A 57,671-nucleotide genomic window follows, 5' to 3' on the forward strand; every position below is an offset into this window, starting at 1 on the left:
GTCGGCATACTGACCCTTGACCTCGATGTTGAAGGTGTCGCCGCTGTCGTGGGTCACGCTCATCACGCCGCGCACATCGCCCCTGGTCATCATGTGGCCGCTGAAGCTCCACTGCCCCGGCAGTGCATCGGCGCCCGGCTTGCTCTTCTGCCAGTCGCTCCAGGCCTGACTCTCAAGCGGGTAGTCCTTGGCCAGCTGGGGCGCCACTTCGTTGCGCGCCAGCCCCAGCCAGTCGCGGTCGCGGGACATCATCTGGTATTCCAGCGACGGCCAGCGCCCCAGGTGGAACTCCACCAGGCGTTCCCACTCCTGCAGCGGCCGACGCTGCAGCGCCACCCGCGCGCCGGAGTGACAGCGGGCACACATCTGGTTGAGGGGTTCGTCGAACTTCTCCACGGTGTTCAGGCGCCGCTCCATCGCGTAGCGCATGCCATCGGTCTCGCTGGGTGCCAGCCCCTGCCTGTCGGCCAGGTACTTGACCACCGAGCGACGGTCTTCATCGCTGATCTTCACGCCGTACATCAACTGCATGCGCGCAATGCTCATCAGCCAGCCTTCGGGGGTCTTGCGCTGGTGGCTGATGCGGCTCAGGGCGTCGTTGCCCTCGGGGGTATGGCAGGCCATGCACTTGGCATTGAGAATCGCCTTGCCATCTTCGGCCACGGCGGGGGGCAGAACAGCACAGGCCAGCATGGCCAGGGTGCCGGCACTCAGGTAATGCCAGAGTCGTGTTGTCTTCAAGGTCAGGCCTCCACGGTATTGTTTTTATAAATCGTCCGCGCCCGGCGAGGGGCTGTACTGCACATCTGACTCACACCAAGCAGAGTGCATGCCAACAAAATCAATTCCTTGTTTAACAAATAGTTAGTGGATACTCCTGATAAACAACATTGATTCAAGCGCTGCCCGGGCGTGCAATTTCGCGATGACTGTCTAACTCTGAGACAGCTGAGACCACTGCCTGGCCGGGTGAGCCTGGCCCGGCAGCACCAGCATACCCAGCACCATCGCCAGCAACCCCAGCCACACCAGCGACACGAACGGATAGCGCCGTACCACGATCACCCCCTGGATCGCGTCGCCACCGTCCAGCGTGCCGGCGGCCGTCATCAGGCGTGGCGAGGCCGGTACCCATACCTGCAGGTCCTGGGCCCAGCCGCGCACGATGAAGGGGTGCAGCACATAGCCCGGGTCGCCCACATGGCGTGCATAACGGTAGTCGAGGATTTCGCACAGCTGTCGCACCGGGCCCTGATAGGCCGGCGGCAATGCGCGCCGGTCCTGGAACAGCGCGTGCCCGGCGATGACCTGGTCGTCGCTGCGCAACTGCACCTGCGCCACCGCCTGGTAGCCCGAGAAGTTCTGCTGGCTGCTTACCGGCAGCACGCGCACCTGCAACTGATCGGCCACCCGGTGCCAAGCCTGCGGTGATGAAGCCGGGGCAATATTGATGGGCATGTAGGTATTGAGTGCCGTGGCCAGCAGGCCACCGGCCAGCGCCACCATCGCCCCACCGTGAATCAGCGCCAACGGCGCCGTATGACGCAGGGTGCCGAGCCGGCGGCTGCGCCACAGTACCCGCATGCCCCAGGCCAGGCACGCCAGCAGCAGGAACATTCCGGCCAGCAGGGCCGCATCCAGCCACGGCAGCACCTGCACGATGCGCTGGGACAGCACCCCTTCGCCGGTGTAGCGCGAGGTCAGCCAGGCACCGCGCCAGGCCGTCAGCGCCACCCACAGCGCCATGCCCAGGGTAATCAGGCCGGCATAGCGCGCCGGCAGGCTGCGCCGCAGGAACACCCACCCGCCGAGCAGCCCGAGCAAGCCGATGACGGGCATCAGCCACTTGCCCAGGGCATGGCCGTCCACGTCCCAGTGATCGAAGGCCCGGCGCAGACCGGCCAGCTCCTCGGCACTGGCCCACACGGCCAGGGTCTCGAAGAACGGCTTGAGCTCCGAGGCCTTCTCCAGCGCCAGCCACTGACCGACATGAGCGCCGAGCAGTTGGCCCACCGCCAGCAATGCGGCCACGGCGAACAGCCACATCGACAGGTCCAGCCCCCAGTCCGAAGCCGACCGGCGCACTGGGCGGGCCTGCGCCGCCGGCCGCCTGAACGCTCGCCAGGCAAACCACAGCATCAGGCCGAGGATGCCCCCCGCCAGCGCCAGGTGCCCCAGCCATGAAGTGGTACCGATATAGCGGTGTGAACTGGCCAGCACCTCGCTGCGCGTCACCGACATGGCGATGCAGGCCAGCGCGGCAGTCAGCAGGCTGAACAGCGGCAGCGCGCGCCAGTGGCGGCCCTGCGGCCGCCAGCGCCGTGCCCCGTGCAGTACCGCGCCGAGCATCGCCCACACCGCGAAGGCGGCTGTCTGCACCGGGTCCCAGTGCCATAGCTGGCCGAAGGTGAAGTCTTCGAGCGCCCACACCATGCCCATGCCGATGCCGGCGGTCAGTACCAGCCAGGCGCGCCTGCCGTAGGTACATGCCAGCGCACCGTAGGCGTCGCCGGTACGTGCCAGTGCATCCAGCGCAGCACCGGCCGGGGCGATGGCCCAGGCATAGGCGGCGATAATCAGCGGCGCGTGAAACGCCATCCAGATCGTCTGCAGGTGTGCGTTCATGCCCTGGCTCGCCTGGGCCGCCAGCCAGTCGGCCGGCGTTGCCGTGAACGGCCCCAACCCGGCGGCAGTGAGGGTGTACCAGGCCGCCACCAGCGCATTGGCGCGCCCGGCCCAGCCCGGCAGCGCGGCATTGCGCACGCCGATGCCCATGCACAGGGTTGCCAGCAGCAGCACGGTGCCTTCATCGCCGCCCCACAGGTTGGCGACCTTGAGGTAGGCCGGCAGCGTGGCGCTGCTGTACAGCCAGATGTAGCGCAGCTGGAAATGGTCGGCCAGCAGGTGCATCACCAGGCTCAGGCACGCCGCACACAGCCCCACCAGCGCCAGGCGCCAGAGTATCTGGCGCAGCCGGGCGCGCACGGCGCCCAGTACCACCAGCCCGGCAATCAGCACCAGCAGCAGGTTGCCCACCTGGGGCAGCCACCACAGCAGCGCGCAGCACAGCAGCAGCCCCAGGGCCGGTGGCCAGCACGTATCCCATCGCAGATCGCTCACGACGCCCACTCCTTCTTGTTGTTGTGCAAGCGGCCATACAAGTACTGCGCCAGGCCAGGTTTCACCTGCCAGAACAGCAGCTTGGCCGGTTTCAAGGCATCCTGGGAGTGCGTGCGTGTGTGCCGTTCTGAGACAGTCGATGGGCGGCTGAGACAGTACGGCCCGCCTCGATCTCGCCGGGCTGGGAGACAAATCGCCGACATTTCATCGGGTTGCACGCGTCGTGCAGGCATGGCGCAGTAGTTGCTTGGGCCGGTGCAGCTCGCTGCACACCTTCGATAACAACAAGAAAGGAGCACACCGATGATTCGAGCCGCCCGCACGCCCTTGGCGCTGACGCTTGCCCTCATGGCCTGCAGCGCCCAGGCCCACGAGCTGTACAACAACGAGGGCCGCGTGCTGAACGCCGACCTCGAGGCCCTGTTCGGCGTATTTCACAGTGACGAAAGCTACGCGGTGGGCGGCAACCGTCAGCCCGGCAGCAGTGCCTGGCGCGAGGGCTACATCAAGTATGGGCTGAGTGCGAGCCAGGCACTGGGCGCTGCGGGCACGGCCTACGGCGCGTTCAACCTGGTCAGCTCCGGTACCTGGGGCGACGGCGACGCCGCCGGCCTGACCCTGGGCAGCGAACGGCGCACCGGCGTCGAGGATGCCTACCTGGGCTGGCGCTCCGGCGACCTGTTCCCGGCGCTGGGCAAGGACGGCGTGGACGTTTCCGCCGGCCGCCAGACGCTGACCCTGGGCGACGGCTTTCTGATCCAGGGTGATCCGGTCAACCTTGGCAAGGTCGACCTGGGCGCGAACTTCAACCGCGGCGGCGCCTATTACCTGGCCGCGCGCAAGGCCTTCGACCGCACGGCCGTACTGCGCCTGGGCGGCAGCGAGGGCCTGCGCGGCGACCTGATGTGGCTGAAGTCGGACAACCATTACCAGGCCGATACCGAGCTTGCCATCGCCAACCTCGAACAGGTGGGCGAAGCCGGCACCCTGGGCATTTCATGGATTCGCGGCCTGGATGTCGACCGGCGCTATGCGTCGATCCTGGGCCTGCAGGAGCGCGATGGCATGGATACTGTCAGCCTGCGCGGGCGCGGCAGCCTGGGGGTCAAGGACCTGGAGGTGGCCGCCGAATACGTGACCCAGGACAAACGCAGCGGGCGCGAGAACGCCTGGTACCTGGAAGGCGCCTGGACCTTCTCCGAGGTGCCCTGGAGCCCGACCGCCACCTACCGCTACAGCCGCTTCTCGAATGCCTTCGACCCGCTGTTCTACGGGGCCAGCCGCGGCTACGGCACCTGGTTCCAGGGCGAGGTCGCGGCCAACTATGCCGGCCCGTTCAACAGCAACAGCCAGGTGCATCACGTGGGCCTCAAGGCCACGCCACGGGAGAACCTGACCCTTGGCGCGCTGTACTTCGACTTCGATACCCTGGACAAGGCGCGTGGCAACCTGGGTGGCCGCGAGCTGGACCTGTACGTGGAGTGGATGGTCAACGAGCACCTGCTGATCAGCCCGCTGCTGGGTTTCTACAAGCCTGATCGCAGTGCCGACAACGGCGGCCTGCAGCTGGGCAGCAGCGACACCAGCACCTACCTGCAACTGCTGGTGGGCACCTTTTTCTGAGGTGTCACACCGGGTACCCCTGCGCGGCCAGCCAGCCGCGCAGCCTGGCCTGTTCCGGCGCCGGCCTGCCGTGCAGCAGCCACTGCAATGGCTGACCGGCCTGAACCCCACGTACCAACGGGGCCAGCGGCACGCCGTCGAGGTGCCAGATACCCAGCGGCTGGTCGGGCCCCACCACCACCTCGGCCTGTTCGATGAAGCCGTGGCTCACCACCGGGCGCTGCTGCACCTGCCATTGGCGGAAGTCCCCGGCCAGGTGCAGTGGTTGCGCATCCGGCCACACCTGGCGCGGGCCCCAGAACGCTTGCCCGGCCTTGTCTGCCTCCTGGGCATAGAAATCCCGGCCGATGCGGGCGAAGCGCAGGAACAGCTGCTCGATACGTTCCTGATGAAAGCGCAGGGCCAGCGCCTGCTGCCCGGGGCGGCGCAGCAGGGTGTTGATCACTGCGGGCGCCTGCAGGGCCGAGGAAAGCGACTGGAAGATGCCGTTGCCCGACAGCGGGTCCACCGCCATGGCGGCGTCGCCGATGCGCAGCCAGTTGTGCCCCGCGCATGCGCCTGCCAGGATCGCCGTGCTGCTGCGCGCATGCACCGGCACCGCCTGCCCGGCCGCCGCGCCGAATACCTCGGCCACCAGTGCCGATTCGCCCCGACGCCGGACACAGTACTCAGGCAGGTGCGCCTTGCCCGGCAGACCGCCGGCGCTGCTGTCCAGGCTGATCTGCCAATAGCAGCGGCCATCGGCCAGGCGCGCCATCCAGGCCCAGCCGTCGGCCAGGCTCTGCACCGCCGACACCGGCTCGGCCGGCGCGCCCTGCCACACACTGAGCAGGCTGACGCTTTCGGGGCCGCGCAGGCGGCTCGCCGTCAACGGGGCCTGGCGCCCGCGTGCCTCCACCAGAAAATCGGCATGCAGCACCCGGCCATCGTTAAGCTGCACCTGGTGCGCGTGCGCCGTGCTGTGCAGTTTGCTCACCCGTGCTTCGATCAAGCCCACGCCGGCCCGGCGCAGGTCATCGCGCAGGGCGGCATCGAAGCGGCGGCGGTCCAGCAGGCATTCCTGGTTCAGCCATTGCTGCTGGCCGTTCCAGTGCACCTGGCGGCGCGCGGGCATGGCTGCCTGTTCCAGTGCGCTGCCAAGGCCGGCATGGCGCAGGCCGTCGAGCACCCGTTGGGACACGCCCTCCACCGCCTCGAACCGGCGCCAGTCACACACCAGCTCGACCGTGTAGCCCAGGCGCTGCAACCCCATGGCGCACGCCGCGCCTGCGGGCCCGGCGCCCAGTATCAGGATGCGCGGCTCAGCCATGCACGCCCCCACGGCGTTCTGCACCAATGAAGGCGGCCTGTTGGCGCAGATGCTCCAGTACCTGTTCGCGACCCGCGTTCGGCTGCGCCGTCAACAGTGCGCGCACCTGGCCGCACAGCGCCGCACTGGCCAGGCTCGCCCCCGCCACGCCGCTGGCCGGATCGACCGCAGCGCCGAAATCGGCCTGGGGCGTGTCGAGCCACGACCATTGGCCCAGCGCGCAGCGGGCATCGCCGGTTACCCGAATCACCCCCGGATAACGCGCCGGGTACACCGGCGCACCGCGCGCCGGGCTCGATGCGCACAGCAGCACCCCGGCCTCGACGGCCACGGCGCAGGCCGCACGCAGTACATTGCGGTCCTGCTGCAGGCCCAGGCTCAGGTTGACCAGCATCGCGCCCTGCTCCACCAGCCACAGCAGCGCCGCCGCCACCTGCAATGCCGAGGTCTGCCAGTGGCGGTCGAACACCTGCGCCACCAGCACCTCGCCGGCACCGCCCTGGGCCAGCAGGCAGTCGAGTACCCGGCTGCCATGCCCCAGGACATCGGCCTGCACCTGCCCCTCGCGCAACTCGCCGTGCTCCAGCCAGAAACGCCGGCCACCGGCGATAGGCCCGGCCTGATGCGCCGAGCACCCGCTGTCGATCACCCCGACACGCAGGCTAGTGCCCATGCCGCACGGGCTGCGGCTGTACACAGCGCAATTGCCCGTCCTCGAGGTGCAGGTGAAGGTCCGCGCCGTCCAGGGTGGACGGCCGATGGCTGATCAGGATGCGCGTGCGCCCGGCGAACAGCTGGTCGATGGCCGCGATCACCTCGCGCTCGGTGGCCTCGTCGACCGCCGAGGTGGCTTCGTCGAGCACCAGGATCGATGGCTGCTGCAACAGGGCGCGGGCAATCGCGATGCGTTGTTTCTGCCCACCGGACAACTGCTGCCCACGTTCACCCAGCGGCCCGTCCAGGCCCAGGGGCAGGCTGTGCACCAGGCTGTCCAGGCGCGCCAGGCCCACCACCTGTTCCAGTTCTGCACGGCTCGCGTCGGGCCGGCAGTAGGCCAGGTTCTGCGCCAGGGTGCCGCGAAACAGCACGATGTCCTGGCTGACCACCGCAATGCGCCGGCGCAGTGCCAGCAGATCGAGGTCGCGCAGGTCCTGGCCGTCGAGCAGGATGCGCCCCTGGTCCGGGTCGTAGAAGCGTTGCAGCAGGTCGATCAGGGTCGACTTGCCAACCCCCGAAGCGCCGCTGATGGCAACCTTGAGCCCGGCGCCGATGCACACCCGGGCATCCTGCAGCACCGCGCCACGACGCTGCTCATGGGCAAAGCACACTCCTTCAAGGCGCAGCTCGCCGCCGCCGTCACGCATCGGCTGCGGCGCGGCCGGCTGGGTCACGCTGACCGGCTCCTGCTGCAACACCATCACCCGGCCCAGGCTCACGGCCATGCGCTGGACCGCCACGTACAGGCCCAACAGGCTCTGCACCGGCCCCACCGCCATGCCCAGATAAGTGGAAAAGGCAATCAGCGCGCCCAGTTGCCAGGTGCCCTGGATCACCCAGTAGCCGCCCACCAGAAACGCCGCGGCGCGGCACAGCGAGGTCAGGGTGCCCGGCACCGCCTGGGTCAGGAACTCGGTCACCTGCACCTTGAGCAGTTGCCCCATGTAGCCCTGGCCCAGTCGCCCCAGGCGCCCGGCTTCGCGCTGCTGCTGGCCCGCAGCCTGGATGAACTTCATCGCCGGCAGGGTCTCGACCAGAAACGACGAGACATCGGCCGAGCGTTCGCGCAGCTGGCGCACCTCGCGCTCGACCTTGCGCCGCATCCAGCGCAGCCACAGCACCTCGATGGGAATCAGCACCGCCAGCAGCAGGGTCAGCTGCCACGACAGCATCAGCATCAGGCTCACCGCGCCCACCAGGCCGATCAGGCTGGAAACCGCCGAAAACAGCGAATCCACCGCAAAACGCTGGATTTCCGCGACGTCGCCATCGAGCCGCGAAAGGATGTCGCCCAGCCGCTTGCGCCCGTAGAAGCTGGGCGACAGCTGCTGCAGGTGGCCATACAGGTCGTCGCGCAGGGCGAACAGGATGCGCCCCGACAGGCGCGTGTGCAGGTAGCGGTTGACCCCCGACAGCACGGTGCTCGCCAGCCCCACGCCAACCATGATCGCCGCCATGTGCCACAGCACCTCGAAGTCCTTGGCCAGCAGGCCCTCGTCGATCAGGGTCTTGACCAGCCAGGGCTGGGCCAGCACCAGCAGCGAGGCGCCCAGCGACAACCCCAGCAGCACGCCGATCGCCCGCCCGTGGGGCCGCACGAAGCCGTACAGCCAGGCCAGCGCCCGGCGCATCAGCTGCGGGTCGTCGGTATTGACCAGGCGCAGCAGCACTCGGCCCAGGCGGTTCAACTGCGCAGCTGCTTGATCTTGCGGTACAGCGTGGCGCGGCTGATGCCCAGGGCATCGGCTGCCGCGGTGATGTTGCCGTGATGACGCGCCAGGGCGCCACGGATCAGCTCCTCCTCGTTTTCGCGGATGCTGCCCGGCTGCTGGGTGCTGCCCCTGAGGTCTTCAAGCAGGCAGTCGGTCAGGTGTTCCAGGCCCAGCAGTGGCTCGCCCGGCTCGCGCATGGCCACCGCCGAGCGCAGCACCATCTCCAGCTGGCGGATGTTACCGGGCCAGTCGTAGTTGTTCAGCAACGCGGCCAGCTCCTTGCTCAGGCGCACGCCGTGGGCGCCGAACTTGTGCAGCAGGCTGTCGATCAGGGCGCCCCGGTCGTCGCGCTCGCGCAGTGCCGGCAGGCGCAGGCTCACGCCGTTGATGCGGTAGTAGAGGTCTTCGCGAAACTGCTGCTCGAGCACGTGGCGCTTGAGGTCGCGGTGGGTGGCGCAGATCACCGCCACGTCGATGTCCTGCTCTTCGCCGGCGCCCAGCGGCGCCACCCGGCGCTCCTGCAGTACCCGCAGCAGGCGTGCCTGCAGGGCCAGCGGCATGTCACCCACCTCGTCGAGAAACAGGGTGCCACCGTGGGCCTGCATCAGGCGCCCGACCATGCCGCCACGGCGCGAGCCGGTGAAGGCCCCTTCGCGGTAGCCGAACAGTTCGGACTCGATCAGCCCCTCGGGTATGGCCGCACAGTTGACCGCCACGAACGGCTTGCCGGCACGCGGGCTGGCCTGGTGCAGGGCGCGCGCTACCACTTCCTTGCCGGTGCCGGTTTCGCCCAGCAGCAGCACCGGCAGTTCGTTCTTCAGGCCCTGCAGGGCCATGCGCAAGGTGCGCGCAAGGCTGCTGTCGCGCCCGGCCAGGGCCTCGAGGTCGACGCTCTTCTGCGCGGCCACCGGGGCAGCGGGTGCAGGTGTCGCGGCAATCACGGGCTGGCGCGGCAGGTGCTGGGAGCGGAAGTAGAACTCGCCCTTGGCGGTCTGCACGCTGCTGATGCCGCCCTGCCATACCCGGCTGATGAAGGCGCTGGAGCGTTCGCCGATCAGGTCGCTGCAGCTGCGCCCCACCAGGGCGGCGCGCGATACCTGCAGCAAGGCGCAGGCCTGGTCGTTGGCCGCGAGCACCTCGCCGTCCAGGCTCAGGGCAAGCAGGCCGTGCCAGGCGCTGCCCAGGTACTGGGGGCGGTTGTGGAAGGCCACCACCAGTTGCTCGGGGTAGCACAGGCCGAACATGCGGCTTTCGATGTTGCCGGCCGCCAGCAGCAGCGTCGAGAGGTTGTCCTGGGGCTGGGCCATGACGCCTTCGCGGGTCAGGTCGAGCACCCCGATGATCTCGCCGCGCGGGTCGCGCAGCGGTACCGAGGTGCAGGAGAACGGGCTCAGGCGGTCCAGGTAGTGTTCGCCGCAGTTGATCAGCGTGGGGCGCCCTTCCACCACGGCGGTGCCGATGGCATTGGTGCCGCGCACCGACTCGCTCCAGCAACTGCCCGGGTGCAGGTCGCGCAACCCGGTCTGGCGCAGTGGCTCGGTGTTGCCCTCGATGGCCAGCACGTTGGCCTGGGCGTCGCCGAGGATGATGATGCCGCCCTTGCCCTGGCGCGACACCAGGTACTCCAGCTCCGGCGTGGCGGCGTCGATCAGCAGCCGGTTGCTTTCCAGCAGGCGCTTGAGTTCACCGCGCTGCGGGGCGGCCAGCTCGTGCCGCTCGCCTTCGAGGCAACTCAGGCCATGGCCGAGGCTGCGCCGCCACGAGGCATCGATCTCGTCGCGCAACATGCCCAGCGGCAACTCCCCGTCATGGACCAGTTTCATGCGTGCCTGGCGTGACTCCTGCAAAGGGTCAGCGGCGTTTTTTATTAGAATGGTGCGTGCCATCGCTTACTCCAGCGCCCGTCGAACGTTGTGCACTTAAGGCAATGTAACTCAAGGGAGTGTGCTTGAGATTTGCAGGGCCGTCACCCGCAGGCGCCGACAACCTGATCGGCAGAGTGGCACAAGGTTACGTTTACGTAAAGGTGATGAATCGCGACGTGTCGTCCTCCTTTCAGGCGCGCCGATTGCGCGCCAGCAGCCACAGCAGGTACACCCCGCCCAGCAGGCCGGTGGTCAGGCCGATGGGCAGGTTGAGGTTGGCCACAAAACGCTGGCTGAGCAGGTCGGCGGCCAACAGCAGTACCGCCCCCATCAGCGCTGCGCTCACCAGCGGCACCTGCGCCGAGGTGGTCAGGCGCCGTGCCAGCTGCGGCGCGGCCAGGGCGATGAAACTGATCGGGCCGGCCGCCGCGGTGGCGATCGCGGTCAGGCCCACCGCCGCCATCACCATCAGCAAGCGGGTACGCTCCACCGCCACACCCAACTGGGCGGCGCTGTCGTCACCCAGTTCGAGGATGTTCAGGCGCCGTGCGTGGTACACCGCCACCGGCACCACCAGCAGCAGGCCCAGCGCCGCCGGCAGCACATGCGACCAGGTGCGGGTGTTGAGCGAGCCGGCCAGCCAGATCTGCGCCGACATGGCCTGGTCGAGGTTGCCCATCACCAGCAGCACGGTGTTGAGCCCCGAGAGCATCGCGCCCACGCCGATGCCCACCAGCACCAGGCGGTAGCCGCCGGTGGTGCGGCCCTTCATCGACAGCACGAACACCAGCGCAGCGGTGCCCACGCCGGCGATCACCGCCGCCAGCGACGCCCCCAGCGGGCCGGCATCGAACAGGATGATCTGCACGATCGCCCCGCTCGCCGCCCCGGTTGTGAAACCGATGATGTCGGGCGAGCCAAGCGCGTTGCGCGAGATGGACTGGAAGATCGAGCCGGCCATGCCCAATGCAGCGCCCACGCACAGCGCGGTGAGCACCCGGGGCAGGCGCACGCGCAGCACGATGCGCTCGGTGGTCGGGCTCGGCCCTGCCCCCAGCAGGCTGGCCAGCACCTGGCCCGGCGTCAACGGCAAGGTGCCGATGCCCAGCAGCAGCACCCCCAGCCCCAGGGCCAGCAGCACCAGCACGGCACACACCAGCACCCCCCGGGGCTGCCAGCGAAACGACAGGGCGGCCAGGCGGACGACCCGTGTAGCGGTAGTGTTCATAGCTTGCTCAACCGGAATGTGCGCACCAGCGCGATAAAGAACGGCCCGCCGATCAGCAGCGCGACGATACCCGCCGCCACTTCCGCCGGCGCCGCCACGACCCGGCCCAGCACATCGGCCCCCAGCAGCAGCACGCCGGCAAACAGTGCCGAGTACGGCAGGATCCAGCGGTAGTCCGGGCCCACCAGCAGGCGCGCCAGGTGCGGCGCCACCAGCCCCACAAAGCCGATCGGCCCGGCAGCGGCGGTGGCAGCGCCGGCCAGCAGCATCACTGCCAGGCAGGCCAGCAGCCAGGTGAGGCGCACGTTCACCCCCAGCGCCAGGCCCAGGTCCTTGCCCAGGGCCATGGCATTGAGGCTGCCGGCCAGCGCCAGCACCGTGACAGCGCCCGGCACCACGGCCATCGCCAGCACCCCCACCGCCTCGAAGCCGCTCTTTTCCAGCGAGCCCGATGCCCAGTGGCGAAACTGGTCGAACACCTGCGCCGGCGCATTGAGGATGATGATGCCGGTGACCGAGGCCAGCATCACCGACAGACCGGCGCCGGCCAGCACCAGGCGCACCGGGTTGGTGCCGGTCTCCTGGGCACGGCCCAGCATGAACACGGCCACCCCGGCCAGCCCGGCGCCGACGAAGGCGCACCACACGTAGCCGCTCATGCTGCTCAGGCCCAGCACGGCCACACCGACGATCACCCCTACCCCGGCCCCGGCGTTGATGCCCAGCAGTCCCGGTTCGGCCAGCGGATTGCGGGTGACCGCCTGCATGATCGCACCGGCCAGGCCCAGCGCCAGCCCGGCCAGTATCGCCACCAGCGTGCGTGGCACCCGCAGTTCGCGCACGATCAGGTGCTGGTCGTCGAGCCGGTCGTAGGCCGACAGCGCCTCGAACACCTGGGCCACGCCGATGCTGCGCGACCCCACCACCAGGCTCGCCAGCACCGCCACAACCAGCAACAGCAGCCCCAGCAGCAGGCCCTGACAACGTCTTGATCGCACCATGGCTCAGCGGTACGCCCGCGCCACGGCGTCGATCATCTCGCGCCCGGAGTAGTAGTCGATGCGAAACGAACTGGGGCCCAGTGCATATACCCGCTTGTGCACCACCGCCGGCAGGTTGGCCAGCACCGGGTCGGCGAGAAACGCCTGCACGTCGGCGTCGCTGCCGCCCAGCAGGAACACCGTGTCGCCGGTGATGGCCGCCGAGAGGTTTTCACGGGAGATGAAGTCCACGTCGGAGCTGCGCTTGACCTGCCCTTGCAACCCTTGCGGCAAGCCGGCCACCGCGAACCCGAGAGCTGCCAGCAGCTGCGCATGGGGGCTGTCCAGGCGCGCTACCGAATAGCTGCCACCCAGGTTGTAACCCACCACGCTGACCGCGCCGGCAGGTGGCGTGATGCGCGTTGCAACCTGCGCGGCGTAGGCGTCGAAGCGCTCGATGGCCGCCTCGGCCTGGGCCTGCAGGCCGCTGGCCTGCCCCAGTTGGCGCGCCAGCTCCTGCCAGCTGTGGTTGGCGTAGTTGACCACCACCGTGTCGATACCCTGGGCCTGCAGCTCGGCCTGGTGGGGCAGCACACTGTCGGCCCCGGTAGCCGACACCACCAGCAGGTCGGGTGCCTGCCCGACCACCGCTTCGAGGTCGAACACCAGGTTCTTGTACAGCACCTGCACGCCGCGCTGGTCGGCCACTTCGGCCCACTGGGTGAAGAAGCCCTTGGCATCGGAGATGCGGCTGGGCGTGGTCGCGGCACTGGCCACCAGCGGCGCGTCCATGGCCAGCAGGATGCCGGTCACGCTCGGCGAGGTGGACACGATGCGCTTGGGCGAGGCCTGCGCCGACGCCGTCGGCGCCTCGTCCGCAAGCTCGGCGGGCTGCCGGGCCAGCCACAGGGCGGCGCTGGCCACAGCGACGATGGCCAGCACGGCCACCACAGTCTTTTTCATCGTCTAGCCCTGCTCGTCAAGGTGGTGGGCGAAGGTCGAGCCGCTGTAGCCCTTGCGGAACAGGCCGGCCTGCACCAGGCGTGGCATCAACTGGTCGAGAAACAGGTTCAGCGACTCGACCGAGCCACCGGGCGCGGCAATGAAGCCGTCGATGGCGCCACTGGCAGCCCAGTCCGCGATCTGCTCGAAGGCATCGTCGACGGTGCCGACCACCTGCCAGTGCGCCGCCGAGATCACCTCGGGGCGCAGCAGCAGCTGGTCGATGCTCAGCGACTCGCGCTCGATCAGGCGGCGCAGCAGGCTGCTGTGGGTACGGCTGGAGGCGTCCGGCGCAACCACCGGCAGGTCGGCACGGGTCACCGGGCGGTCGAGGGGCCAGTCGGCCAGGTCCAGCCCGGTCATTTCCTTGATCGAGGCCAGCTTGCGCGCGCGGTTCATGCGCCCGTGGGTTTGCATGAACACCGCCCGGGCCTGCTCGCGGGTGTCGGCCAGGTACAGGCTCAGGCCCGGCAGCAGGCGGATCGCCTGCGCCGAGCGGCCGTGGCGTTCGGCGCGCCGGCCCAGGTCACGGCGCAGTTCAAGCGCCGCTTCCTTGTCGGGCGTGGGTGCGAACACCAGGTCGGCCACCGAGGCGGCGAAATCCCGCCCCGACTCCGAGGCACCGGCCTGGATCAGCGGAATGCGCGTGCCGGGGAAGGCTGGCAGGTTCAGCGGGCCCTTGACCTTGAGGTAGGTGCCCTCATGGTTGACCGGGCGCACCTGGGTGGTGTCGGCATAGCAGCCATTGGCACGGTCGATGGTCAGCGCCTCGAACGGGAAGCTGCCCCACAGCTGGTGCACCAGCTCGGTGAACTCGGCCGCCCGCGCATAGCGCTCGTCGGCGTCGGGCATCTGCTCAAGGCCGAAGTTCTCGTGCCCCTGCAAGGCGGTGACGATGTTCCAGCCCACGCGCCCGTTGCTGATCCAGTTCAGCGATTGCAGCTGGCGCGCCACCACATACGGCGGATAGAAGGTGGTCGACACCGTCGACACCAGGCCGATGTGCGAGGTCTGCTGGGCCACGGCTGCCAGCAGGATGGTGGGGTCGAGGCTGGTGAAGCCAGGGCCGCTTTCGAGCATTTCCACCGGCAGGCAACTGACGTCGGGGCGGAACACGAAGTCCAGGTGCGCCGCTTCGGCGCGCTGCGCCAGATCGATGGCGAAGGCGCTGGTGAACAGGCCCTCGACGTTGCTGTCGGCGCGCCGCCAGGCGTCGCCGCTGAGCCAGGTGGGGGCCAGTGAAAGGCCGATATGGAGTCGCTTGGGCGATGTCATCAAAGCTCCGGGTGCAGGTGATCGAGTACGGCGGCCCCAGGGCCGCCGTTGACAGTGGGTTGATTCAGAACGAGCCCTTGACGCCCACGCCGAACATGCGTGGCGTGGTCATGCTCGCCTCGGTGCCGCCGATGCCGCGGTTCTGCTGCAGGTAGGTGGCCGAGCGGTCGTCGAACACGTTCTTGACGTAGCCGTACAGTTCCACCGCCGGGGTGAACTGGTAGCTGGCGCGGGCATCGGTCAGGGTGTAGGAGTCGACCGAATACGACGAGTTGTTGGCCGTGTCGGAGTAGTAGCCGTCGATATGCCGCACCTGGGCCGACAGGTTGAGCTTGTCGGTCACGTCCCAGCTGGGCCCGAAGCTCAGGGTGTAGCCGGGCGACTTGGCAAACTCGTTGGCCTGGTAGCTGTCGTTGCTGGTGATGCGGTCGATGCGCGTGCGCAGGGTGCCGGCGCTGGCCTTGAGGGTCAGGCTGTCGAGCAGCTGGTAGTCGGCGCTCAGTTCCATGCCGTAGGCGTGGGCCTTCTCGGCATTGATGGTGTAGGACTGGCTGATCCCGGTGGAGATCACCACCGGAATGTTGTACTGCGAATCCTTCATGTCCATGTAGAACAGGTTGCCGCTCAGGCGCAGGCGGTCATCGAACAGGCTGGCGCGGGTGAACAGCTCGTAGTTCCACACCGACTCTTCCTTGAAGTACTGCCACTGGCGCGTCGACAGGTTGAGCGAGACACCGCCCGGGTTGTAGCCGCGGCTGACCATCGCGCCCACGGTCCAGTCCGGGGTCGCGGCGTAGGCCAGCGATACCTTGGGCAGCACGGCGGTGAAGGTCTTCTGGTAGTCCAGCGCAGTGGGCGCCAGCACCGAGTTGCCGTCGCGCTCGATACGGTCCTGCTGGAAGCGCAGGCCCGTGCTCAGGGTCCACAGGTCGCTCAGGCGGTAGTTCAGCTCGCCGAAGAGGCCGAGGTTTTCCTTGGTGTCGTCGAACGCCGACAGCCCGGCCAGGTTGAGGGTTTCGTCGGTCCTGGTGCGCGCCACGTAGAGGCCGGTGGCGCCGCTGAGCACGCTGTGCTGGTCACCGAACACCAGGCGGGTTTCGTTGGACAGGTTCTTCTGCTTGATGTCGGCGTCGCCCTGCCCCGGGATGCCGGTGTAGCGCTGCACGCTGGACAACGAATACTGCGCCTGGTTGATCAGCTTGAGGCCGTTGTCGAAGTCGTAGCTCACGTCCAGCACGCTGGTGTTGGTGCTCTGCTCCCAGCTGGGCATGGTCGTGGTGGTGTGATCGAGCTTGTGGTACGGCGCCGAGGCGGCTTCCTGGGTGGGGCGGTTGCTCTCGTTGTGCGAGAAGGTGAACTTGGCCTCCAGCCCCTGGATGTCGGTGGGCAGCCATAGCAGCTTGGCGCGGGTGGTGAGCGCGCTGAAGTCGTGGTCGGTCTTGCCCTTCTGGAAGTTGGGGTTGGTGTAGTCGATGAAGGTATCGCGCGCCGAGTAGTCCACTGCCAGGCGCCCGGCCAGGTCGGTACCCATCAGCGGCCCGGACAGCGCGATGGAGGTGCGCTTGGCGTTGTAGTTGCCGATCTCGGCCTGGTAGGCGGCCTCGGGGGTGAAGGTCGGGTCCTTGGTGTTGACGATGATCGCGCCGGCGATGGCGTTGGCGCCTTGCGAGGTGGTCTGCGGGCCGCGGAACACCTCGATGCTGTCCACGTCCCACACCGAGGTGGCGCCGAAGAACATCTCGTTGTAGTTCAGGTAGTGGCCGTCCAGGTTGATGGTGGCCCGTGGCACGGTGCCGCCCCAGAACTGGTTCTGCCCGTTGTTCGGGCCCTGGGTGTCCTGGCCGCGGATGATCGGCGCGCCTACCGAGTCGGTGTAGATCACGTTGGGCACGTCATTGAGCACTTCATGCACGCTGGCGTTGCCGGTGTTCTGGCGCTCGATGTCGCGGGCAGTCTTGACCGACACCGAGGAGGCGGTGTTCTTCAGGTCACGCTCGAGCTTTTCCCCGGTGATCATGATCGGTTCGAAGGTGACTGCGCCTTTGCCCGGGGCAGCAACGGCATCATCGGCCATCGCAGGCGCCATGCCGAGCACGGTCGCCAGGGTCAGCACGCTGAAACCGCAGGTGAGTTCAAGGGGTGAATAGGCCTTCAAGATACGCTCCAAATGATAATCATAATCGTTTGTGCGAAAGGTATCATGTGGCCACTTCATTCCTCAATAGAGAATTGATTCTGCAATGTGGTAAATCCAGGGGCCCGGCCAGCGCTCGGAAAAGTCGGTATCATGCGCACCGACGCCGCGCACAAGCGGCGCGCACTTGATGCCTGATGAGGACCAGCCGCCAGCCGGCGATGAGGAGAGGCCCGTTGAAAAAAACCATTCCAGCTGCGGATGACGCCCCGCACGCGCCGGGCGAAAAACGTTCGGGCACCATTCAGTCCGTCGCCATCGCCGCCCGCTTTCTCAACGTGCTGGCCAGCGCCGAGCACGAACTGGCCCTGGGGGAAGTGGCGCGGCGCACCCAGACCGGCGCGTCAACCGCGCACCGCTACCTGCAGAGTCTGGTCAAGGAGGGCCTGGCCAGGCAGGACCCGGCCAGCAGCCTGTACGACCTGGGCCCGGCGGCGCTGAGCATCGGTATCGGTGCGCTCAAGCGGGTGGATGCAGTGGAGGTCGCCGCCCAGCACATGAAGGCGCTGGCCCACCAGCATGCGGCCAGCGGCGGCGTGGCGATCTGGACCGACCGTGGCCCGACGCTGGTGCGCTGGTACCGCAGCGCGTTCTTCTCGATCAACCCGCTGGCCCTGGGCGACGTGCTGCCCATCGACAACACCGCCTGCGGGCTGGTGTTCCAGGCCTTCCTGCCCAAGGCCACCATCGATGCGGCGCGCAAGCTGCAACCGGCGCACTTTCGCGGCACGGCGCCGGCCAAGGCTGTGCTGGACGAGGTGCGCAGCAGCCGCTGGGCCGAGAAGACCAGCCACCTGCTGTCGAATGTCACCGGGCAGGCCGCGCCGGTGTTCGACGCCCAGGGCGAGATCGTGTGTGTGGTGACCACGGTGACCGACCTGGGTCAGCTCAAGACGCCCGAAGACCGCGATGCGCTGTTCCGGGCGGCCAGCCGGGTCAACCAGTCAACCGGCGGCCTGCCGTGGCAAGGCGCCTGACACCACCGCCCGCTCGCGCGACAAGGGCACCAGCAGCGGCGTGCCGCTGACCGGGTCGGCGATGATCATCGAGGCCACGCCGAACACCTCCTGCACCAGGGCCTCGGTGAAGATGCGCGCCGGGTCGCCCTGGGCGACGATGGCGCCGGCCTTCATGGCGATCAGGTGCGAGGCATAGCGGCACGCCTGGTTGAGGTCATGTAGCACCGCGACGATGGTGCGGCCCTGGCGATTGAGCTCGGCCAGCAGCTCCAGCAGTTCGATCTGGTGCGCGATATCGAGGTAGGTGGTGGGCTCGTCGAGCAGCAGTACCGGCGTCTGCTGCGCCAGCACCATGGCGATCCATACCCGCTGGCGCTGGCCGCCGGACAACTCCTGCAGCAGGCGCTCGGACAGCTCGCTGACCTGCGCCGCCTGCATGGCTGCGGTCACGGCCTGTTCGTCGGCCTGCGACCATTGGCGCAGGAACGACTGGTGCGGGTAGCGCCCGCGGGCTACCAGGTCGGCCACGGTGATGCCGTCGGGCGCAACCGCGCTCTGGGGCAGCAGGCCGAGCCGCCGGGCCACGTCCTTGGCCGCGAGCGTGTGAATATCGACCTGATCGAGCAGCACCGTGCCGCTCGAAGGCACCAGCAGGCGCGACAAGGCCCGCAGCAAGGTGGATTTGCCACAGGCATTGGGGCCGACGATGACGGTAAAGGACCCTTCGGTGATAGCCACCGAAAGGTCCGTGGAGATCGTGCGCTGGTCGTAGCGAAGCGTCACGGCGTCAGCCTGCAGGCGATACGTCATGGAGAGGGTGTTCCAGTGAAGGGATTCGGCGCCAGTATTGCAGATGAGGAATTTATTCCGCAATCCGGAACGCCGGCGCCCTGCCCTCAGCCCGCCGCCATCAACGGCTGGCACTGCGCGTAGTGCCGCGCCAGGCCCTTGAGCGAATGCCCCAGGGTGATACGGGTGTGCCGGTCGTACTGGTGCAGCAGGTCCAGACGGCCCTGCTGCAACCTGGCCAGGATGGCGCGGGCAGCCAGGTCGGTGGCACCCAGGGCGTGGGTCAGCCCCTGGGACGACACCGGGTCGAAGGCGATGGCCGCCTCGCCCACCGCCAGCCAGTGCGCCGATGCACAGCGCTGCAGTGCACTGCAGCCGGCATCCAGCACCTGAACCTGCGCTGCGGCCAGTTCGTCGGCACCTGCATAGCGCTGCATCAGGCGCGTGCGCTGCAGTTGCTCGGCCAACTGCGGCGCGGTGCGCTGACCGTCACCGCCGGGAAAGAAGCGCACCAGGTGGCGCTGGCCGCTGGCGGTGGTGGCCCCGGACCACCAGCCCTGGGCATCCGCCTCGATCAGCAGCCACTCGGTGTCGGCCAGTTCCGAGCCACCTCGGGGCAGACGCGCCGCGACGGCCACCTGACGACTCAGGCGCTGGCGTCGTGCCCCGCCGAGCCGGGCGATGCAACTGGCCTTGCCGGTGGCATCCACCACGAAACGTGCCTGCCCGCGCCAGGGGTGTTCACCTCGCCGACCGCCCAGGGTAATGCTGTCGTCGGCAAAATCGGCATGGGTCACCCGCACGTCGTCTTCACGGGTGATCCCAAGCGCCGCCGCCCTTTCCCGCAGCCGGGCGTCGAACACCCGTCGTTCCAGGAACGCGCCATGGGCGGCGCGCTCGCAGAAGTAGTCGCGAAATACCGGCTCGCTGGTCAGCCAGATCGACTGCACGCCGCAGCAGCGTCGCGCCACGGTGCTGTCGTCGAGCAGGTCGGCGTGCCCCAGTGCGGCAAGTGCAGGCAACGCCTCGGGGGACAGGCACTCGCCGGGGCGCAGCGCAGCCTCGGGTTCACGCTCCACCAGCCCCACCTGCAACCCGGCCTGCGCCAGGCGGATGGCCAGCGCCGTGCCGGCCGGCCCGGCGCCCACCACCAGCACGTCGTGCACGGGGTTCAAATCTCGTCCCTGCGCAGCCGACGACGTGGCGGTACCTTCTGCCTGGGCGGCTCCAGTTCGGTCTCGCCCAGCAACGGTGGCGGCGAATCCAGGGCCTCGATCACCGCCAGCAGGTCGAGCTTGGCATTGGAGCCGGTGACCCGCTCGGGCCGCCCGCTTTCGATCCAGGCCCGCGCCGGCAACCCCAGTGCGGTCGCCTCGGGGGTGGCGTCATGGGCCAGCAGAATGCCCAACTCCCACCAGTGGCTCACCATCAGGTTGATGCGCGTGAAGTAACTGCCCTTCAGGTCGCGCAGCCAGTCCTCGCGGTAGGAAAAATGCTTGAGCTGCTGCGCCGGCGTGGTACGTCTTGCGCCCACACGCTCCCACGCCTCGCTGCTCAGTACCTGGTTGGGCACGCGGGCCCCCCAGTAGCTGGGGAACGACAGGTAGGTACTGGGCTCGTACTCGGCATCCGACAGGCACGAGGCCTCGTCGGTCTGCCACGGCACGCCCAGCGCGCGGGTCAGCGAACCCGGGCCCACGCCGTCCAGCGGGCCCTGGGGTGCCAGGCACACCTGTGGCGTGAGTTCGTCACCGAAATCCTGGCGCACCGCCTGCCCCTGGGGCAGTACCGCCAGGCGATAAGGGCTGCGCCACACGCTGGGCACACGCATGAACCAGGTCAGTTCGATGCCCGGGTGGAACGGGCCGCCCAGGCATTCATGCAGGCCGGCGCGGTCCAGCGCCTGGGCCTGGGCGCGCGGTTCGAGCGTGTCGAAGTCTGCCGGCACCGGCGCGCCCTGCCAGTCGGCGACGAATTCGCCTTGCACCCACTGGCTCAAGGCCTGGTACATCAGCGGGGTGACCGCGAGCCCGACCGCGGATGGCGGCTGGGGGTCGAGGTCGTAGTCGCCGTAATAGTCGCCGTACAGGGGCAACAGCGCCGGGGCGAACTCGGCGGTGCTGGCGGGGTCGCGAAACAGCGCGAAGACCTTGCGCCGAAAGTCCGCACTGGCCTCACCGGGGTCGGCCAGCCGGGCCACCACGTCGGGGTTCTGGGTATCGAGTGGCGAACCGTGGCCGCTGAGCATGAACAGGCCCTGGTTGGTCCACTGCATGTGGGTCATGCGCTCGAAGATCGGCCAGATATCGCGGGTGAACGAACAGCCCGGCTCGGCCGGCAGCTGACCCTGGCGCACGAACAGGTCGCGCACCACCTCTTCCATGGTGACCACGCCGAACAGCCCTGGCGCGTAGTTGGGGGGCGTCACCACCAGGTAGCCGGGCTCGGCATCCAGGCTCTGGCCATTGTTGAACGTCACCCGTGCGTACACCGGACCGTCCGACACGTCGTCGTGCCAGTCGTCGTTGTTGGCGAAGGTTGTCGGTGGGGTCTTGTCCACCCGCGGTGCGCTGTGGCCGTGCCCGCCGAGAGCGATCAGGCGCCCGGCCTCGTCGGTGCGCAGTTCGCCCAGGTACACGGGTTTGCCGTGGAAGGTGCCGGTGTCGAAATGGAAGGGCTTGCCTTGCTGGCGGCGGCCGCTGATGGTCCTGGGGCCGGGGCGGATGTCCAGGGCCTGGCGCTGCGTGCCGGTCACGTGCGGGTTGCGCCGTTTTTCGGCGATGGCGTACTGGCCGGGCAGGTCCATGGCGTTTTCGAAGGCGTACCAGCCGGCCTTGAGGTTGGCGACTTCCACGGTCCATTCGATCTGCACGCCGTCGTCCAGGCTCAGCTCCTGTACGGTGCCATCGTGCAGTTCGGCATAGAGGCGAAAGCGCACGGCCTGGCGCCGCACCTGGCCCCTGGCATCGCGAAATTGCCCGTCGGCGCTGCTGGCCAGTGCCCCTGGCACCTGCGCGGCGAGTACGTACTCCTCATCGCCATCGGCGTTGCCGACACGGGCAACGCCGAGCCCTGGGTGCACACGAATGGATTTGATCGATGCCGGGCTGATCATGGCCGTCTAGCCTCCTTGCCAGTGGGGTCTGCGCGAATGCGCAATTTCGCGCTCAACGCTAGATGGCGAATGGAGGGGTGTCAAATGGCCATGTCAGCCAGCAATCCGAAGCTCAATTTGCGCCGTTGAGTCAGCCGTTGCGAGAGGCCGCGTTGTTGTTGATCGCCTTGGGCCCCGCCACGCCCCACACGATCAGGCCGACCAGCGGCACGAATACCACCAGCACGATCCACAACATCTTGCGGTCGGCCTTGCTCTTGCTGCCGATGATGCTCTTGATGGCCCACAGTTCCACCAGGGCCAGGATTACCGCCAATGTGATCCAGATATAACCGTTGTTTTGCATGCGTCATCTCCCGAATGGTATTGCGTTAGGTCAGGCGACGCCGCGATGGTTCAGTGAATCTGCGCCCAAAGGCGCCAGGCAGACACCTCACTGCACCGGCAGAAAGTTCATCAGCAACAGGCTCTGCGCATAGTTCAGGCCGATGCGCCGGTAGCGCTCGTCGAGCATCTGGGTCAGCAGGTCCAGGCGCGCGACGATCTTGCCGAACTCCACGGCAAAGCTCAGGTTGCTGCCCGCCTCGGAGATTTCGTTGGAGAACAGCAACAGCACGCCATTGGCATCCTGGCGCTGGCTCAGCAGCCAGGTGGCCTTCTCGATGTTGCGCGCTGCGTTGCTGACGAACTGCGGGTCGATGGTGTCGGTGATGAAGAATTCGGTACGCCCGCCATGGGCGGTCACCAGCATGCTGCCGATGGCGTAGATGAACGCGCCAACGCGGTCGCCCCTGAACTCCGGGCTCAGGGCATAGCTCAGTGCCGCCAGGTCGCGGCGCTCGCCCAGCTGCGGCAAGGCCTGGCGCTGCTCGATGGCCTGGCGGATCTGCCGCTCGGCACTGGCAGCATCGAGAAAGCCCGATTCGCGCCACTGGTTGGGGTTGCGCAGGTACAGCTTGCTCATCAACAGGTACAGGCTCTGCAGGTTGTCCTGCATCGACAGCGTGGCCATGCGATCGACGCTGGTCTGGAACAGTTCCTGGGGCCGGCCGTTGCCCAGCTGGGTGGCGATATCGCGCCCCTGCTGCTGGGTACAGCCAGCGGCGCAGGCCATCAGCGTGCCCGCCAGCAACAGCCGGCGCAGCACGCGCTGGGGTGGAACGCAAAGCGGATAAACCATCGGCACCGGGGTCTGAATTCACGGGCCGCGTCGGGGATCGACGCGGCCTGGCGATGAATAGAGCCGAAAAAACGCAAAAAGTGCGATAACCGCCAGACCGCAGTGGCGCCACGCCGCACTATTGGAGCACCGCGCCCCGCTCCTCCAGCAGTTTCACGAACATCGCCAGGCTGCGCGATACCGTGCCGCTGCGCCATACCAGCCAGGTGCGCAGGTAGCGAAAACGTTGCGACATCGGCCACACGCTGACCGTGGCGCACCCCGGCATGCTCTCGAGCATGCTGCGTGGCATCAGCGCCAGCCCCGCCCCTGCGCTCACGCAGGCGAGCATGCCGTGGTAGCTCTCCAGTTCGAAGATCTTGCCCGGCACGGCGGCATCCTGGGTGAACCAGCGCTCGAAATGATGGCGGTACGAACAGTTGGCCCGGAACGCATAGATGCTCTGCCCGTTGACGTCCTGGCCACGGTGAATCGGCGCATGGTTGAGCGGCGCGATGATGACCATCTCCTCCTCGAACACCGGCACGCCCTCCAGCGAGGGGTGCAGCACCGGGCCGTCGACGAAGGCCGCCGCCAGGCGTCCCGACAGCACGCCCTCGATCATGGTGCCCGACGGCCCGGTGGAGAGGTCCAGCTCGACCTTGGCGTACTGCTGGTTGTAGGCCGCCAGCAACGCGGGGATGCGCACCGCTGCGGTACTTTCCAGCGAGCCCAGCGAGAACGCCCCCTGGGGTTCCTCCCCCGCCACGGTCAGTCGGGCCTCCTGCACCAAGGCCAGGATGCGCTTGGCGTACTCCAGGAAGGTCCAGCCGGCCGGCGAGAGGCGCAGGCGCAGCTTTTCACGAATGAACAGCTCCACCCCCAGGTCGGCTTCCAGCTGCTTGATCCGCGTGGTCAGGTTCGACGGCACACGGTGGATGTGCTGGGCGGCTGCGCTGATGCTGCCGTGCTCGGCCACGGCGGTGAAGATCTCAAGCTGTACCAGGTCCAAAAACATTCTCCAAACGTGAAAGAAACCGTTTTTATTATTCAGTTTTCGAAAGATTAGCACGGCATTACGCTGGGCCCCTGTTTCCCTTCTGACAGGAACGCCCGCCATGACCGACATAACCAGCCACACCCATGCCCTCTCGATCAACCCGGCCACCGGTGAACGCATCGGCCACTACGCCTATGAAACCGACGCACTGATGGACGCCGCCTTGGGCCGCGCCGCTGCCGGGTTTGCCGGCTGGCGGCGTACCCCGCTGGCCACCCGCTCGGCCCTGCTGGTGAAACTGGCCGGTGTGCTGCGCGACAACGCCCAGGCCATGGCGCGGATGATTACCCTGGAAATGGGCAAGCCTGCGGCCCAGGCCCGCGGCGAAGTGGAAAAGTGCGCCCAGCTGTGCGAGTGGTACGCCGAGAACGGGCCGGCCATGCTGGCCCCCGAGCCAACCCAGGTACCCGACGCCAAGGCCCACATCGAATACCGCCCACTGGGCCCGATCCTGGCGGTGATGCCGTGGAACTTCCCGCTGTGGCAAGTGCTGCGCGGTGCGGTACCCGCGCTGATCGCCGGCAACACCTACGTGCTCAAGCACGCGCCCAATGTGATGGGCTCGGCCTACCTGCTGCGCGATGCGTTCCAGCAGGCCGAATTCCCCGAAGGTGTGTTCGAGGTGCTCAACGTGACGCCTGAGGGCGTATCCAGGGCCATCGTCGACCCGCGCATCGTCGCCGTGACCCTTACCGGCAGCGTGCGTGCCGGTGCCGCCATCGGTGCCCAGGCCGGTGCCGCGCTGAAAAAATGCGTACTGGAACTGGGCGGCTCCGACCCGTTCATCGTGTTGAACGATGCCGACCTGGATGCCGCCGTACAGGCTGCCGTGATCGGCCGCTACCAGAACACCGGCCAGGTGTGCGCGGCAGCCAAGCGGCTGATCGTCGAAGCCGGCGTGGTCGAGGCATTCACCCGCAAGTTCGTCGAGAAAACCCGCGCGCTGGTGATGGGCGACCCGTTGCTGGCCGACACCTACCTGGGGCCGATGGCGCGTCATGACCTGCGCGACGAGCTCGACCAGCAGGTCCAGGCCACCCTGGCCGAAGGCGCCACGCTGCTGCTGGGCGGGCACAAGGTCGAAGGCCCGGGCAACTACTACGCGCCCACGGTACTGGCCGACGTCACCGACCAGATGACCTCGTTCCGCCAGGAGCTGTTCGGCCCGGTGGCCTCGATCATCACTGCCCGGGATGCGCGCCACGCCCTGCAGCTGGCCAACGACAGCGAATTCGGCCTGACCTCGACCGTGTACACCCGGGATGCGGCACTGGCCCGACAACTGGCCGACGAACTGGAGTGCGGCGGCGTGTTCATCAACGGCTACAGCGCCAGTGATCCGCGCGTGACCTTCGGTGGGGTGAAGAAGAGCGGCTTTGGCCGCGAACTCTCGCACTTCGGCGTTCGCGAGTTCTGCAACGCGCAGACCGTATGGTTCGATCGCCACTAAAGTACGAAGCACCTTCCTATAAAGCGCAGGATAAAAAAATAGGCTTATCCTGCGTTTAATAGATACCCATGGCAGCGCTTATCCATTAGCCTCAACTCACTCTCAAACACAGCAGGCACCTTGCCACTATAAAAATCAGCACCTTTCATCTATTTTGCGCCCGCTTGCAACTGCCAAACATAACTCGAAATAACAGTCTTGATTGGAGCGTTCGAATGTCGAAAAAACTCTTCACCCTCACCGTGCTCGGTGGCCTGATGCTGGCCAACAGTGCCTTTGCCGACAAGCTCACGGTGATCTCCTATGGTGGCGCGAGCAAGGCCGCGCAGGTCACCGCGTTCTACAAGCCCTACGAAGAAAAGACCAAGACCCAGGTGATCGCTGGCGAGTGGAACGGTGAAATCTCCAAGCTCATCGCCATGAACGACACCAAGACCGTGACCTGGGACGTGCTCGATACCGAAGACACCGACCGTGCCCGTGGCTGTGAAGAAGGTCTGTTCGAAAAACTCGACTACGAACGCCTCGGCACGCCGGGCGACTGGATCGAAGGCACCAAGAGTGACGACGGCTGTGGCGTCGGTATCTTCGTGTGGTCCAACGTGCTGGCCTACAACGCCGACAAACTGAAAGTCGCCCCTACCGGCTGGGCCGACTTCTGGGACGTGAAGAAATTCCCGGGCAAGCGCAGCCTGCGCAAATCTGCCCGTGGCTCGCTGGAATTCGCCCTGATGGCCGACGGCGTGCCGCCTGCCGAAGTCTACAAGCTGCTCAGCACCAAAGAAGGTGTGGACCGCGCCTTCAAGAAACTGGACGAGATCAAGCCGTACATCCAGTGGTGGGAAGCCGGTGCACAGCCGCCGCAGTACCTGGTGGCTGGCGATGTGGTGATGGCGTCCTCGTACAACGGCCGCATCCACGCTGCACAGCAGAGCGGCAGCAACCTGAAGATCGTCTGGAACCAGAACCTGTACCAGTTCGACGAGTGGGCCATCCCGCGCGGCACCAAGAACCTGGACAAGGCCTACGACTTCATCAAGTTCGCCATGCAGCCTGAGCAGCAGAAGCTCTACACCGAGCAGATGGCCTACGGCCCGTCCAACACCAAGGCCGCCGAAATGCTCGACAAGTCGCTGGCTGACGACCTGCCCACCGCGGCAGAGAACCAGAAGAATGCACTGCGGGTAAACGTCGAGTTCTGGCTCGAGAACGCAGAAACGCTTGAACAGAAGTTCAACGCCTGGGCTAGCAAGTCCTGATTTCCCCTCCCTGTGCGCCTCATGGATGATCAGCGCACAGGTTCTATTCTCCTGTCCAGGGCCCTCCCCGCAGCCATGTCCAGTCCGCTAGACTGCGATCCTCTATCGTGTCTGGATCGTGGATTGCACATGAAACTCGCCACAGCCCTGGAACAGACCTCCCTCAGCCAGGCCACCGTGGTCGCGGGCAGGCAATGCCTGGACCGCGACCTGGCGTGGGTGCATATCGTCGATCACCCCGACATCTTCAACTGGCTGAAAAAGGGCGACCTGCTGCTGACCACCGGCTACAACTGGCCGCAAGACCCGCAAAAATGCCGCGACATGGTTCGCCGGCTGGCCGAGCTGGGCCTGGCCGGGGTCGTGATGGCAGTCCCGCACTTTCACGAACACTTCCCCCAGGCGGCCATCGAAGAGGCCGACCGCTGCTGTTTCCCTTTGCTGGAACTGCCCTGGGAAGTCGCCTTCAGCGACATCACCCAGCAGGTTCTCGAACAGATCATCAACTTCCAGACCCGCATCATCCGTCGCTCCGACCTTATCCACCGCATGCTCACCCGCGCTGCCATCGAGGCCGACAACCTGCAGAGCCTGGCCAGCGCCCTCACCAGCGCCCTGGAACTGCCGGCGCTGATCGTGGCCAGCTCCGGCAGTGTGCTGGGGGCCAGCGAGCCGGCCAATGACGCCGTGGAGCTTGCCGTGATTCGCCACCTGAACGAACAGGCCAACCTGCTGCAGGGGGTCGAGCCGCAAGTGCTGGAGCTGGACGCCGATGCCGGCGCGTTTCGCCTGGGCTGCCCCATCCGCCTGCAGGGCGAGCGGGTCGGGGTGGTCTGGCTCAAGGGCCAGCGGGACAGCTTCGAGGAGCTGCACTGCCGCGCAGTGGAACATGCTGCGCTGATCGCCGCCCTGCAGCTGTCCCATCAACGCGAATTGCTGGACCAGGAAAACCGCCTGGGCCATGCCCTGGTGGCAGGGCTGCTGGAAGGCAAGTTCCCCGAAACGCCACGCGCCATCGAACGTGCGCTGGTGTCCGGCTGGTGTCATACCCGCGACTACCGCGTGTGCCTGGTGTTGCTGGACGAGCCGATTCCCCTCAGCCGCGAGGGCTTCCAGCGGCGCAAGGAGCAGGCCGAGCGCATCACCGAGATCATGCAGGGGTTGGGAATCGCGCCCCTGCTGTCGGTGTCGTTGAACCAGATCAGCCTGATCGTGCCGGCCGATGTGATGCCCGAGTCGATCTGGAAGCATATTCGACTGGACGGCGGCGCCATGGCCGCCAGCCGCGTGCACCGGGGCGTGGCAGGCATGGCCCAGGGCGCCGGGGATGTGGCCACCCTGCTGCCGCTGCTGCGCCCGGGCAAGCTGCATGGGTTTGACGAAGTGCTGTTTCCGCGGGCGCTGATGGGCGACGACGATGCACGGCGCATGCTGCTGGAGCGCCTGGTGACCCCGCTGACCCGGCACAAGAACGGCGCCATGCTCATGGAAACCCTGTGCACCCTTGCCAGCGAAGGCTTTCAGCTGGCCAGCAGCGCCCGCTGCCTGGACATCCACATCAGCACATTACGCTACCGCGTGGAGCGCATCGAAGAGCTGCTGCAGCTGTCGATGGAGAACCCGCAGGCGCGCTTTCAGCTGCAGGTGGCGACCGAGATGTACCGCCTGCAGAACGACGCCTGACAAACAATCTGCTGCCTGTACCGCCCGGTGGCGGGCCAGGCCCGCTCCAGCAGGCCGTCAGTGGCCTTGCGGGAGCGGGCTTGACCGGCGCTGGAGACACCTCGACCACCCCCGCAGCATAGTGTGCTGCCAACCTCCTCAATACGGCATTTATGCCTGGCCCGAGCGGCCATCTCGGCATCGGTCACTGCGTGCCTGTTCTTACAATCGTGCCATTCACCGGACCCGTAGAAGGCACCCTCTCCATGTTGAAAAGCACACTGCGTGACCCCTCGCTGCTTGTCGAACGCGCTTACGTCAATGGCAGCTGGATCGATGCCGACAACGGCGAAACGATTGCCGTGATCAACCCCGCCGACGGCAGCGAAATCGCCCGGGTCCCAGCCCTCGGCGCCGCCGAGACGCGACGCGCCATCGAGGCCGCCCAGGCCCGTTTCGAAAGCTGGCGCGAAGTCCCCGCCGCCACCCGCGCACGTCACCTGGAAGCCTGGTACAGCCTGATCCTGGAAAACCAGGAAGACCTGGCGCTGATCATGACCGCCGAACAAGGCAAGCCCCTGAGCGAGTCGCGCGGCGAAATCGGCTACGGCGCCAGCTTCGTCAAATGGTTTGCCGAAGAGGCCCGTCGCATCTACGGCGACACCATCCCCGCGCCCACCAACGACCGCCGCATCCTGGTGCTCAAGCAGCCGATCGGCGTGGTGGCGGCCATCACCCCGTGGAACTTCCCCAACGCGATGATCACGCGCAAATGCGCGCCGGCCCTGGCCGCCGGCTGCACCGTGCTGGTCAAGCCGTCCGAGATGACCCCGCTGTCGGCCCTGGCCCTGGCGGTACTGGCAGATCGTGCCGGCATCCCGGCCGGGGTGTTCAACGTGCTCACCGGCCTGCCTGCCGGCATCGGCAGCGAAGTGACCGCCAACCAGGCCGTGCGCAAGTTGTCGTTCACCGGCTCCACGCGCATCGGCAAGCTGCTGATGAGCCAGTGCGCCGACACCCTCAAGCGCCTGAGCCTGGAGCTGGGTGGCAACGCGCCGTTCATCGTGTTCGACGACGCCGACCTCGACCTGGCGATTGCCGGGGTGATGCTGAGCAAGTTCCGCAACGCCGGGCAGACCTGCGTGTGCGCCAACCGCATTCTGGTGCAGGACGGCATCTACGACCGCTTCGCCGAGCGCCTGCGGGCTGCAGTGGCCGAGCTGAAGGTGGGTGACGGCCTGGGCGAGAACGTGACCATCGGCCCGCTGATCAACGCCGCCGCCGTCGCCAAAGTAGCCAGCCACATCGGCGATGCGGTGGAAAAAGGCGCCAGCATCTCGATTGGCGGCATGCCTGACGACACCGGCCTGTTCGTGCAGCCGACCGTGCTGCTGGACGCCACCACCGACATGCTGCTGGCCACCGAAGAGACCTTCGGCCCGGTTGCCCCGCTGTTCCGTTTCAAGGACGAAGCCGAGGCCCTGGCCATCGCCAACGCTACCCCGTTCGGCCTGGGCGCCTACTACTTCACCCAGGACATGCGCCGCGCCTGGCGTGTGGGCGAGCGCCTGGAGTTCGGCATGGTCGGCCTGAACACCGGGATCATCTCCATGGAAGTGGCCCCGTTCGGCGGCATGAAACAGTCCGGTACCGGCCGTGAAGGCTCCAAGTACGGCCTGGACGAGTTCCTCGAAATCAAGGCCTGGCACATGGGCGGCCTCGACTGAATATCTGCGTTCCCGAACCCCTGACACCATCGTTAGTTAATGGAGCTGCACCATGAATTCTGCACTGACTGAAAATCAACGCCTGCTGGCCCTGCGCGAGCAGCACGTACCCCGCGGCATCGCCACCGCCCACCCGATCGTGGTCAGCCACGCCCAGGGTTCGGAGCTGTGGGACGTGGACGGCAAGCGCTACCTGGACTTCGTCGGCGGCATCGGCGTGCTCAACGTCGGCCACAACCACCCGCGTGTGGTCGAGGCCGTGCGCCGCCAGGTGGGCGAGATCTCCCATGCCAGCTTCCAGGTGGTGGCCTATGCGTCGTACATCGACGTGGCAGCGCGCCTGAACGCCATGGTCGGTGGCGGCGAAGCCTACAAGAGCGTGCTGTTCACCTCCGGCGCCGAAGCGGTGGAGAACGCCATCAAGATCGCCCGTGGCTACACCAACCGCCCGGCGGTGATCTCGTTCCGCGGCGGCTTCCACGGGCGCACCCTGCTGGGCGTCACCCTGACCGGCATGAGCCAGCCGTACAAGCAGAACTTCGGCCCGTTCCCGGCCGAGATCTATCACGCCACCTACCCCAACGAATACCGCGGCGTGAGCAGTGACGACGCCCTGGCCGAACTCGACCACCTGTTCGCCACCGACGTGGCCCCCGACCGCGTGGCGGCCATCCTGATCGAGCCGGTGCAAGGCGATGGCGGCTTCCTGCGTGCCCCCGATGCCTTCCTGCGTGCCCTGCGCGAACGCTGCACGCGCCACGGCATCGTGCTGATCCTGGACGAGATCCAGGCAGGCTTCGGGCGTACCGGCAAGCCGTTCGGCTTCCAGCACTCGGGCATCCAGCCTGACCTGGTGACCGTGGCCAAGAGCCTGGCCGGCGGCATGCCGCTGTCGGGTGTGGTGGGGCGTGCCGAGATCATGGACGCGCCGACCCCGGGCGGCCTGGGCGGCACCTACGGCGGCAACGCCGTGGCCTGCGCGGCTGCACTGGCGGTGATGGACCTGTTCGAGGAAGAAGACCTGCTGGCCCAGGGCGAGCAGCGTGCAGTGCAACTGCGTGAAGGCCTGCTGGCCCTGCAGAACCGCTACCCGTGCATCGGCGACGTGCGTGGCCTGGGCTTCATGCAGGCCATCGAGATCGTGGCCGACGACGCCGCGCAGACCCCGGACGCGAACCTGGCCCAGGCCATCATCGACCAGGCCCGTGAAGCCGGCCTGCTGGTGATCAAGTGCGGCGTGTACCGCAACGTGGTGCGCTTCCTGGCACCGCTGGTGACCACCGAGGCGCAGATTTCCGAAGCGCTGCGCATGCTCGACCAGGCGTTGACCCGCGCTACGGCGTAATCCGCCCCCTCTGCGGCGCCACCTTCGCTGGCAATGCCGGCTCCCGCCGGGAGCGGCCTTGCCAGCGAAGGCCCCGTGGGTGAAAGTGTGTTTTTTTGTCATCCCGCATTTCAGGAGTCAGGAATGGAAGCGGCAACCAAGCTCGATCGGATCGATATCAACATCCTGGTCCAGTTGCAGAAAGACGGCCGCATGACCAACGTCAGCCTGGCCGAAGCCGTGGGGCTGTCGCCCAGCCCGTGCCTGCAACGGGTCAAGCGACTCGAGGCGGCAGGCTATATCAGCGGCTACGAAGCCCACCTGAACCTGGCCAAGTTCGCCAACTCGGTAACCATCTTCACCGAAGTCACACTGAGCGACCACAAACGCTCCGACTTTCAGAAATTCGAATCGAGCATTCGCAACATCGACGAAGTGCTCGAATGCCACCTGATCAGCGGTGGCTATGACTACCTGGTGCGCTTTCTGACCAGCAGCATCCAGCATTACCAGGAGCTGATGGAAACCATCCTCGACCAGAACATCGGCATCGAGAAGTACTTCAGCTACATCGTGATCAAGTCGCCGGTGATGAAGAACAAGGTGCCCCTGCGCAGCCTGCTCGCCGCCGTCTAGCGCCTGGCCTCGGCCTGCTGTTCATGCAGGCTGTCGAACAACGCCTGGGCCGCAGCCGACAGTTCGTGGCCCGGCTTGCTCAGCACCCCGATGGCACGTTCCACCGGGTCGCGCAGGGTGATGCAGCGCGCGCCCAGCTCGTGCATCTGGCCGGCGCACAGGGCCGGCACCGCGCTGACCCCAAGCCCGCTGGCCACCATGCGACCCACTGTCACCAGTTGATGGCTCTCGAACTCCACCGCCAGCTTCATGCCGCGCGCCTTGAGGTGCTCTTCGAGCATCACGCGCACGTTCGAGGGCCGTTGCAAGGTAATGAACGGCTGCTGCAGCAAGGTCTGCCAGTCGATTTCATCCAGCGCGGCCAGGGGCGAATCCAGCGGCACCACGGCAGTGAACCGGTCGACGTACAGGGGCGAGAACACCAGCGACGAGCCTTCGAACGGTTCGAACGCCACCCCCAGCTCCACCTGGCGGTCACGCACCATCTCCAGCACCTGTTCGTTGATCACGTCGTTCACCGTGACCCCGATGTTCGGGTAGCGGGTGCGAAAGTTCTTCAGGATGGGCGGCAGCAGGTTGCCGGCGAACGACGGCATCGCCGCAATGGTCACGCGCCCGCGCTGCAGGGTGAAGCGCTGGCGGATCTCGTCCTCGGCATTGTCCCAGTCGGCAAGCAGGCGGCGCGCCAGGGGCAGCAGCGATTCGCCTTCCGGGGTCAGCGTGACGTTGCGCGTGGTGCGCGTGAACAGCCGCCCGCCCAGGCCCTCCTCCAGCGACTTGATGGTCAGGCTCAGTGCCGACTGCGACAGGTGCAGACGCTCGCAAGCCACCGCAAAACTCAGGCTCTGGGCCACTGCCCAGAAGGCACGCAGCTGCTTGACGGTCATGCTGACTCCGGCAAAACGGGGAATTGTTGAGGTTTATCGATCAATCCATCTCAAAAATCAACTTAACAAATATATGTAATGGCGCAACACTCACGCCACTGGACCACTAACAAGGAGAATATTCCATGCAAGACGTCGTCATTGTCGCGGCCACTCGTACCGCCATCGGCAGTTTCCAGGGTTCGCTGGCCGCCATCCCGGCCCCGGAGCTGGGCGCAGCGGTGATCCGCCGCCTGCTGGAGCAGACCGGGCTGGCCGGCAGCGAAGTGGATGAGGTGATTCTGGGCCAGGTGCTCACCGCCGGCAGCGGCCAGAACCCGGCGCGCCAGGCCGCGATCAAGGCCGGCCTGCCCCATGCGGTACCGGCCCTGACCCTGAACAAGGTCTGCGGCTCGGGCCTCAAGGCCCTGCACCTGGGCGCCCAGGCGATCCGCTGTGGCGACGCCGAGGTGATCATCGCCGGCGGCATGGAGAACATGAGCCTGGCCCCCTACGTGCTGCCTGCCGCGCGCACCGGCCTGCGCATGGGCCATGCCAGCATGATCGACAGCATGATCAGCGACGGCCTGTGGGATGCCTTCAACGACTACCACATGGGCATCACCGCCGAGAACCTGGTGGACAAGTACGCCATCACCCGTGAGGCCCAGGACGCCTTTGCCGCGGCCTCGCAGCAAAAGGCCTGCGCGGCCATCGAGGCCGGCCGCTTTGCCGACGAGATCACCCCGATCCAGATCCCGCAGCGCAAGGGTGAGCCGCTGGTGTTCGCCACCGACGAACAGCCCCGCGCCGGCACCACCGCCGAGTCGCTGGCCAAGCTCAAGCCGGCGTTCAAGAAGGACGGCAGCGTGACGGCGGGCAACGCCTCGAGCCTCAACGACGGCGCAGCGGCGGTGCTGCTGATGAGCGCGGCCAAGGCCAAGGCCCTGGGCCTGCCGGTACTGGCGCGCATTGCGGCCTATGCCAATGCGGGCGTGGACCCGGCGATCATGGGTATCGGCCCGGTCAGCGCGACTCGTCGCTGCCTGCAGAAGGCCGACTGGTCGCTGGATCAGCTGGACCTGATCGAAGCCAACGAAGCCTTCGCGGCCCAGGCGTTGTCGGTGGGCCAGGAGCTGGGCTGGGACGCGAGCAAGGTCAACGTCAACGGCGGCGCGATTGCCCTGGGCCACCCGATCGGTGCCTCGGGTTGCCGGGTGCTGGTGTCGTTGCTGCACGAGATGATCAAGCGTGATGCGAAGAAGGGCCTGGCGACCCTGTGCATCGGTGGTGGGCAGGGTGTGGCGTTGGCCATCGAGCGCGCCTGACCCTCGATCTGCAGCGCCTCGTCGCGGGTCAAGCCCGCTCCCACAGGATTGCCGTGGCCCCTGTGGGAGCGGGCTTGACCCGCGATGGCGTCGACACCTTGCATCGCCTGGCTACTGCACCTGCACCATCAGTTCCACCTGCACCTTGGCCAGCATGTGCTCCATCCCCCCGCCCCGGCGCATTCCGCGCACCGGGCACGCATCCAGGTAATCCAGCCCCACCGCCAGCTTCAGGTGGCGCTCGGGCCTGGCCAGCCGATTGGTGATATCGAAACTGTACCAGCCCTCCCCCAGCCAGGCTTCGGCCCAGGCATGGCTGGCCAGGTGCGTGGCGTCCTCGGTGCACAGGTAGCCCGACACATAGCGCGCCGGGATACCCAGGCTGCGCACACAGGCCAGAAACGCATGGGTATGGTCCTGGCAAACCCCCGCCTGCCTGGCGAACGACTCGGCCGCGGTAGTGCCCACCTCGGTCGCGCCGGGGCTGTAGGGCATGTGCTCGGCCAGCGCATTCATCAGCTCGATCAGCGCCGCCCTGTCGCGCCGCTCGCCGCAATGCTGCGCGGCAAACGCCAGCAGCGCCTCGTCGGCGGCGGTCAGCGGGCTGCTGCGCAGAAACGGCAGCGGCGACTGCAGGTCCGGCTCCACCTCGCGGGTGGGGTCGATCTCCACCTGGCCGTGGGCGCACAGCACGATCTCGCCGTGGGGCTCGTCCAGGGTCAGTACATGCAGCACGTTGCCATAGGGGTCGAGCTGGCTGCGCACCTTGCGCGGCATGTCCACCTGCCAGTCGATGACCCGCTGGCGCTCGCTGTCCTGGGGCGTGAGGCGCAGGAACTGGATGCTGGTGCACACCTCGTTGGCATAGCTGTAGGTGGTGTCGTGGCGAATGGACAGTTTCATACCACCTCCAGGTAGGCGTCGTGAATGGCCTGGCCCAGGTCGCGGACCTGATCGATGAACTCGATCAGCCAGGCGTGCAGGCCTGCATCGAGGATCTCGTCGATGCCGGTGTAGCGCAGGCGAGCGTTGAGGCCGGCGGCCAGGCGCTGCGCCGGGCGGCCGTTGATGCCGGGCAGGTTGGACAGTTCAAGGTCCAGCTCCTGGATGCAGGCATGCAGCGAGCGCGGCACCTCGGCGCGCAACAGCAGCATTTCCGAAACCTGCTCGGCGTTCGGTGCGTTGCGGTAGATCTCGTTGAAAGCCTCGAACGACGACAGGGCGCGCAGCAAGGCGCTCCACTGGTAGTAGCCACGGGCCGACTTGTCGCTGACCTCCTCCGACTCCTCGCCAAACATCTCGTAGCGCGCATCCAGCAGACGCAAGGTGTTGTCGGCGCGCTCTATGAAGGTGCCCAGGCGAATGAAGCCATAGGCCTCGTTGCGCATGATGGTGCCCGAGGTGGCCCCGCGAAACAGGTGCGAACGCTCCCGCACCCATTCGCAGAACTGGCTGATGCCGTAGCGGCCCAGGCCGTTGCCGGCAATGGCGCGCATCTCCAGCCAGGTGGCATTGATGTTCTCCCACATGTCGGCGGTGATGCGCCCGCGCACGGCGTGGGCATTGCTGCGCGCCGCACGCAGGCAGCAGTAGATGCTGCCGGGGTTGGCCTCGTCCAAGGCAAAGAAGTGCAGCATGTGCTCGGTGTCGAGCGCGCCGTGGCGGGCCTTGTAGTCTTCCAGCGTGCCGGCCGCCAGCAGCGACATGGCCAGCTCCGCGTGGCCGTCGCTGCGCCCGGCCTGGGGCATCAGCGACAGCGAATAGCTCACTTCGAGCATGCGCGCGAGGTTTTCCGCGCGCTCCAGGTAACGCGACATCCAGTAGAGGTCTGCAGCGGTTCTTGAAAGCATGGTTCAGTCCTCCACCACCCAGGTGTCCTTGGTACCGCCGCCCTGCGACGAGTTGACCACCAGCGAGCCTTCGCGCAGCGCCACCCGCGTGAGGCCGCCGGGCACCAGGCGGGTCTGGCTGCCCGACAGCACGAACGGGCGCAGGTCGATATGGCGCGGGGCAATGCCGCTTTCGACAAAGGTCGGGCAGGTGGACAGGCACAAGGTGGGCTGGGCGATGTAGTCCTGCGGCCGGGCCTTGAGGCGCAGGCGGAATGCTTCGATCTGCGCTGCCGTCGACGCCGGCCCCACCAGCATGCCGTAGCCCCCGGAGCCCTGGGTTTCCTTGACCACCAGGTGCTCCAGGTTGGCCAGCACATGGGACAGCTCGGCCGGCTTGCGGCACTGCCAGGTGGGCACGTTCTTCAGAATCGGCGCTTCGTCCAGGTAGAAGCGGATCATCTCGCCCACGTAGGGGTAGATCGACTTGTCGTCCGCCACACCGGTGCCGACCGCATTGGCCAGCACCACGTTGCCCAGGCGGTAGGCGGCAATCAGGCCGGGCACCCCGAGCATCGACTCGGGGTTGAAGGTCAGCGGGTCGAGGAAGGCGTCATCCAGCCGGCGGTAGATCACGTCCACCGGCTGCGGGCCGCAGGTGGTGCGCATGAACACGCGGTCGTCACGCACGAACAGGTCGGCGCCTTCCACCAGTTCCACCCCCATTTCGCGGGCCAGGAACGCATGCTCGAAGTACGCACTGTTGAAGCGCCCCGGGGTCAGCACCACCACCGTGGGGTTGTCCAGCGGGCTGGCGCTCCTGAGCGTGTCGAGCAGCAGGTTGGGGTAATGGTCGATGGGCGCGATGCGCTGGGCGGCGAACAGCTCGGGGAACAGGCGCATCATCATCTTGCGGTCTTCGAGCATGTAGCTCACGCCGCTGGGGGTGCGCAGGTTGTCCTCGAGCACGTAGTAGCTGCCGTCGCCATCGCGCACCAGATCCACCCCCGCGATATGCGCATAGAGGCCCCGGTGCAGCCCCAGGCCACGCATGGCCACCTGGTAGCCCTCGTTGGCCAGCACCTGCTCGGCCGGGATGATGCCGGCCTTGAGGATGCGCTGTTCATGGTAGATATCGGCCAGGAACATGTTCAGTGCCTGCACCCGCTGGATGCAGCCACGCTCGATGACCTGCCATTCGCTGGCCTTGATGCTGCGCGGAATGATGTCGAACGGGATCAGGCGTTCGGTGCCCTGCTCGTCACCGTAGAGCGTGAAGGTGATGCCTGCGCGGTGGAACAGCAGGTCGGCTTCGCGGCGGCGTTGCGCCAGCAGTTCCAGCGGCGTGTCCGCCAGCCAGCGGGCAAACTCGCGGTAATGCGGGCGACACTGGCCCCCTGCGGCATACATTTCGTCAAAAAAAGCTCCGGACATACCCCACTCCTCGCCGTGTTCGTAACGGCTTCTTCTAATTGGCTGCTGTCTTCCAGTACCCGGGCCTTTCAACAGACTTTAGCAAGGGCTGTGCCCAACGCCCGGGAATCGCTCTGCCACGCCCCTTGAGCGCGGCGGGCGACCCGAGCGGTGCATGCATTTGCCCCATAACGGTGCGCGCAACCTCCCCGGTGCACGCTGCGCACCTTTTCGTAAAGACTTGTATCTACGGGGCCTCCCCAGCAGCACATGGCGATCTGGTGGCCTAGAATGCCGACACCTCTTTTCTGCGAGTTGCTGCCATGACCGCTTCGCCATTGCTGACCGCCTTCCTGCCCGTTGCGCTGGGCATCATCATGTTCGGCCTGGGGCTTTCGCTGACCCTGGCCGACTTCGCCCGGGTGGTGAAATACCCCAAGCCGGTGGTCATCGGCCTGGTGTGCCAGATCCTGCTGCTGCCCTTCATCTGCTTTCTGATTGCCAACGGTTTTGGCCTGGCACCGGCCCTGGCGGTCGGCCTGATGCTGCTGGCGGCCTCGCCCGGCGGCACCACCGCCAACCTGTTCAGCCACCTGGCGCACGGTGACGTGGCGCTCAACATCACGCTGACGGCGGTGAACTCGCTGATCGCGATCCTGACCATGCCGCTGCTGGTCAACCTGTCGCTGAGCTACTTCATGAGCGCCGACCAGGCCATCCCGCTGCAGTTCGCCAAGGTGCTGCAGGTGTTTGCCATCGTGCTGGTGCCGGTGGCGCTGGGCATGCTGGTGCGGCGCCTGACCCCGGCCTTCGCGGCGCGCATGGAGAAACCGATGAAGCTGGTGGCGGCGCTGTTTCTGGCCGGCACGGTGATGCTGGCGCTGATGAAAGACTGGGCCACCGTGGTCGAGTACGCGCCCCTGGTAGGCGCAGCCGCGCTGTTGTTCAACCTGGTGAGCCTGGGGCTGGGCTACTATGTGCCGCGGATACTGAAGATTCCGAAGCGCCAGGCCATCGCCATCGGCATGGAGATCGGCATCCACAACGGTACGCTGGCGATTGCACTGGCGCTGAGCCCGACCCTGCTCAACAACTCGACCATGGCCATTCCGGCGGCGCTGTACAGCCTGATCATGTTCTTTACCGCCGCCGGGTTTGGCTGGTGGGTGAGCCGCAACCCGGAACCGGTGGCAGTGCTCGACTGACTGCACGGCAAGGCCGGCTGCTACGGGGTTCTGTGAACAGCGCAACCCCCTGTAGGCGCCGGCCTTGCCGGCGAAGGCCAACACCGTTCAATTGCGTTGCTCCAATCGCCGCTGCCGTCTGCCCAGCCAGCCCCCGGTAGCCGCCCACCCCAGCGCAATCCCCGCCCCGATCAGCATCGCCAGTTGCGGGTGCTCACCCAGCACATCCAGCCCGCGCTTGACCCAACCACTGAGCGCATCGCCACCGCGATAGACCACCGTGTCGATGAAGTTCTTGGCGCGGTACTTCTGCTCGGCCGGCAGCACGGTGTACAGCATCTCGCGCCCCGGCCGCACCAGCGCATACTCCCCCGCACGGCGCACCACCATCACCACCACGAACACCGCGAACACCGGGGCCAGGGCCAGCCACAGGAAGCCGGCCACCATCACCAGCGGCACCGCCACCAGCAACACGCCCACCCCCATGCGCCGCGCGATCCGCCCTGTGAAAAACAACTGGGTGAGGATCGCCAGCGCCTGCACCACGGTGTCGATCAGGCCGAACACCTGGGTCTGGCGGGTGCGGTCGGTAAAGGTCTGTGCCACCAACCGCGCCTGCTCGAAGTACAGGAAGGTGCTGATGCTGGCCAGCAGCACCACGAACAGCGCCAGCATCAACAGGTAGGGCGAGCGCAGCACCTCGCCGGCCCCAGCGAACGGGTTGCCGCCCAGCGGCCGGGAGCGCGGGTGTTCGGCCTCCGCCGGCAAGGGCGCACGGTCGCGCCAGCGCTGCAGGTAGGTTGCCGCGCCGATGCTGCCCAGCAGAAACAGCGTGGCCAGCAGCACCAGCCCGGCATGCCCGACCACGCCCACCAGCAGGGTACCCAGTATCGGCCCCACCAGCCCGCCCAGGCTCGCACCGGCTGCCAGCAACCCGAACAGGCGCTTGGCCTGCTCGTTGCTGAACAGGTCGGCCAGTACGCTCCAGGCCAGCGAGATGCTCAGCAGGTTGAACACCGACAGCCAGATGTAGAACGCCCGGGCCACCCACAGGTTGTCGGGCTGCACCGCGAACACCAGGGCGAAGGCCAGCAGGTTGCTTGCCAGAAAGCCGTAGGTCCAGGGCAGGATCCTGCGCCGCCGGGCCCGCGCCACCACCCAGCCGAACAGCGGCAATGCCAGCAAGGTGACGATGAAGGTGCCGGTGAACAGCCATTGCAGGTTGTCGACGCCGCCGGCCACCCCCATGGTCTCGCGTACCGGGCGCAGCATGAAATAGCCGGCGAACAGCAGGAAGAACAGCGCAAGGCCGCCCACCACCGCCGGGGTTTCGTCGTCGTGAAAGGTGAACAGCCGGCCCAGCAGGCGCATCAGCCGAACATCTTGATCAGCGCCTGCTGCCGGGCCGTGTCGAGCAACGCGCCACTGCCGGCCTTGAGCTGGTCGCGTTGACGGTCCGGGCGGCTGGTGGCCGGGATCACGGTCGTCACTGCCGGGTGACTGAGGGCAAATTTGAGAAACAGCTGCGCCCAGCTGCCAATGCCGGCTTCGCTGGCCCAGCCCGGCAACGGCTGGCCCTTGACCCTGGCAAACAGCCTGCCATCGTCGAAGGCGCGGTTGATCAGCACCGCCACGCCCTTGTCCTGTGCCAGCGGCAGCACCGTGCGCGCGGCGCCAGGCGCATTCACCGAATAGTGGATCTGGATGAAGTCCAGCGGCTCGCGGCGCAGGATGCGCTCCAGTTCGTCCAGCCCGCCATCGGTGTAATGGGTAACGCCCACGTAACGGGTCTTGCCCTGGGCCTTGAGTTCACGGGCGTAGGGCAGTTGACGCTGCCAGTCGCGCAGGTTGTGCACCTGCAGCAGATCGACCTTGTCGGTGCGCAGGCTGCGCAGCGTCTGGGCCCATTGCGCCTGCGCCGCAGCCTGGCTGTCGGCGGCGATCTTGGTGGCCAGGAAGGTGCGCTCGCGCCAACCGCCCTCCTCCAGCAACTGGCCCAGTATCGCGTCGGCGCCGCCATAGTTGGGCGAGGTATCGATGACCCGGCCGCCACCGTCGAAGAACACCTGCAGCACCGCTTTGAGCTGCTGGTACTCGGGGGAACCTGCCGTCACCTCGAAACTGCCCGAGGTGCCGGCGCCGATCACCGGCAAGGCCTCGCCGGTGGACGGCACCTTGCGCTCGAGCAGCGCCGTGTGGGGCTGCGCCAGGGCGTGCGGGCGGCTCAGCAGCAGCCCCAGGCCAGCGGCCAGGGCAGCACTGGTGGCGAGAAAACGGCGACGCGTAGGCATGCGCAGGCCTCCTGCAAAGCGGCGTTGGAAGGGGTCAAAGGGTCAAGCATAGACCATGGCCCAACGGCGCCGATTTGCTCAATTGCCATGCGCTTCTATATTGAGCTAGTCCCTGTTGCGAGTGCCAAGCGTGGCCAGCACCGATCGGTTGATCATCTGCGAACACTGCGACTGCGTGTATGAACGGGTCGAGCTCGCCAAACACCAGAAAGCGCTATGCCTGCGTTGCGGCGCCGTGCTGCAGCGCCATAACGGCCTGGATGTACAGCAGCGCCTGGCGCTGAGCCTCACTGCAGCGATCCTGTGGATGTTCGCCAACTTCTACCCGGTGATGAGCATCAGCCTGCAAGGCCTGCACAACAGCGCCACGTTATGGGACTCGGTGCGCGCCCTGGCCACCGGGCCGATCACCTTCATCGCCCTGGTGGCCGCCATCGCGATCATCATCGCGCCGATGTTCCAGCTGTTGCTGCTGCTGTGGGTGCTGGTGCATGCCCTGGGCCGACGCCGCTCGCCGGCCTTCAGCCTGTGCATGCGCTGGCTGGAAACCCTGCGCCCGTGGAGCATGCTGGAGGTGTGCCTGCTGGGGTCGATGGTGGCGGTGTTCAAGCTGGCCGGGCTGCTCGATGTGCTGCCAGGCCTGGGGTTGATCGCCCTGGCCGCCCTGAGCCTGCTGATGATCCGCCTGGCCGGGCGCGATATCCGCGACCTGTGGGTGTACCTGTCTTGAACGCGCCGCCGCTGGCCAGCGAGCTGGGCCTGGTGCTGTGCCATGCCTGCGGGCTGGCCTGCGACAACCGCGACCACCCCACCCAGTGCCCTCGCTGCGCAGCGCCGCTGCATGAGCGCAAGCCCGAGTCGCTGACCCGAACCTGGGCGTACCTGATCGCCGCCCTGGTGTTCTACATTCCGGCCAACCTGCTGCCGGTGATGAACACCAAGCTGTTCGGTGCCGGCGACGACAGCACCATCATGAGTGGCGTGCTCGAGTTCTGGGCCCATGGCTCATGGGACATCGCACTGATCATCTTCATCGCCAGCATCGCGGTGCCGGCCACCAAGTTCGTGGCCCTGGGCCTGCTGCTGGTGACGGTGCAGCGCGGCAGTACCTGGGCCCAGCGCCAGCGTTCGAAGCTGTTCCGCTTCGTCGAGCTGATCGGCTACTGGTCGATGCTCGATGTGATCGTGGTGGCGCTGGTTGCCGCGCTGGTCAAGTTCCAGGCCCTGGGCGACATCGAGCCGCGCCTGGGCATTCTGTTTTTCGGCATGGTGGTGGTGTTCACCATGCTCGCAGCCATGAGCTTCGACCCCCGCCTGATCTGGCAACCGCCCAACGGCAAGGAACCCGCGCATGAGTGAAGACAGCAACCACAGCGCGGCACAACCGGCTCGCCCGGCGGTGCAGACCCGGCGCTTCAGCGTGTCGCTGGTGTGGATCGTGCCGATCGTGGCAGTGCTGGTGGGCATCTCGCTGGTGGTGCACAACTGGCTGCAGGAAGGCCCCAGTATCCAGGTCACCTTCAAGACCGGCCAGGGGCTGGAGGCCAACAAGACAGCAGTGAAGTACCGCAACGTGGTGATCGGCCAGGTCAGCGAAGTGGAGCTCAGCCAGGACCAGAAGAGCGTCACCGCCACCATCAAGCTGGTCAAGCAGGCCGAGAACTTCACCCGCCAGGACTCGCTGTTCTGGGTGGTGCGCCCGCGCATCGGTGCGGGCGGCGTAACGGGTATCGACACGCTGTTCTCCGGTGACTTCATCGGCGCCGATGCCGGGCAGTCGGACACCCGTGCCAAGACCTTCACCGGCCTGGAGACACCACCGCCAATCACCTACGGCGAACCCGGCAAGCGCTTCAACCTGCATGCCTCCGACCTCGGCTCGCTGGGCGTCGGCTCGCCGGTGTACTACCGCAAGATCCAGGTCGGCCAGGTGGTGTCGTACGCGCTGGACGCCAACGGCAAAGGGGTCAATGTCGAAGTGTTCGTGCACGCCCCCAACGATGCCTTCGTCACCGACAACACGCGGTTCTGGAACGCCAGCGGCGTGGATGTCGAGGTGGGTGCCAACGGCTTTGCCCTGCGCACCGAGTCGCTGTCGTCGCTGATGGTCGGTGGCGTGGCCTTCAGGGCCCCGGACTACAGCCCCGACGACCAGCCGGCAGCCGAGGACAAGACCTTCGAGCTGTTCGACGACCGCCCCGCCGCCCTCGCCCCGCCGGCGGGCAAGGCGCAGTACCTGGCGCTGCGCTTCGACCAGTCGCTGCGCGGGCTCAAGGTGGGCGCACCGGTGGAGTTCCTGGGCATGGAATTCGGCCGGGTCGTCGCCATCAACCTCGACTTCGACGCCAAGACCCGCACTTTTCCGGTGAATGTGGGCATCGTGATCTACCCGCAACGCCTGGGCCAGGCGCATACCAAGATGCTCAAGGTGCTCAATCACAACCCTGACGATGAACAGGCCGGCGTCCGCCTGATGGGCACCTTCATCGACAACGGCCTGCGCGCCCAGGCCCGCAGCGGCAATCTGTTGACCGGGCAGTTGTACATCGCCCTGGATTTCTACCCCAAGGCGCCCAAGGTGACCTTCGACCCGAGCGCGCGCCCCATCACCATCCCGACCATCCCCAGCAGCCTGGAACAACTGCAGGAGCAGTTCCAGGCCATGGTCGAGAAGATCAACAAGCTGCCCATCGAACGCATCGCCGGCAACCTGGACGCCAACCTGGTGGAACTGCGCAAGGCGCTCAAGCAGTTCAACGGCAAGACCCTGCCCGGCATCGAGGGCACGCTGCAGGACATGAGCACCACGCTCAAGAGTGCCAATGCGACCCTGGCCGACGGCTCGCCACAGCGCGAGCAGCTGTCGCAGACCCTGGACGACCTGGGCCGCATGACCCGCTCGATGCGCGAGCTGGCCGACTACCTCAAGCGCAACCCCGAGTCGCTGCTGCGCGGGCGGCCCGACAATGCCCCTGCCGATGCCTTGCAACCTTCCTCGCGCCAATGAGCACTGGAGCCCGCCCCATGACCTATCTGTTCAAACCTTCGCTGCTTGGCATCGCGCTGTTGCTGGCGGCCTGTCGCAGCGAGCCGGTGCACTACCACACCCTGGTGCCTGCGCAGCTGCAGGCCGGGGCGACCCGTGCGGTAGATGTACGCATAGAGTCCATCAGCGTGCCGCCCCAGGTCGACCGCGAGCAGATCGTCGTGCGCCAGGGCGACAGCGGCCTGGCGGTGCTCGACAGTGAATGGTGGGGCGCCAGCCTGGTGGATGAACTGCGCAGCGCCTTGAGCGGCCAGCTCAACAGCAATGCACCGCGCACCCTGGGCCTGCGCCTGGAGGTGCAGCGCTTCGACTCGGTACCCGGGCAATACGCCCTGATGGAGGCGCGCTGGCGCCTGCGTACGCTGGGCGGCGATGCCAACCGCCCCGCCCTGCGCTGCCACAGCCTGGTACGCAGTGCGGCGGGCACCGGGATCGCCGAGCTGGTGGCAGCCCAGCAACGCAACGTGGCGCGTCTTGCAGGGCTGATAGCCCAGGCGGCCGATGACACCCGGGCCGGGTGCCCGGCCTCCGGTTCCTGAGGCATCGGCCCGGTCAGCTCACTGGGCCGTGCCCACCGGCATGCCCTGCGGCCCCGGTGTGACCACCACGTCCAGGTCGATATGCTTGAACTCGGGCTTGGCACCAAGGCGTGCATTGAAGCGGTAGTTGAAACTGAACGGATCGTTGGTCGGCACGTTGAGCGCGTGTCCGTAGATCGGCTCGACCGCCGCGGCGTCATACCCCAGCAACTGCAGCAGCGTGGGGAAGATGTTGTAGTGGCTTGAGCGGTCCTTGTTGGTCGCCAGTTGCGCCTGCCAGTCCAGGGTCTTCAGGCCCTGGCCCTGGATCACCACCAGCGGCACCAGGCCCTCTTCCTCAACCGGGTTCTCGCCACAGTGGGTGTTGAGCCCCGGGTTGCCGCGTTCATGCAGGTCCTGGCCATGGTCGGAGGTGTAGATGATCACCGCCTGGCTCAGGTCGGCCTGGGCAAACAGGCGCTTGAAGAATTCGCCCACGCTCCACAGCACGCTGTTCTTGTACGAGTTGCGGTACAGCACCCAGTCCTGCGGGGTACCACTGAACCCGTCGCGCTGACCGGTATCGGCGATGTCGGCATAGTGGCCCCGCGGCAACGCCGGCGTGTAGGTCATGAACGCATCCGGGTACTTGTCGTGCACCGGAAAATGCACCCCCACCTTGTTGATCACGATCAGTTGCGGCTTGCCGTCGCCCAGCAGCTCCACGAGCTTTTGCAGTGCGGCCATGTCGCGGTCGCGCACCGGGGTGGTATCGAACTGGATGAACTGGTCGATGTCGCGCTTTTCGGTGGCATCCATCAGGTTCTGCAGGTTGCCGCCGGTGCGCTGGCTGTCGATGTAGACGGTGCCAAGCCCGGCCTGTTTGGCGTACTGCCAGATCGACGGCAGGGTCGAGTTGATGCGCAGGTAATCGCTGCGGGTGCCGCCGTAGCGCAGCGTGACGTTGGTGTCGGCGCTGCAATTGGCGATGGAGGCGGCATAGCCGTAGTTGAAGATGCTGGCCCCCGCCTGGGGGTGGGTGAGGTTGCTGGTGACCCCGTTGGGGGTATTGAGGTCCAGGTAGTTGCCCGAAACGCTCTCGTCGATGATCAGCACGATATCGCGCGCCAATGGCGGGCCGCTGCGCGCCAGTGTCACTGGCTGGCGCGGGCCCACGCTGTCGTGCAGCGATTCGTAGAGGAACAGGTTCAGGTAGGCCAGCGGCGTGTACATCACCGGCAGGCCGCGTGCGCCCTCGCCGGCACGCACGAACAGGATGCCGGTCAACAGCGCCAGGCCCAGCAGCGGTGCGGCCCACGCCAGGGTGCCGGGCAGCCGCTGCACCGGGTCCGGGCGCAGGCCCAGCCCCAGCAGCAACAGCAGCCCCTTGGCCGCGACCCCCAGGATCACGCTGTGGTACTGCTCAAGCGCCTCGCCGATGAACCCACCCGAATACACCATCGAAACGAAGGCGCTGTAGGTGAGGTACTCGGCGGTTATGCGCGTATAGGCGTCGAAAAACACCGCGCTGGCACAGAACCCCACTGCAAACAGCCAGCGCACCAGGCCCTGGCGTATGTTCGCGCACAGCCACAGGGCAGCCACCAGCAGCACGAACACACCGGCATACAACACCAGTGCCACCCCCAGCCCGATCGCCTCGAGACGCTCGAGGTAGTACGCATGGAAACTCAGAAGGTAGACCAGCAGCAACAGTCCCTTGATGTAAACGCGCATGACTTCCCCGCCAGAAATGTTTCCCCCCAGCCCACTGAGGTTTCCCACACGGTAGCAGGATGCCGACAAAGCGCAAACCACAGTTTGTCAAAAAAATGACGAAATGCAGGGCGCCGATTATGACGTTTTTCAAGCGGGAATCTGATGCATTCGCGAAACAACCCACATTCCACGAGCCACGTTTTACGCGGGCTACGACCGTTCATCGCATTGACAACCGGCCAAGTGCCAGCCCATTTCGACGCTAAGGTACGGATTGGAAAAGGGTTGATGGCAAAACAGTGGAACTCCTACCACCTGTAACTCTACAGATACATGCCATAGGTTTGACACAAACCGGCTCAGCTGGTCTATACCGAATTCACACCCGCTGTTTCACTTTCATTACTCCATACGAGGCACGCCAGCATGGATGTGAGCGTATTTGGCACCGGTTATGTCGGACTTGTGCAAGCTGCCGCTTTGGCTGACGTAGGTCACCGGGTACTTTGTGTCGATGTAGACGCCCATAAAATCAGTCAGTTGCGACAAGGTGTTCCACCTATTCATGAGCCTGGCCTGTCGGGCATGCTCGAGGAAAACATCAAGGAAGGTCGGCTGTCGTTCAGTACCCAGGCCAGCGATGCCGTCGCCCACGCCGAGCTGATCTTCATTGCAGTCGGCACCCCACCGGACGAAGACGGCTCGGCCGACCTTTCCCACGTGCTGGGCGTCACCCGGCAGATCGCCGGCCTGATGGCGGCGCACCGCACCCTGATCATCAAGTCCACCGTGCCGGTGGGCACCGCCGACAAGGTGGCCTCGCTCGCCCGCGAGGAGCTCGACCGGCTGGGCAAGCATCAACTGCAGGTGCGGGTGGTCTCCAACCCCGAGTTTCTCAAGGAAGGCAGCGCCCTGGCCGACTGCATGCGCCCGGATCGGATCATCGTCGGTACCGCCGATGACCAGGCCCAGCAGCAGTTGTCCGAGCTGTACGCGCCGTTCTGCCGCAATCATGAAAAGCTCATGTTCATGGACAACCGCAGCGCCGAGCTGACCAAGTACGCAGCCAACGCCATGCTCGCCACGCGCATCAGCTTCATGAACGAACTGGCCAACCTCAGCGAGTTCCTCGGTGCCGACATCGAATCGGTGCGCAAGGGCATCGGCTCGGACCCACGCATCGGCTACCACTTCATCTACCCGGGCTGTGGCTTTGGCGGGTCGTGCTTCCCCAAGGACCTGCGTGCGCTGCTGCATACCGCCGAACACAGCGGCATGCCGCTGCGCCTGCTGCAGAGCGTGAGCGAAATCAACGACAGCCAGCGCCAGATCCTGTTCAGCAAGCTCAAGCGCAGCTTCCCCGGCAGCCTGAAGGGCAAATCCATCGCCCTGTGGGGCCTGGCCTTCAAACCCAATACCGACGACATGCGCGAAGCCCCCAGCCGCTACCTGATGGAGGCGCTGTGGGCCGAGGGCGCCACGGTGCGCGCCTTCGACCCCGAAGCCATGGCCGAATGCCGGCGCCTGTATGGCTACCGCGACGACCTGCAACTGTGCGCCACCCGTGACGACACCCTGGAGGATGCCGATGCGCTGGTGATCTGCACCGAGTGGAAGACCTTCCGCGTGGTGGATTTCAACCTGCTGGCGCAAAAGCTGCGCCAACGCCTGATCATCGACGGACGCAACCTCTACAGCCCCGAACAGGTGGCAACCTTCGGCCTGACCTACAGCGGCATCGGCCTGCGCCAGGTACAACCGCAGGTATCGGCACCATGAGAATACTGGTCACCGGTGCGGCCGGCTTCGTCGGCGCACACTGCATACTGCGCCTGTTGCGCGACGGCCATCAGGTCGTGGGCCTGGACAATTTCAACGACTACTACGACCCCGCGCTCAAGCAAGACCGCGTGCGCTGGGTCCAGGCCCAGGCCGGCGATTTCGACCTGCGCCGCCTGGACCTGGCCGACGGCCCAGGCATCGAGGCGCTGTTCGCCGAGTTCGCCCCCGAGGTGGTGATCCACCTGGCCGCCCAGGCCGGGGTGCGCTATTCGCTGGACAACCCGCGCGCCTACCTGGACAGCAACCTGGTGGGTTTCCTCAACATGCTCGAGGCCTGCCGCCGCCATCCGGTGCAGCACCTGCTGTATGCCTCCTCAAGCTCGGTGTACGGCAGCAACCAGCGCACACCCTATGCCGTGCAGGACGCAGTGGACCATCCGCTGTCGCTGTACGCCGCGAGCAAGAAGGCCAACGAACTGATGGCCCACAGCTACAGCCACCTGTTCGCCATCCCCACCACCGGGCTGCGCTTTTTCACCGTGTACGGCCCGTGGGGGCGCCCGGACATGTCGCCCATCCAGTTCGCCCAGGCCATCAGCCAGGGCCACCCGCTCAAGCTGTTCAACTACGGCCAGCATCAGCGCGACTTCACCTACATCGACGACATCGTCGAAAGCCTGGTGCGCCTGATCCCGCTGGCCCCGGTCAGCGACCCGGCCTGGGACCGCCTGGCCAGCGACCCGGCCAGCAGCCACGCGCCCTGGCGCATCTACAACATCGGTGGGCAACGGCCGGTGGCCCTGACCGACTACGTGGCGCTGCTGGAAAAACACCTGCAGCGCACCGCCCAGGTCGAGTTGCTGCCCCTGCAGCCCGGTGACGTGCTGGACACCTGCGCCGATGCCAGTGCCCTGGCCCAGGCCACCGGCTTCACCCCGTGCATCTCGCTGGACGAAGGGCTGCGCCGCTTCGTCGCCTGGTTCGTCGATTATTACGCGCACACGCCCGACGACGCTGTGCGGTCCATCGGGCAAACGCCGGTTGCCGCGCCCGAGCATCAACGGAGGGTGGTATGACAGGCCAACAGAAAAGTGCTGAAACCCAGGCCCTGCGCCAAGACAAACGCATGGACCCCAATCACCGCATGCGCATCGATGCGGCGATTCACATGCAGGGCCGTGGCTGGATGACCGGGCGCGCCGGCGGGCGGCCGTGGACGCTGTCGCGCACCAACCGCGTACTGTCGTTCATCGGTGCGCTGATGATCGTGCTGTTGATTTCACCGCTGCTGCTGGTGCTGGCCGTGCTGGTCAAGCTGAGCAGCCCCGGCCCGGTGTTCTTCGTGCAGCAGCGCACCGGCTACCGCGGGCGCAGCTTCGGCATGTACAAGTTCCGCACCATGGTCGCCAACGCCGAGGACCTCAAGGAGTCGGTGCGCCACCTGAACAAGCACGGCGCCGACGCCATCGACTTCAAGATCGACAAGGACCCGCGCGTAACCCGCATCGGCAGCTTCCTGCGGCGCAGCAGCCTGGACGAGCTGCCCAACCTGTTCAACGTGATCCGCGGCGAAATGCGCCTGGTGGGCCCTCGCCCGACCTCCTTCAACGCCTATCGCTACAAGGACAGCCACCTGGCGCGCCTGAGCATCTACCCCGGCATGACCGGCCTGTGGCAGATCTCGGGGCGCAGCAACATCGACTTCGACCAGCGGGTCGAGCTTGACCTGAGTTACATCGCCGAACAGAGCTTGAGCCTGGACCTGAAGATCCTGTTCAAGACCCCCTTCAAAGTCTTCAGCGGCCACGGAGCAAGTTGAATGGACGGTTCTACTTCGAGAAGTCTGACCATCGCCACCCCCAGCGAAACCAACCTGACGTCCACCGTGCTGGACCAGGAGCAGCGCGTGCTGCTGCTGACCGCGGCCAATACCGGCAGCGGTACCAGCACCAGTGCGCTGGCCTTCGCCAAGCAGCTGACGCTGATGAGCGGCGGACCGGTACTGCTGGTGGACAGCAGCCCTACCAGCAACAGCCTGACCCAGCAGATGGGCCTGCAGAAGCTGCCCGGCTTTCGCGACCTGCTGTTCGAGCAGGACACCCCGCCCGTGCTGCAGGACTGCCTGGTGCGGGTGTCCGACCAGCCTTTCGACATGCTGCCGTGCGGCCAGTACCGGCGTGGCAACGAACGCCTCAACCCGGACCGCCTGCGTGCCCTGCTGAGCCAGCTCAGCGCGCACTACCGCTTCGTGGTCATCGACGGCGAGGCGGTGTACTCCAGCGTCGACAGCCTGGTGATCGGCACCCTGGTCGATGGCGTGATCCTGGTGGTCACCGCCGAGGACACCCGCTGGGAGGTCGCCCAGGCCGCCGCCCAGCGCCTGACCCAGGCCGGCGCCAAGCTGATCGGCAGCGTGTTCAACCGACGCCGCTACTACATGCCCAAATGGCTTTACAACAATCTCTGAGCAGCCAGGCTAAGGATGACGCTATGAATGTGAAACTGTTCGCCCTGCTGGCGCTGCTGCCTCTGGCAGCCTGCACCAGCCAGGAGCCACGCCAGATGCCGGTGCAGATCATGACTGCCAACGCGGCCAACGCCCAGGACACCGAGCTGCCACGCGGCGAGCAGGCGCTGCGCCCGGGGGACGTGCTCGATGTGATCTTCCATATCAGCACCAGCGGCTCGCAGGCCTATCGCATCCAGCCCGGTGACACCGTCGGCCTGGGCTTCCTTGCGGCCAGCTCGCTCAACGGCAACCAGCTGGTGCTGCCCGATGGCACCATCGAACTGCCACGGGCCAACACCTCGGTGAACGTCGCCGGGATGACCCCGGACGAAGCGCGCCAGGCCATCCAGCAGGCCTACCGCAACAAGCGCCTGTTCCAGCCCAACCGCGACCAGATGACCGTGCAGGTGATCAGCCCGCTGACCAACGAACAGAACCTCAAGAGCGCACTCAACCACCCCGCCACCGGCATGAGCCGCGAGATCACCGTGGGCACCGACGGCCAGGCCAGCTTTCCGGAGGTGGGCGCGGTGCCGCTGCAGGGCATGACCGTCACCCAGCTGCAGACCTTCCTCAACAAGCGCTACGCCGACCTGCCCGGGCGCATGACGGTGGACGTGATGCTCAAGTCCACTGCGGTCAACGAGATCTATGTGCTCGGTGAGGTGGCCCAGCCCGGCGCCTATCCGATCCGGCGCCCGGTATCGGTGCTCGAAGCCCTGACCCTGGCCCGGGGGCCCAGCCTCAAGGCCCGGCTCGACTCGGTGGTGATCATGCGGCGCAACGGCAACCAGGTGCAGGCCGTGCCCTACAACGTCGACAAGGCCCTGGACGCCAGCGCCGCGCAGGTGGCCTACCTGCAGCCCGACGACATGCTCTACGTGCCCAAGACCAAGCTGGCCAGCGCCGGCGAACTGGCCCGGCAACTGGCCGACGTGGTGCTGTTCCAGGGGGTGGGCTTCAGCTTCTCCTACCGCGTCGACAACAAAGACAGCGATAACTAAACCCAGGCAGGTGCACGCGCATGACTACCAAAGAAAACTACCTGCATGAATTCTTCAGGATCCTCTTCGCCAACCGTCAGTTGGTGAAGCGGGTATTCCTGGTGTTCGCAGTGATTGCCCTGTTGCTGCCGCTGGTGCTCAAGCAGAGCTTCGACATCACGGCCGAAGTGATCGTGCAGTCGAAAAAGCTCTCCCAGAGCGATACCAACACCGCCCTGGCCCAGGAGACCGACAAGTTCATTCCGCCTTCGCTGGCCGACATGGAGACCGAGAGCAATATCCTGCGTTCACCCACGCTGATCCGCCAGACCATCACCCAGCTGCGCGACGAGGGCCTGTATGACGTGCCCCCCGGCCTGCTGCAGCGCCTGGTGTTCGGGCCGATCCGCAGCCTGATCGTCAACCCGCTGCGCGAGTATGTGGTCAACCCGGTGCGCAGCCTGTTCGGGCTGGAGGTCGACCCGGTACGCGATACCCAGCTCGACACCCTGACCGACGACGCGATCAAGGACCTGAAGATCGAGACCCTGCCCGGCTCCAACGTGGTGTCCATCACCTACAGCTTCCCCGACCCCAAGGTCGGTACGCTGTTTGTCAGCCGTCTGCTCGACAACTACCTGCGCAACCGCCAGAACCTGCAGTCCAACGAACTGCCGCAGGAGTTCTACGAGCAGAAGAAGATGCAGTACCAGGTGCGCATGGATGACCTGGAAAGCAAGCGCCTGGGCATGCTCGAAGGCATCGGCTCGTCCGACCCCAAGGAAGAGATCACCTTCCGCCTCAATGCCATCAACACCGAGGAACAGGCACTCAACCAGTACCGCGATCGCCTGCTGCAGAGCCAGCAGTGGCTGGAATACCTCAAGACCAGCCTGGCTGCGGCCAGCAACGCCAACATGCGCGACTTCGCCTTCCCCTTCACCTTCACCCAGACCGTCGACAACGTGGCCTTCGAGGACCGCGAGATCAAGCAACTGGGCGAGCAGCTGACCACCCAGGTACTGACCTACGTCAGCGACCTGGCAGTGTTCCAGCCCGGCAGCGAGCAGATGCTGCTGCAGCGCGAGCAGATCGCCAAGACCCGCCAGCAGTTTCTCAAGATCGTCGCCAACCGTATCCAGGAGCGCGAGAAGGACCTGGCCGTGGTGCAGAACGTGATCGCGCAGAAAACCCAGCGCATCGCCGACTACAAGAGCCGCGTGCACCAGTTGCAGGAAACCCAGAGCAAGGCGCGTCAGCTGGACACCGAGATCGATGCCCTGCACAAGGCGTTCTTCACCTACACCCAGCGCTACGAGGAAGCCCGTGGCGAGCGCCTGCTGTCGGGTGACGTGTCCAACGCACGGATTCTCAGTGCGCCCTATGAGCCCGCCGAGCCGGCCTTTCCCAAGCCGATGCTGATCATTCCGTTCGGCATGCTTACCGGCCTGCTGCTGGGCATCGCCCTGGTGTACGTGCGCGAGTTCTTCGACCATCGCTTCAAGCACCCGGCGCAGATCACCCAGCAGCTGGGCTTGCCGGTACTGCTGGTGATCAACGACCAGACCCCGGAAACGCACAACCCGCACAAGGGCTGGTCGCTGCCACGGCTGGTGCACTGGGTGCGCAATTGAACGCAGCCATGAGCCCGCAGCGGCCGATCATCCACCTGCTGGGCAGTGGCGGCTTCTATGGCGCCGAACGGATGTTGCTGGACCACTGCCAGGCCACCCCGGGACAGCACGTGGTGCTGTTTCTGGGCGCGCCGCAGACGCTGGTGGCGCGCTTTGCCGCCGCCGGCGTGGACTGTCGCACCTGCAACGGACTGCGCGAGGTGCTGCGGGCGCTGGACCAGTACCGCAGCCAGCAGCCGCTGATCAACAGCCACAACTTCAAGGGCCTGCTGTTCGGCTGGGTGGGCGCCACCCTGTGGCGCCTGCCGATGGTCGCCACCCAGCACGGCTTCACCCCCAGCAGCCGCAAGCAGCGGCTGTACACCTGGCTGAGCCTGCAACTGTGCCGCACCGCCACCATCGGCAAGGTGGTGTGCGTGGCCGAGAGCATCCGCCGGATCCACCTGCGTGCCGGCGTGGCGCAGCGCAAGCTCGATGTCATCCCCAACGGCCTGCCGGATGCTGGCGCCCTGCCCGCCCATGCCCACGGCCACGAACGCTGGCTGGCCGGCTACGTGGGGCGCCTGAGCAGCGAAAAGGGTCCTGACCTGTTCCTCGATACGCTGATCCCGCTGTGCCAGCGCCACCCGCACCTGGACGCGGTGATGCTCGGCGACGGCCCGGAACGCGAAGCACTGCAGGCCCGCGTCGATGCCGCCGGGCTGCACGAGCGCATCCGCCTGCCAGGCTTCCAGGAAGACATGCGCCAATGGATGGTGCGCCTGGATGCGCTGGTGATCAGCTCGCGCACCGAAGGCACCCCGATGATCCTGCTCGAAGCCATGCAGGATGGCGTGCCGGTGGTGGCCTTTGGTGTCGGCGGCATCCCCGACGTGATCGAGCACGGGCGCAGCGGGCTGCTGGCACCGCCCCTGGCGGTGGACGAACTGGCCGCCCAGCTCGAAGCGCTGATGCTCGACCCGGCCCAGGCCGGCGAGCTGATCGCCCAGGCACGACGCACCCAACGTGAACGTTATCACCTGCCGACGCTGGCGCAACGCTGGGCCCAGGTCTATCGCGGCACGGCAGGTGCGGCCAAGGAGACCTGCGCATGATCATTCCCCTGTCCCTGATCGGCCTGCTGGCGATCGTCAGCGTGGTACTGCTGGCCAGCCCCTACCCGTTCCTGGCCCCCGGCGCGGTGATCGGCCTGGCCGGCGTGCTGGTGCTGTACCGCCGCCCGGCGTGGGGCCTGCTGGCCATCATCACCCTGGTGCCGCTGGAGGGCCTGTTCAAGGACAGCGAGCTGACCGCCTCGAAATTCATCGGCGCCGCGCTGGCCATGGTGCTGCTGCTGCAACTGGCCGTTGGGCAACTGCCGGGCGAACGCCTGCGCAGCTCCATGTGGCGCCTGCTGCTGGCCTTTATGGCGCTGTACCTGCTGAGCTTTCTGGCCAGTGAAAGCAGCGAGATGTCCATGGGGCACTTTCGCGAACTGGCGGTGGGCCTGGTGCTGTTCGTGCTCACCCTGCTGATCGGGCGCGAACTCAACTTGCCGATGATGTACCGCCTGGTGACCCTGAGCGTGGGCGTCACCTGTGCCATGGCGATGTTCTCGGCCAAGTACCAGGACGAAGGCCGCGCCTCGGGCCTGCTCGAAGACCCCAACGTGTTCGCCATGCTCATCGCCATCGCGGTGCCCATGGCCCTGTGGCTGGTGTTCAGCAGCCCCAACCGCCTGCAGCGGCTGTTCTGGCTGGCCTGCGTGGTGCTGTTGCTGGCCGGCATGACCAAGACCAACTCACGTTCCGGGCTGGTGGTGCTGGCCATCAGCCTGGTGATCGGCCTGGTGCACTACCGCGAAAAACTCACGCACCTGCGCCCGCGCCACCTGGGCTTCGCCATGCTCGGCCTGGCCATCGTGCTGCCTGTGGCGGTCGCGGTGATGCCGGCCAGCTACATCGAGCGTATCCAGTCGCTGGCCTTGCTCAAGTCCGGGGTCAATGCCTACAAGGACGACTCCCTGGGCCGGCGTTCGTCCTACATCGTGGTGGGCAGCAAGATGATCCGCGAACACCCGCTGCTGGGCACCGGCCCCGGCACCTTCCCGCTGGAATACGCCACCACCGGCTACGCCAAGGCGTTCTCGGCCAACCGCAAGGTCGGCGACCTGTACCGCCGTGCCCACAACACCTACCTGGAAATCTTCAGCGAAGTCGGCGTACCGGCGGGCCTGGCATTCGTCGGCATGGTCATGCTGGCCCTTTACAACCTCTGGCATGCACGGCGCCTGTGGCTGCAAAAGGGTGATCAGGGGCAGGCCGACATGCTCACGCACCTGTCCACCAGCATGCTTGCCATCGGCCTGTTCCTGATGTTCCTCAGTGCGCCGAACCACAAGTACCTGTGGATTCTGCTGGCGCTTTCCAGCGTGCTGCGCCTCAAGGCCGAACAGGCGCGCCCCGTGCAGGTGGCCGGATGAAGATCAGTATCGTGATGCCGATGTTCAACGAGGCACGCCATATTGCCCGCACCCTTCACTCGGCGCGTCGGGCCGCCGACCTTGCCGGCCTGGACTGCGAGCTGATCGTGGTGGACAACGGCTCCTCCGACGATGGCCCGCAGATTGCCCGTAACCTCAGCGCCAAGGTGCTCGACCTGCCGGGGCTGACCATCGGGGCCTTGCGCAACCGGGGCGTGCAGGCCAGTTCCGGGGAATGGGTGGCGTTTCTGGATGCCGACATCGAGGTGCCGGAGCAGTGGCTGAGCCTGCTGCTGGACCTGCACGCCCAGGGCCGTGGCGATGTGTTCGCGCTGGACTGCGACACCCCGCGCCAGGCGCCCTGGTTCGCCCGCGCCTGGCAGCGACGCACACTGCGCGCCGGCCGGCCGGCGCTGCACAGTATGCAATGGCTGCCCACCCCCAACCTGCTGATGCGCCGCGACTGGTTCGACCGGGTGGGCGGTTTCAACGAAACCCTGCGCACCGGCGAAGACAAGGACTTCACCTGGCGCCTGGGCCAGGCCGGTGCCCGCCTGTTGGCCCTGCGCGCACCGGTGGTGCTGCACTGGGGCTACGAGGGCAGCTGGAGCGAATGGCTGGGCAAGGAGCTGTGGCGCCAGGGCAGCAACCTGCAACTGCTGCGCAGCAATGGCGCGAGCCTGCGCCTGCTGCGCTTCCCGTTGCTGTCCCTCGGGGCCTGGGTGCTCGATGCGCTGGCATTGTCCGCGCTGCTCGACGGCTTTCCGCATCTGGCAATGCTGCTGCTGTTCTTCACCAGCCTGCCGGCGCTGGCGCTGAGCCTGCGCCAGAGTCTCAAACACCGCGACCCGGTGTTCACCCTGCAACTGTGGGGCCTGCACTGGGTTCGCCTGCACCTGGCTGGAGCGGCCTTCGTGCTCAGCCTGTTCAACTGGAACGCAAGGAGGCCCGCACGTGGCTGAGTTCATTTTCTGGCTTTGCCTGCTGTTGCCTTTCTATGCCTGGCTGGGCTACCCGCTGCTGCTCACGCTGGTGGGGCCGCTGTTCCCGCGGCACACCCCGCCGCCGCTGCCGCCGCAACGGGTCAGCGTGGTGGTTGCGGCGCACAACGAGGCGCGCAACATCGAAAACAAGCTGCGCAACCTGCTGGAGCAGGACTGCCCGCTCGCCAGCCTGCAGATCGTGGTGGCCAGCGACGGCTCCAGTGACCAGACCGTGGCCCTGGCGCGCACCTTCGACGATCCGCGCATCCTGGTGCTGGACCTGCCACGGATGGGCAAGAACCGCGTGCTCAATGCCGCCGTCGAGCACTGCAGCGGCGACATTCTGGTGTTCACCGATGCCGACGTGCACTGGGTGGAGGGCACCTTCGCCGCACTGCTCGCGCCCTTCGCCGACCCCGAGGTGGGCGGCACCGTGGGCAACATGACCATCCCGGTGGCGGGCAAGGGCTTGAGCCTGGGCGAGAGCCTGTACCGCCACTACGAAGCCTGGCTGCGCCGGGTAGAAAGCCGCACCGGCTGCACGGTGTCGGCCGACGGTGCGCTGCAGGCCCTGCGCCGCGAGCTGTACCAGCCGATCCCGGACCGGGTCAACGACGACTTCTTCATCAATACCTGCGCCCCGGTGGCACACAAGCGCGTGGTCTACGTCGACCAGGCCAGGGTGCTGGACTACGGCGTGGACGAGGCCGAGCGCCAGTTCAGCCGCCGCCAGCGCGTCACCGTCGGCGGGCTGATCAGCCTGGCGGCCCGGCGCGAACTGCTCAACCCGCTGCGCCACGGGCTCTACGCCATCGCCCTGATCAGCCACAAGCTGGTACGCCGCCTGGCCCCCGTGCTGCTGGTGCCCCTGCTGCTGGCCAACCTGTGGCTGCTCGACGGCCACGGTTTCTATCGCCTGACCCTGGCCGCCCAGCTGCTGGGTTATGCCATCGCCGT

48 protein-coding genes (2 of these 48 cut by a window edge) are annotated in these 57,671 nt (G+C 66.6%); 24 read left to right on the forward strand and 24 right to left on the reverse strand.

What is annotated here, in order from left to right:
- Positions 1-741 carry the beginning of a quinohemoprotein amine dehydrogenase subunit alpha gene (peaA, locus tag DN387_RS05340; protein ID WP_054914479.1) on the reverse strand. Its footprint begins 825 nt before the window's first position, so only the first 741 of its 1,566 coding nucleotides appear in the window; the start codon lies at positions 739-741; its stop codon lies off the left edge, out of view.
- 192 nt (positions 742-933) lie between these two features.
- Positions 934-3,120 carry a cytochrome c biogenesis protein CcsA gene (gene ccsA / locus DN387_RS05345; RefSeq protein ID WP_236171761.1) on the reverse strand — a complete coding sequence of 729 codons (2,187 nt, stop codon included), beginning with the start codon at positions 3,118-3,120 and terminating at the stop codon, positions 934-936.
- A 303-nt stretch (positions 3,121-3,423) separates the two neighbouring features.
- On the opposite strand from ccsA, the gene DN387_RS05350 reads away from it, so the two are divergent.
- A complete protein-coding gene (locus tag DN387_RS05350) occupies positions 3,424-4,743 on the forward strand; it encodes a hypothetical protein (protein WP_054914478.1) in 1,320 nt (439 codons plus the stop codon).
- Positions 4,744-4,747: 4 nt separating this feature from the next.
- Here the strand turns inward: DN387_RS05350 and DN387_RS05355 are convergent, their stop codons facing one another.
- The 9 genes from DN387_RS05355 to DN387_RS05395 form a co-directional block, all read right to left on the reverse strand.
- Positions 4,748-6,052 carry an NAD(P)/FAD-dependent oxidoreductase gene (locus DN387_RS05355; RefSeq protein ID WP_054914654.1) on the reverse strand — a complete coding sequence of 435 codons (1,305 nt, stop codon included), beginning with the start codon at positions 6,050-6,052 and terminating at the stop codon, positions 4,748-4,750.
- Positions 6,045-6,725 carry a hypothetical protein gene (locus DN387_RS05360; protein ID WP_054914653.1) on the reverse strand — a complete coding sequence of 227 codons (681 nt, stop codon included), beginning with the start codon at positions 6,723-6,725 and terminating at the stop codon, positions 6,045-6,047. The genes DN387_RS05355 and DN387_RS05360 overlap by 8 nt, the downstream gene beginning before the upstream one ends.
- Positions 6,715-8,448, reverse strand: coding sequence for an ABC transporter ATP-binding protein (locus DN387_RS05365; protein WP_054914652.1), 1,734 nt, complete (start codon positions 8,446-8,448; stop codon positions 6,715-6,717). The genes DN387_RS05360 and DN387_RS05365 overlap by 11 nt, the downstream gene beginning before the upstream one ends.
- A 5-nt stretch (positions 8,449-8,453) precedes the next feature.
- The gene (locus DN387_RS05370) at positions 8,454-10,367 is read right to left on the reverse strand and encodes a sigma-54-dependent Fis family transcriptional regulator (RefSeq protein ID WP_054914477.1); all 1,914 of its coding nucleotides are present in this window, start codon (positions 10,365-10,367) and stop codon (positions 8,454-8,456) included.
- 169 nt (positions 10,368-10,536) lie between these two features.
- A complete protein-coding gene (locus DN387_RS05375) occupies positions 10,537-11,574 on the reverse strand; it encodes an iron chelate uptake ABC transporter family permease subunit (protein WP_054914476.1) in 1,038 nt (345 codons plus the stop codon).
- Positions 11,571-12,575, reverse strand: a complete 1,005-nt coding sequence (locus tag DN387_RS05380) for an iron ABC transporter permease (protein WP_054914475.1) — start codon at positions 12,573-12,575, stop codon at positions 11,571-11,573. Before DN387_RS05380 ends, DN387_RS05375 begins: the two co-directional genes overlap by 4 nt.
- 3 nt (positions 12,576-12,578) lie before the next feature.
- Positions 12,579-13,517 carry a Fe2+-enterobactin ABC transporter substrate-binding protein gene (fepB, locus tag DN387_RS05385; RefSeq protein ID WP_082405697.1) on the reverse strand — a complete coding sequence of 313 codons (939 nt, stop codon included), beginning with the start codon at positions 13,515-13,517 and terminating at the stop codon, positions 12,579-12,581.
- 3 nt (positions 13,518-13,520) lie between these two features.
- Positions 13,521-14,831: an NtaA/DmoA family FMN-dependent monooxygenase gene (locus tag DN387_RS05390; RefSeq protein WP_054914474.1), complete on the reverse strand. Its 1,311-nt coding sequence runs from the start codon at positions 14,829-14,831 to the stop codon at positions 13,521-13,523.
- Positions 14,832-14,895: 64 nt separating this feature from the next.
- Entirely contained in the window at positions 14,896-16,986 is a 2,091-nt protein-coding gene (locus DN387_RS05395) for a TonB-dependent receptor (protein ID WP_054914650.1), read from the reverse strand.
- Between the two features lie 215 nt (positions 16,987-17,201).
- Here DN387_RS05395 and DN387_RS05400 point away from each other — a divergent pair, with 215 nt between their 5' ends.
- Positions 17,202-18,002: an IclR family transcriptional regulator gene (locus DN387_RS05400; protein WP_235384208.1), complete on the forward strand. Its 801-nt coding sequence runs from the start codon at positions 17,202-17,204 to the stop codon at positions 18,000-18,002.
- Here DN387_RS05400 and DN387_RS05405 read toward each other — a convergent pair.
- From DN387_RS05405 to DN387_RS05430, 6 genes are all read right to left on the reverse strand, one after another.
- Positions 17,970-18,794, reverse strand: coding sequence for an ABC transporter ATP-binding protein (locus DN387_RS05405; RefSeq protein WP_043861228.1), 825 nt, complete (start codon positions 18,792-18,794; stop codon positions 17,970-17,972). The genes DN387_RS05400 and DN387_RS05405 overlap by 33 nt on opposite strands.
- Before the next feature lie 86 nt (positions 18,795-18,880).
- Positions 18,881-19,939, reverse strand: a complete 1,059-nt coding sequence (locus tag DN387_RS05410; protein ID WP_229590264.1) for an NAD(P)/FAD-dependent oxidoreductase — start codon at positions 19,937-19,939, stop codon at positions 18,881-18,883.
- Between the two features lie 5 nt (positions 19,940-19,944).
- Entirely contained in the window at positions 19,945-21,888 is a 1,944-nt protein-coding gene (locus DN387_RS05415) for a LodA/GoxA family CTQ-dependent oxidase (RefSeq protein WP_054914472.1), read from the reverse strand.
- A 130-nt stretch (positions 21,889-22,018) separates the two neighbouring features.
- Positions 22,019-22,234 carry a PLD nuclease N-terminal domain-containing protein gene (locus DN387_RS05420; RefSeq protein ID WP_043861225.1) on the reverse strand — a complete coding sequence of 72 codons (216 nt, stop codon included), beginning with the start codon at positions 22,232-22,234 and terminating at the stop codon, positions 22,019-22,021.
- Positions 22,235-22,321: 87 nt separating this feature from the next.
- On the reverse strand, positions 22,322-23,068 hold the full coding sequence (locus DN387_RS05425) for a hypothetical protein (protein WP_043861224.1): 747 nt from the start codon (positions 23,066-23,068) through the stop codon (positions 22,322-22,324).
- A gap of 118 nt (positions 23,069-23,186) precedes the next feature.
- The gene (locus DN387_RS05430) at positions 23,187-24,059 is read right to left on the reverse strand and encodes a LysR family transcriptional regulator (RefSeq protein ID WP_043861265.1); all 873 of its coding nucleotides are present in this window, start codon (positions 24,057-24,059) and stop codon (positions 23,187-23,189) included.
- 106 nt (positions 24,060-24,165) lie between these two features.
- Here DN387_RS05430 and DN387_RS05435 point away from each other — a divergent pair, with 106 nt between their 5' ends.
- The 6 genes from DN387_RS05435 to DN387_RS05460 all read left to right on the forward strand — a co-directional run bounded on the left by DN387_RS05435 (position 24,166) and on the right by DN387_RS05460 (position 32,165).
- Entirely contained in the window at positions 24,166-25,557 is a 1,392-nt protein-coding gene (locus DN387_RS05435; RefSeq protein ID WP_054914471.1) for an aldehyde dehydrogenase family protein, read from the forward strand.
- Positions 25,558-25,814: 257 nt separating this feature from the next.
- Entirely contained in the window at positions 25,815-26,816 is a 1,002-nt protein-coding gene (locus tag DN387_RS05440; RefSeq protein ID WP_229590265.1) for a polyamine ABC transporter substrate-binding protein, read from the forward strand.
- A gap of 129 nt (positions 26,817-26,945) precedes the next feature.
- On the forward strand, positions 26,946-28,499 hold the full coding sequence (locus DN387_RS05445) for a PucR family transcriptional regulator (RefSeq protein WP_054914470.1): 1,554 nt from the start codon (positions 26,946-26,948) through the stop codon (positions 28,497-28,499).
- A gap of 245 nt (positions 28,500-28,744) precedes the next feature.
- Complete coding sequence (locus DN387_RS05450) at positions 28,745-30,205, forward strand: NAD-dependent succinate-semialdehyde dehydrogenase (protein WP_054914469.1); 1,461 nt, start codon at positions 28,745-28,747, stop codon at positions 30,203-30,205.
- 52 nt (positions 30,206-30,257) lie between these two features.
- On the forward strand, positions 30,258-31,550 hold the full coding sequence (gabT, locus tag DN387_RS05455) for a 4-aminobutyrate--2-oxoglutarate transaminase (RefSeq protein ID WP_043861219.1): 1,293 nt from the start codon (positions 30,258-30,260) through the stop codon (positions 31,548-31,550).
- 123 nt (positions 31,551-31,673) lie between these two features.
- Entirely contained in the window at positions 31,674-32,165 is a 492-nt protein-coding gene (locus tag DN387_RS05460; RefSeq protein WP_043861218.1) for an Lrp/AsnC family transcriptional regulator, read from the forward strand.
- Here the strand turns inward: DN387_RS05460 and DN387_RS05465 are convergent.
- The gene (locus tag DN387_RS05465) at positions 32,162-33,052 is read right to left on the reverse strand and encodes a LysR family transcriptional regulator (protein ID WP_043861217.1); all 891 of its coding nucleotides are present in this window, start codon (positions 33,050-33,052) and stop codon (positions 32,162-32,164) included. The two genes, DN387_RS05460 and DN387_RS05465, sit on opposite strands and share 4 nt — an antisense overlap.
- Positions 33,053-33,177: 125 nt before the next feature.
- Between DN387_RS05465 and DN387_RS05470 the strand changes: the two genes are divergently transcribed.
- The gene (locus tag DN387_RS05470) at positions 33,178-34,359 is read left to right on the forward strand and encodes an acetyl-CoA C-acetyltransferase (protein WP_043861216.1); all 1,182 of its coding nucleotides are present in this window, start codon (positions 33,178-33,180) and stop codon (positions 34,357-34,359) included.
- Positions 34,360-34,470: 111 nt separating this feature from the next.
- Here DN387_RS05470 and DN387_RS05475 read toward each other — a convergent pair whose 3' ends face one another.
- Genes DN387_RS05475 through DN387_RS05485 form a run of 3 tightly spaced genes read right to left on the reverse strand, consistent with a single transcriptional unit; the run spans position 34,471 to position 37,622 of the window.
- On the reverse strand, positions 34,471-35,262 hold the full coding sequence (locus tag DN387_RS05475; RefSeq protein WP_054914468.1) for a transglutaminase family protein: 792 nt from the start codon (positions 35,260-35,262) through the stop codon (positions 34,471-34,473).
- Positions 35,259-36,209 (reverse strand): alpha-E domain-containing protein, encoded by a 951-nt coding sequence (locus tag DN387_RS05480; protein WP_043861214.1) that lies wholly within the window; start codon positions 36,207-36,209, stop codon positions 35,259-35,261. The genes DN387_RS05475 and DN387_RS05480 overlap by 4 nt, the downstream gene beginning before the upstream one ends.
- 3 nt (positions 36,210-36,212) lie before the next feature.
- A complete protein-coding gene (locus tag DN387_RS05485; protein ID WP_043861213.1) occupies positions 36,213-37,622 on the reverse strand; it encodes a circularly permuted type 2 ATP-grasp protein in 1,410 nt (469 codons plus the stop codon).
- Between the two features lie 302 nt (positions 37,623-37,924).
- On the opposite strand from DN387_RS05485, the gene DN387_RS05490 reads away from it, so the two are divergent.
- Positions 37,925-38,806, forward strand: coding sequence for a bile acid:sodium symporter family protein (locus tag DN387_RS05490; protein ID WP_054914467.1), 882 nt, complete (start codon positions 37,925-37,927; stop codon positions 38,804-38,806).
- A gap of 87 nt (positions 38,807-38,893) precedes the next feature.
- Here DN387_RS05490 and DN387_RS05495 read toward each other — a convergent pair whose 3' ends face one another.
- The gene (locus DN387_RS05495) at positions 38,894-40,159 is read right to left on the reverse strand and encodes an NTP/NDP exchange transporter (protein WP_054914466.1); all 1,266 of its coding nucleotides are present in this window, start codon (positions 40,157-40,159) and stop codon (positions 38,894-38,896) included.
- Positions 40,159-41,079 carry an aldo/keto reductase gene (locus DN387_RS05500; RefSeq protein ID WP_043860616.1) on the reverse strand — a complete coding sequence of 307 codons (921 nt, stop codon included), beginning with the start codon at positions 41,077-41,079 and terminating at the stop codon, positions 40,159-40,161. Before DN387_RS05500 ends, DN387_RS05495 begins: the two co-directional genes overlap by 1 nt.
- Before the next feature lie 130 nt (positions 41,080-41,209).
- Here DN387_RS05500 and DN387_RS05505 point away from each other — a divergent pair, with 130 nt between their 5' ends.
- The 4 genes from DN387_RS05505 to DN387_RS05520 are packed head-to-tail and all read left to right on the forward strand — an operon-like array spanning position 41,210 to position 44,664.
- Positions 41,210-41,809 (forward strand): paraquat-inducible protein A, encoded by a 600-nt coding sequence (locus DN387_RS05505; protein ID WP_043860615.1) that lies wholly within the window; start codon positions 41,210-41,212, stop codon positions 41,807-41,809.
- Entirely contained in the window at positions 41,806-42,438 is a 633-nt protein-coding gene (locus DN387_RS05510; RefSeq protein WP_043860614.1) for a paraquat-inducible protein A, read from the forward strand. Before DN387_RS05505 ends, DN387_RS05510 begins: the two co-directional genes overlap by 4 nt.
- Complete coding sequence (locus DN387_RS05515) at positions 42,431-44,086, forward strand: intermembrane transport protein PqiB (RefSeq protein WP_236172024.1); 1,656 nt, start codon at positions 42,431-42,433, stop codon at positions 44,084-44,086. Before DN387_RS05510 ends, DN387_RS05515 begins: the two co-directional genes overlap by 8 nt.
- Before the next feature lie 17 nt (positions 44,087-44,103).
- Entirely contained in the window at positions 44,104-44,664 is a 561-nt protein-coding gene (locus DN387_RS05520; RefSeq protein WP_054914464.1) for a membrane integrity-associated transporter subunit PqiC, read from the forward strand.
- Between the two features lie 18 nt (positions 44,665-44,682).
- Here the strand turns inward: DN387_RS05520 and DN387_RS05525 are convergent, their stop codons facing one another.
- Positions 44,683-46,380, reverse strand: a complete 1,698-nt coding sequence (locus tag DN387_RS05525; protein WP_054914463.1) for a sulfatase-like hydrolase/transferase — start codon at positions 46,378-46,380, stop codon at positions 44,683-44,685.
- A 408-nt stretch (positions 46,381-46,788) separates the two neighbouring features.
- Between DN387_RS05525 and DN387_RS05530 the strand changes: the two genes are divergently transcribed.
- The 10 genes in view from DN387_RS05530 to DN387_RS05575 are tightly spaced (at most 23 nt apart) and all read left to right on the forward strand, a layout consistent with a single transcriptional unit that may run on beyond the window.
- Positions 46,789-48,141 carry a UDP-glucose/GDP-mannose dehydrogenase family protein gene (locus tag DN387_RS05530; RefSeq protein WP_054914462.1) on the forward strand — a complete coding sequence of 451 codons (1,353 nt, stop codon included), beginning with the start codon at positions 46,789-46,791 and terminating at the stop codon, positions 48,139-48,141.
- Complete coding sequence (locus DN387_RS05535; RefSeq protein ID WP_054914461.1) at positions 48,138-49,220, forward strand: NAD-dependent epimerase; 1,083 nt, start codon at positions 48,138-48,140, stop codon at positions 49,218-49,220. The genes DN387_RS05530 and DN387_RS05535 overlap by 4 nt, the downstream gene beginning before the upstream one ends.
- Positions 49,217-49,963, forward strand: coding sequence for a sugar transferase (locus DN387_RS05540; RefSeq protein ID WP_054914460.1), 747 nt, complete (start codon positions 49,217-49,219; stop codon positions 49,961-49,963). Before DN387_RS05535 ends, DN387_RS05540 begins: the two co-directional genes overlap by 4 nt.
- Positions 49,964-50,611: a CpsD/CapB family tyrosine-protein kinase gene (locus tag DN387_RS05545; protein ID WP_043860607.1), complete on the forward strand. Its 648-nt coding sequence runs from the start codon at positions 49,964-49,966 to the stop codon at positions 50,609-50,611.
- A 23-nt stretch (positions 50,612-50,634) separates the two neighbouring features.
- On the forward strand, positions 50,635-51,657 hold the full coding sequence (locus DN387_RS05550; RefSeq protein WP_043860606.1) for a polysaccharide biosynthesis/export family protein: 1,023 nt from the start codon (positions 50,635-50,637) through the stop codon (positions 51,655-51,657).
- 20 nt (positions 51,658-51,677) lie between these two features.
- Complete coding sequence (locus tag DN387_RS05555; protein WP_043860605.1) at positions 51,678-53,270, forward strand: GNVR domain-containing protein; 1,593 nt, start codon at positions 51,678-51,680, stop codon at positions 53,268-53,270.
- 8 nt (positions 53,271-53,278) lie between these two features.
- Positions 53,279-54,364, forward strand: a complete 1,086-nt coding sequence (locus tag DN387_RS05560) for a glycosyltransferase family 4 protein (RefSeq protein WP_054914459.1) — start codon at positions 53,279-53,281, stop codon at positions 54,362-54,364.
- Positions 54,361-55,731, forward strand: a complete 1,371-nt coding sequence (locus DN387_RS05565; RefSeq protein ID WP_054914458.1) for an O-antigen ligase — start codon at positions 54,361-54,363, stop codon at positions 55,729-55,731. The genes DN387_RS05560 and DN387_RS05565 overlap by 4 nt, the downstream gene beginning before the upstream one ends.
- Entirely contained in the window at positions 55,728-56,693 is a 966-nt protein-coding gene (locus DN387_RS05570) for a glycosyltransferase (RefSeq protein ID WP_043860602.1), read from the forward strand. The genes DN387_RS05565 and DN387_RS05570 overlap by 4 nt, the downstream gene beginning before the upstream one ends.
- On the forward strand, positions 56,686-57,671 hold the 5' portion of the coding sequence (locus tag DN387_RS05575) for a glycosyltransferase (RefSeq protein WP_043860601.1). It continues 151 nt past the right edge of the window; only the first 986 of its 1,137 coding nucleotides appear in the window; its start codon is at positions 56,686-56,688; its stop codon lies off the right edge, out of view. The genes DN387_RS05570 and DN387_RS05575 overlap by 8 nt, the downstream gene beginning before the upstream one ends.

This window comes from Pseudomonas sp. FBF18 (assembly GCF_024261405.1).
In the GTDB taxonomy this organism is placed as follows: Bacteria; Pseudomonadota; Gammaproteobacteria; order Pseudomonadales; family Pseudomonadaceae; genus Aquipseudomonas; species Aquipseudomonas palmensis.

Bases quoted from the DNA above. Each gene is read 5' to 3' on its own strand.
- DN387_RS05440 (WP_229590265.1), top strand. From the start codon at position 25,815: ATGCTGGCCAACAGTGCCTTTGCCGACAAGCTCACGGTGATCTCCTAT.
- gabT (WP_043861219.1), top strand. From the start codon at position 30,258: ATGAATTCTGCACTGACTGAAAATCAACGCCTGCTGGCCCTGCGCGAG.
- DN387_RS05350 (WP_054914478.1), top strand. From the start codon at position 3,424: ATGATTCGAGCCGCCCGCACGCCCTTGGCGCTGACGCTTGCCCTCATG.
- DN387_RS05405 (WP_043861228.1), bottom strand. From the start codon at position 18,794: ATGACGTATCGCCTGCAGGCTGACGCCGTGACGCTTCGCTACGACCAG.
- DN387_RS05545 (WP_043860607.1), top strand. From the start codon at position 49,964: ATGGACGGTTCTACTTCGAGAAGTCTGACCATCGCCACCCCCAGCGAA.
- DN387_RS05470 (WP_043861216.1), top strand. From the start codon at position 33,178: ATGCAAGACGTCGTCATTGTCGCGGCCACTCGTACCGCCATCGGCAGT.
- DN387_RS05520 (WP_054914464.1), top strand. From the start codon at position 44,104: ATGACCTATCTGTTCAAACCTTCGCTGCTTGGCATCGCGCTGTTGCTG.
- DN387_RS05475 (WP_054914468.1), bottom strand. From the start codon at position 35,262: ATGAAACTGTCCATTCGCCACGACACCACCTACAGCTATGCCAACGAG.
- fepB (WP_082405697.1), bottom strand. From the start codon at position 13,517: ATGAAAAAGACTGTGGTGGCCGTGCTGGCCATCGTCGCTGTGGCCAGC.
- DN387_RS05485 (WP_043861213.1), bottom strand. From the start codon at position 37,622: ATGTCCGGAGCTTTTTTTGACGAAATGTATGCCGCAGGGGGCCAGTGT.
- DN387_RS05355 (WP_054914654.1), bottom strand. From the start codon at position 6,052: ATGGCTGAGCCGCGCATCCTGATACTGGGCGCCGGGCCCGCAGGCGCG.
- DN387_RS05450 (WP_054914469.1), top strand. From the start codon at position 28,745: ATGTTGAAAAGCACACTGCGTGACCCCTCGCTGCTTGTCGAACGCGCT.
- DN387_RS05480 (WP_043861214.1), bottom strand. From the start codon at position 36,209: ATGCTTTCAAGAACCGCTGCAGACCTCTACTGGATGTCGCGTTACCTG.
- DN387_RS05370 (WP_054914477.1), bottom strand. From the start codon at position 10,367: ATGGCACGCACCATTCTAATAAAAAACGCCGCTGACCCTTTGCAGGAG.
- DN387_RS05465 (WP_043861217.1), bottom strand. From the start codon at position 33,052: ATGACCGTCAAGCAGCTGCGTGCCTTCTGGGCAGTGGCCCAGAGCCTG.
- DN387_RS05490 (WP_054914467.1), top strand. From the start codon at position 37,925: ATGACCGCTTCGCCATTGCTGACCGCCTTCCTGCCCGTTGCGCTGGGC.
- DN387_RS05525 (WP_054914463.1), bottom strand. From the start codon at position 46,380: ATGCGCGTTTACATCAAGGGACTGTTGCTGCTGGTCTACCTTCTGAGT.
- DN387_RS05555 (WP_043860605.1), top strand. From the start codon at position 51,678: ATGACTACCAAAGAAAACTACCTGCATGAATTCTTCAGGATCCTCTTC.
- DN387_RS05530 (WP_054914462.1), top strand. From the start codon at position 46,789: ATGGATGTGAGCGTATTTGGCACCGGTTATGTCGGACTTGTGCAAGCT.
- DN387_RS05500 (WP_043860616.1), bottom strand. From the start codon at position 41,079: ATGCCTACGCGTCGCCGTTTTCTCGCCACCAGTGCTGCCCTGGCCGCT.
- DN387_RS05460 (WP_043861218.1), top strand. From the start codon at position 31,674: ATGGAAGCGGCAACCAAGCTCGATCGGATCGATATCAACATCCTGGTC.
- DN387_RS05375 (WP_054914476.1), bottom strand. From the start codon at position 11,574: ATGAACACTACCGCTACACGGGTCGTCCGCCTGGCCGCCCTGTCGTTT.
- DN387_RS05360 (WP_054914653.1), bottom strand. From the start codon at position 6,725: ATGGGCACTAGCCTGCGTGTCGGGGTGATCGACAGCGGGTGCTCGGCG.
- DN387_RS05515 (WP_236172024.1), top strand. From the start codon at position 42,431: ATGAGTGAAGACAGCAACCACAGCGCGGCACAACCGGCTCGCCCGGCG.
- DN387_RS05415 (WP_054914472.1), bottom strand. From the start codon at position 21,888: ATGATCAGCCCGGCATCGATCAAATCCATTCGTGTGCACCCAGGGCTC.
- DN387_RS05425 (WP_043861224.1), bottom strand. From the start codon at position 23,068: ATGGTTTATCCGCTTTGCGTTCCACCCCAGCGCGTGCTGCGCCGGCTG.
- DN387_RS05495 (WP_054914466.1), bottom strand. From the start codon at position 40,159: ATGCGCCTGCTGGGCCGGCTGTTCACCTTTCACGACGACGAAACCCCG.
- DN387_RS05535 (WP_054914461.1), top strand. From the start codon at position 48,138: ATGAGAATACTGGTCACCGGTGCGGCCGGCTTCGTCGGCGCACACTGC.
- DN387_RS05550 (WP_043860606.1), top strand. From the start codon at position 50,635: ATGAATGTGAAACTGTTCGCCCTGCTGGCGCTGCTGCCTCTGGCAGCC.
- DN387_RS05570 (WP_043860602.1), top strand. From the start codon at position 55,728: ATGAAGATCAGTATCGTGATGCCGATGTTCAACGAGGCACGCCATATT.
- DN387_RS05565 (WP_054914458.1), top strand. From the start codon at position 54,361: ATGATCATTCCCCTGTCCCTGATCGGCCTGCTGGCGATCGTCAGCGTG.
- DN387_RS05540 (WP_054914460.1), top strand. From the start codon at position 49,217: ATGACAGGCCAACAGAAAAGTGCTGAAACCCAGGCCCTGCGCCAAGAC.
- DN387_RS05445 (WP_054914470.1), top strand. From the start codon at position 26,946: ATGAAACTCGCCACAGCCCTGGAACAGACCTCCCTCAGCCAGGCCACC.
- DN387_RS05390 (WP_054914474.1), bottom strand. From the start codon at position 14,831: ATGACATCGCCCAAGCGACTCCATATCGGCCTTTCACTGGCCCCCACC.
- DN387_RS05560 (WP_054914459.1), top strand. From the start codon at position 53,279: ATGAGCCCGCAGCGGCCGATCATCCACCTGCTGGGCAGTGGCGGCTTC.
- DN387_RS05380 (WP_054914475.1), bottom strand. From the start codon at position 12,575: ATGGTGCGATCAAGACGTTGTCAGGGCCTGCTGCTGGGGCTGCTGTTG.
- DN387_RS05435 (WP_054914471.1), top strand. From the start codon at position 24,166: ATGACCGACATAACCAGCCACACCCATGCCCTCTCGATCAACCCGGCC.
- DN387_RS05420 (WP_043861225.1), bottom strand. From the start codon at position 22,234: ATGCAAAACAACGGTTATATCTGGATCACATTGGCGGTAATCCTGGCC.